A 57,671-nucleotide genomic window follows, 5' to 3' on the forward strand; every position below is an offset into this window, starting at 1 on the left:
TAAAGTTTCTCTTCTTGTTGATGAGCTGAATAACACCTACAACTTCGTTTCTATGATTTTTCATAGGAACAACAAGCATAGACTTCGTATGATAATTAGAAAGAACGTCGAAATTTCTGTTGAATTTATATTCCGAATCTTTCGGCAAATCGTAAACGTCTGGAATATTCAAAATTTTACCAGTCGCTGCAACGTAACCAGCAACGCTGGATTTATTAATCGGAAGTAAAAACTCTTCCGTATCAATATCCATAGAAGAAATTTTAAACCTAAGATTATGAACCAAACCTAGTTCGTCTTTTTCAACAAGATATAAAGAGCCCGAATCAGCGATCGCAATTTCCCTAGCGCTGAAAATAATTTCTCGAAGAAGTTTATTGATGTCTTTTTCGTCGGCAAGGCTGATACCGATCCGAGTCAGTTTCGAAATTTCATACTTAGTAGTATTTACTTTGTGTTGAAGATCAAACTGATCCGTTATCATTTGAAGTTGGGTAAAAGCATTCAAAAAGGTTTTATTAAAAACCAGATCAGAAGAAAATTCAGGTAAAATAGAAAAAATCAATTCCTCTTCAATTTTCAAATCTTCCGAATGAACGTAATCTAAATTTTCATTCAAAATAAAACGACTTAAGATTAGTGGATTTCTTTGAAATTGTTTATGAATTTCTTTTTGAGTCTTTTTGAGATCGGAAACGGTTAAATAAAAGATAATATTTAAAAACCCGCTAGAATTTCGAAACAGCTCAGACTGAAAAAATTCCTTAAAATCTAAAAATTCAACTTCTAAACGATTAGCAATCGGATCTAACCTTTTAATAATCGAACCTAGGTCGGTGACAATGTATTTAGGAAATTTCGGTTTCATTTACCAGGAATCAATGAAACCGTACAGGAAATATATGGGAAAGATAATTTTTTTCCTAACTTTGTAAAAAGGAAACGAAATCTATAACTTGAAATGCGAAAAGCTAAAATTTCCTCTCCGACTTAAAGCATATCACAAAACTTTCCTTAAATTTACTAAAACGATTGATAACGAGTATATCGCTTAAGGAAATTCTGAAACAGTTTATTATGTCAGCCAGTCGAAGAGTAAATCATTTAAAAAAGAGTTTAACGTTTAAGCCCTAAAACTTCTTGGATCATCTGATCAGAAGTAGTAATCGTTCTCGAGTTAGCTTGAAAACCTCTTTGAGTCACAATCATATCCGTAAACTGATCTGAAAGATCCACATTAGACATCTCTAAAAGTCCTGCGTTAATCTTACCTCTTCCTTGGACTCCCGCCTCACCGATGTTAGGTTCTCCAGAATTCATGGAATACGCAAACATTGTATCACCCGCTTTATCTAAACCGGCAGGGTTATTAAATACCGCTGTTGCGATCCTAGCAAGAGGTTGTCTTACTCCGTTCGAAAACACTCCCGTAATCGTTCCGGAATTATCGATCGAAAAAGATTCTAGATAACCCATCGTATAACCGTCTTGTTTGACAGCTTTTGTAGTAAAGTCGGAAGAGAATTGAGTGATTCCGTTCACCATTCCTGCTTCTCCTAAATTGAGATCAAAACTTTGAATTGCAGGATTTCCAGGAATCCGAAAGGAAACTTTTGCGTTCAACTTACCGCTGTTCATCGAATCTACACCGTCGGAAACGTATACTAGTTTTCCATCTGGAGTAAAACCAAATTCTAATTCAACGTTACCTGGAAGTTGAGTATTTTGTCCGCCGGTTCCAGAAACGTCAACGGAAAGTTGAGTCGAATCCGTCATATTTAATCTAGCCTTCCAAGTGTTATCACGAACCTTGTAAAATTCCATTTTGAATTCTCTTTGAATCCCTTGATCGTCAAATGTATTAATCGTGGTTACGTGACCCCTTCTCATTTTAGGATCTGGATCGTTGATCATTGCGGTGATTTCTTCCTGAGTCGCGTCAGGCGGAACCGCAGGAGCGGAAGAATTTAGATTGGATTTAAAATCTATCTGAGAAGTTGCTCTTGCAGGTTCTTTAGAATATACTGGAATTATAATATCTTCTATCGAAGCCGCCGAATTGATGTATTTATTCCCTTTGTCGTCCAGTCTAGAGTTCCAACCTTGAACCTTAAGACCGTTAGCAGGATTTACGTAGTAACCGTTCTTATCGAGGTTAAAAGCGCCGGCTCTCGTATAAAATTGTTTGTCTCCGTCTTTGACGATAAAAAATCCTTCGCCCGACACAGCAACATCCGTATTTTTGCCAGTGGTTTGAAGAGAACCTTGAGTCATGATCTTATCGATCGCGGCAATCAAAGAACCCAAACCCACTTGTTGAGGGTTTACACCTCCTATATTCTCTTTAGGCTCGGAAGCGCCTCTGAGCTCTTGAGAAATCATATCCTGAAACGTAACACGTTCGGTTTTAAAACCGTGAGTGTTTACGTTGGAGATGTTGTTTCCAATGACATCCATTCGGACCTGGTGATTCTTAAGTCCGGATACACCGGAATAGAGTGACCTCATCATAAAGTTGTTACCTCGATTATCTTATGTTTATTAGTATGAATTACTTTTATCTTTGCCCGGAAATTTCCAGTCGGAAGATTTTTCTTCGTCAACAGTTTTATCTTTTAACTCGGGAGCGTTATCCGAAATAGGAGCGACTTCTTTTTTTTCGACCTGTGTATTCGTTTTAGGTGCGTTAGTCGTTACCGAAGACGCGTCCGTTTTAGAAGTCCCGGTCATGCTCTGATTCTGCTGGACTTGACTTTGATTATAGGCGGCTTCTTGTTCTTTTAAAACAACAGGATCACTGATAAGAGTAATCTGTTCCACGTCGATGGACCTTCCGTTGACCCGAACAAAAGTTTTACCTTCTCCATCAAAGAACAGCGCTCCTGCGATTCCGGCAACGTTTTCGCCATTTACAAAATCAGGACCGGAAACGAGTTTTCCAACGAGAGAAAAACTCTGACGATTCCCCATCTTTTGAATTCCAGTGGAAATGTTGTTCATTTGTTCGAGAGAAGAGAACTGCGCCATCTGAGCAATAAAGTCCTGATCTTTAACAGGGTTCGTTGGATCTTGGGAAGAAAGCTGAGTAATGAGTAACTTCAGAAAATCGTCTTTGCCTAGAGATTTAACTGTAGAACGGATTTCGATTCCTTTGAGACCGTTTTTTTCTTCCTTCTCCAAATTTTCCATGTGGTTCCGGATATTAAAACTTCTGTCTCCTTCTAGATAACGATTTACGGTCGCTTGTTGGCTGATGCCCGTAGCTTCTGGCATGGTGTCTCCTATACTTTCAGATCGAGCAATTTCTCGGATTTCCCATCGGTTTTTTTGGAAAAATCATTAGGCTCAGAAAAATTTTCTTCGAGAGAAAGTTCATCTTCTTCGTAAAATGAATTTTTAAAATCGGAGTTCCAATCTTCTCCAAACGCAGCTTGGAAAGAATGAGAATCTTTGCCGTTTTTATCCGAGTCCGTGTTAAAAGAAAAAACCTCTTCCCTTTCTTTAACTTCAATTACAAGAGATTCAAGTTCAAGACCATTCGCTTTAAGATCCTGTTTTAAATTAGCAAGTTCGGCAACTAATTGTTGTTTGACGGTATCCGATTCCACCAAAAGTTTTCCGCGAACAACGTCTTTATCAGTAGAAATCGCAAGTGACATTTGGCCTAAGTCCTTTGGATTCATACGAATGCTCGCTTCGGTTCTTCCGTTTTCAAGGATTTGTACACGAGCGGAACGAATCAGATTTTGAAAATTCTGTTGAATGTCTTTTTTAGAAAGTACATTGGATTCTTTAGAGAGAAAGAATTCTTTGCCCAAACCCCCGCTTTCCCGTGAACTGTTTGCGGTAGTAGTTCCGACACCTTTTACAAGAGAAGAGTAAGAATCAGATCGAAAAGATTGTTCTTGTCCCGATTTTCCCGAAGAGTTTTCCGCAAATTGATTGAGAACAACGGCTTTAATTTCTTCTTTTGCAGTGGCCTTCAAGTTCGTGTAAGAATCTGTCTTTTTATCGCGGCTAATTTTCCATTTTTCCGAATCAAGTGCTAGTTCTTTAGAAATTTCGATTTTTGCTTCTTCAATATCTTTTTCTTTGAAAGAGTTAGGAAAACCCTTAACATTTTCTTTAAATTCTTTTTTATCTAGTTCATTAAAACGGAATGTATCGGTAGAATCGTTCGCTTCGAGCGATTCTATTTTTTCGTAAATTCCGTTTTCTTCTTTTGTAGACCGAGGTTTGATTTCCTTCGAACTTTCAAAAGAGATCAAAGATTCTTTTTCTATATCGATTAGGTTTTCTGATTCTTCTCTTAAAGAGACTTCGCTTAACAATTCAGCGCCCTCTTCCACTTCATTTGCAAAAAAGTTTTCGATCAATTCGCTTGTGGAAATCGATTCTGGAGCTTTTAAAGTTTCAGTTAAATTTGTTTTTATGATTTCAGATTGTAATTCGTCTAAAATCACGGATTCAATTTCAGGATCTACGATCTCGTTCGTTTTTGATTCCGATACCAAAAACCAAGGTAGAACGGTTTCGTTAGTTGCTTCTTCAATCTTCTCTTCTTCTTTTGCAGTCTCTTCTTCTATAGAATTTATAGACCTGGTCTTTTTTTCTTTTATGATTTCAGGATCTTCTTCTTCGGATTGTGGAGGTTCCGTTTGGGAAGACTTACTTTGAATTTCGGTCAGAGTTTCTTCTAATCCTTTTTGTGCAGATCCTTGCAAAATCTTCATCAGGTCAAGAAAGGAACCTTTACCTGTTATCTCACCCATCTTAGGAAAATTCCGTATGGATTGTTGTGGTTTAAATTCTGAAATGGATAAATCACCGGAAATATTCATACTGTACTCCGCAGTATTAAAATCGATCTTTCACAGAATTCCTTGACGGTTTTTTAGATAAAGACGGCTTTTATAATTCAATTTTTTAACAAAGCCATTTTAGAAGACTCCTACATATCAATATAAAAACGTAAAACTTCCTATTAAAGATGAACTGTGAATTTTGCGAAAATGTAAAAATTATCAAAATTTATGTCTAACCCTGAACTATCGGCTTTTTTGAAATAGTTCCTCACATTCTAACGTTGGAAACAAACTCATCCTAGTAATTTATATACTCTTCGTAGCAAAAATGCAATAGTTTGGGGTTAACACTCGTCATCTCTATTTCGCCTAACAGCCTTTAGCTTTTTTGCGACATAAATTGCATTTGGAACGAGTGATTTTCTATAAGAATCTATTCGAAACTGTTTTTGAAAATCAACGTGAGTTTGACGTAAAAAAATCTTGGCGAATAAAAAACTCAATGTCATGCCGATCCATAACAAGGCTTCCGCTTTAGTTTTATGCCAATCTAAATCCCGACCTGCAGAGCGAGCGATAACTTGAGTCGGGAAGTGTCAATTGAGTTCAGAGAGGTATCCGCTAAATTTTCAAACTCAGCAAAACACTCTCTCTATGGATCGTGTTTTAAATCGAAATATAATAAAAAGAAGTAGTTCCTACATTCATTTTTAAGACCAAGATCGTTTTTCCAAGTTCTTACCATAAAATCTAGATTTGTGTTAGTTCCCACAAATTAAGTCTCATTACAAAGTTCAAATATACACTTTGTATAATTAAAGTTCGTGTGAGTTCCCACATTTCCAAAACTTTATCGTAAAATGTAGATTTGTAAGAGTTCCCACATTTTATTTTTTTACGGAAAAAATCAGGTTTATCAAAACCAAACCCTTATCATCTAAAATAAACTCCCAAAGGTTTCAATTCTGCAGACAAAACAGGAATCGAAGTCGCCCAAGGCCCCAAACGAACAAACACGTTCCGTCTTGTAGCAATTGGAAATCCTTCTATATCTTGAAAGTGAGTCGTAAAATGTGCCCCCTTTGCCCAAGATCCGACAATATCGGCGGTGTAGTCGTTGCGAACCAGAAGTCCTTCAGAGTCAAAACGATAGGATTGTTTTTTACAATGAGTGTGAAGATACTGCGGAAACTCCGCTTCGATTTGAAAATCACCGTTCTCAAGTTCGAATTTTTGAACTGAGAATTCTTTTAGAATAAAAGGAACGCTTACATACTGAGTAGTCGCATAACCAAAAAAATACGAAACATCCAAAGGATTCCAAAGTTTATATTTCTTCAAACCTCTAAAACTATCTCTATAGTTAGGAAGTTCTAATTCAGAAGGGTTCTCTTGTGCATTAAAAATGCCTACTTTACCATTTTTGAATATTATTTTTTTTCCAGGATTTGGGTAATCCAAAAACTCGGTTATAAATTCTTTAGGAAAAACCCTTACTTTGCCGTGTTTGTTAAAAGTTTTACCAAGTCCCTTTAGAAAAGGAAGTGGACCACTTAAACTTTGAAAATAAAATTCTACAAAATACAAACGATTCCATAGTTCCCATCCACCGTATCGATTGACGATTTTTTCAAAAGGATCCATATAAAAAAACGAATTTTCTTCCTGAAACCCATTCTTTACTTCAAAAATAAATTCTTGAAGCTCTTTTTGTGATTTTTAAATTAGAATTGTTGAAAAATTAGTTCTCCTTCTGTTTCAGAGAAACAGTCGATTGAAGCAATTTTATTGATCTGAGCTATGGAATTTTTCAAAAACTCTATTAAAATTCTTATATAAAATCAAGAGGGAAATTTTGAAATTCATTTAAAAAATGACCTACCCTTTGATATATAAGACGATCTTTAAATTCTAATATACGAATCTTAAATTAAAACTGAAGCTTACTGAATTAAAAAATCAAGATCAAATAACCTGTCTTTCCACAGGTTATTTGATAAAAAGATCTTATTTAGTAACCACACTCCTCTACGGCTTGACAGTTAGAATAAGTGGAATAACAAAAGTTCGAATTGGGACAAGAATATGGAAGCGCTGCATTATTACATCCTAAAGCAGCTCCGGCAGTATTACAAGTTAGACTACCTGCTGCAAATACAGTAACAGTCGTAGCTCTTGACAAAGTAATAGTAGAAGCATTTGATTTCATTTTTGCAGAGAAGGTAATAGCGAATGGAGCAAGTGCTGCAGTTGTAGTACCGGTCACTTTACCTGTTGATGAATTAAATGTAAGACCTCTAGCTAAATTTAGAGCATAAATTTCACTGAACCCACATTTCTGATTTTTTATCAGCGTCTCATGATTGATATTGCCTGCGGAAAGTTGAAATCCAAATGGTTTAATTGCAGTTCCAATCTGTATATTCACAGAAGCAGGGGCGGTCATCGTAACTCCACTTGGACAAGGTGGAGTGGAAATCTCTTGAAGCAATAGCAAATCCATAATCGAATTTCCGGTGATACTACCTTCATCCTTTTTTTCATCTTCACAAGAAGCAAAAACAAGATTGAACAATAATAAAATTAATATTATTTTTTTCATTTGTTAAACCCTAATTAGTTATAATTTTCAACATTTTGATAACACAATAAGAAGGTAAGTCCTTGAATTGAGTTTTCAAAATTAAATAGCAGAGCTCACTAACGGTTTTTATAGAATTCTATATATCAGTATTTTATAATTTACACCTTAAACTTATATTTAAGAGCTTAACTTCGAAAAATTTTGTTCGCATTTTTTTTAGGATTAATTGCCTATACAATCATTCCATTTTGAATTTGAACCCAAATTTCCGCAATCAAGTAGATTTAGAGTCGTAAATACTGACAAAGTATCAGTCAGCGCATCTTTTAGAAATAAGTGATTTTTGTAAATAAATAAAATCACATTTATGAAAAAGAATAATTTTTTATGAAAAAAATTATTATAATTTCTAAAACGAACTTGTTTTTTACAAAATATTAAATTCTCACAAAAAATATTGAAATGCTGCTCTACTTATTTATGGAAAAACTTTTAAAAATTCAGGCGGATCCTAAAATTTTCTATAAAACTAAAGTTAGAAGTCTATTCTAACTTTTTGACACGCTTATCTTCGTATTAAAGTTTATCTGCTACTAACAAGAAATTATTCTTCAACAAATACATGAAATTGTCAGACTTGCTAAGAGTTATTTGCAAACTCTAAAATCTTTAAAAAACTACATTAGAATTGTTGAAAAATGAATCGCCATCTGTTTCTGTTTTATGGAAACGGTTCATTGACGAAGTTTTGTTAATCGCCACTATCGAATTTTTCAACAACTCTATTGAGCTTAGAAGATTTTACTTTTTTTCAATATCTTACTTATCGCTCAGGACGAAACAACTATATCCTCTCTAAAAACATAGTTTTAAGAATAAATTACAAGATATTCCTATTTTATAAAGGAGTCAGCAAAACTACTGAATACGATAGAATCACAATCTACTATAACACGAGTTAAAAGAATCACCTCCTTTTTCAAAATCAAACCCAAAGTTTATTTCAATCAATAGCAAAAGATCTTAGATTTTCAAAAACGCTTTTTTCTTGCAGGGGTAAGACAGATGATTTGAGTTGTTCATTAAAGAGTTATGAGGAAAAATTAAGAATGAAAATACTTAAATGGATTTTGGGAATCATCGGAACATTAGCTCTATTTTTAGTCGTCACCTTTTATGCTGAAACTCCTAAATATGAATACAAATCCGTTCCATTACATTCCGACTTTGATAGTTATTATCGAGAAAAACTTCAGATCAGTAGATTGAAAAAAGTAAGACCCAATAACGAAGAAAAATTAGTGAGATATTCTACGGATAAAACCAATCTATCAATCCTTTATATCCACGGTTTCGGAGCTTCTCGCGCAGAAGGAGAAGAAGTTACGGATCAACTCGCAAAAGATCTCAAAGCAAATCTTTACTATGTTCGCCTTCCAGGTCACGGAACCAATTTAGAAGATCATAGAGATACTACTTTTGAAGAAATTTTACAAGACTCCGAAACGGCTTTTTTAGAATCCGAAAAACTAGGTAACAAAACAATTTTAATCGGAACTAGTATGGGCGGTTTGATTTCCACATACTTAGCAGCCAAATATCCGGAAAAAGTTCAGGCTTTAATTCTTGTTTCCCCATTTTACGATTTTACAAATCCCTTTAGTGTCATTTATCAATTTTCTTGGGGTAAAGATTTTGCTCATTTAGTAATGGGAAAAATTCGTAAATCTACAGAAGAAGAAAAACGAAATCCAGCCAGCGCCTTCTGGTATAGAGATCAATATCTCGCGGCAGTTCAAAATTTATCGGACCTAAGAGAATTTGTTTTGGGAACTGCCCCGTTCTCTAAAATTTCCTCTCCTATTCTATTGTTTTACTATTACAAAAACGAAAAAAATCAAGATGTGTCCGCCTCCACCTCATCTATGTTAAACGCATTCAAAAAAGTGAATGAAAACGGAAAGGCAAGTCCATTGAATAAAGCGGTAAAAGTAGAATTGGGAAATCACGTATTATTTTCCAAATACATGAAAAGCGATAAGGATCTGATTTTAAAAGAAGCAAAAACTTTTATCCGAAATGTGTTTTCTTTAAATTAAGAATTTGTCACAATAATTCCTATAAAATAAGAATACCTTAAATTTTTGCTACAAAACCTATTTTAACGTAAGTTCAACGTAAAAAATCAGGACGAATCCGGCTTGGCCCAGGCAGCCGGACGACGGGATCAGCTCGGCCAATAAATTCTTACAGGAAATAGGATACAACAATCGTTTTTAGTTTCAATTTATTATAGAATACGATCTGTTGAGCGCTCATAGAAACGAAAAACGCTGAAGTTATTTCGAACGACCTGCAGAGGGGCGGCGGCGCGTTTGAAAGAATGACTTCTACATCGATCCCTTTCATGTTATTTTACCACAAACATTGAGGATTCTTGTCTAATAGCTCTGAGCAAAAGATATTTTCTAATTTGGAAAGGATTGACTATTTTTCGATTAAAAACGTCGGACCCTTGAACGTATCAAAAACGAATTCCTGCGCAATTACCATAAAAATCAACATTGAACTTTTTTTAACAAACTGGAGTTTTCAATTCGGCGCAAGACGACATTATCCATTCGATTTTAAAGAAAAAGAAACGGAATAAAATCGGTTTTTTCAGACACCTAAATTACTATAAAATGAATTTTTAATGAGATTAATACCCGCCAAACAACGATTTTATGCAAGAACTTGATTGGGCGATTATTCTTTTAAAATTTATAGAGTTCGTTCTCTATAAAATATTTGTAAAACGTATTTTGACCTGCCCTCATTAATTCAATAAGGGCAGATCGAATTGTTTATTTTTTCCGTTTTTTAGCAGCCGTTTTTTTCCGAACTACTTTTTTCTTAGCCTTAGCTTTTGGTTTCATTTTAGCTTTTTTAGCGGAAGATTTTTTCTTAGCCGCCTTCTTTTTTGCAGGACTCTTCTTTTTAGCGATGACTTTTTTCTTAGCCGCTTTTTTAGGCGCTGCCTTTTTCTTAACAGGAGTAGTTGCAGCATCGTTCAACGATTTTTCAGCAAATACCAAAGCGTCTTCAGCCAAGTTAAGCCAGTCTTGTTCAAATTCTGCCGGAATCTGAAGCCAATCTTTCATGGCTTTATTATTACCGGAAGGATCAAAAAGTTTTGCCCCAGGATAACGGGAAATGATCTCGGCGATCGTTTCCGCTCCGAGTTTGAGCACTAAACTTCCTTCGAAAAAAGTGGCAAAAGGTTTCCCTTCTAAGTTTAAAGAATTTAAACCGAACCACTTTCCGGAAGTAACTTCGTTGTGTTTGGATTGAAAGTTATCAGAAAAGGTTTCAAAAAGAAATAGTGACATGCGCCAAGAAGAATCCTTTTCGGTCAGTTTTCAAGAAATAAATCTTTCTTATCAATCTAACCAGAGATTTACGATACTGGCTCCGTAAATTTTAGGAAAGGTCCGAACCATCGACCGGTAAACTAAAATGACTTCTCCATCGGAACCCAAATCCCAAAGAGATCCCCGTAAAAAAACGTTCATCCCATGAGTGGCCCCGGACTTAAAAATCCTTCCAGCAAGTGCGTATTTAAGCCAGGCCTCTCCTTCCGAAATTCTATGGACATCTTCCAGGCGAATATCGGTCGGATTTTTTGATCCGTTATAACCTTTCCAAACCTCGGACATAGCCCCATCCGGAGCCACATAAGAAGGTACAACTATGAAATTCACATTCTGTTTTTTGAATATTTTGTAAACTTCGGGATACCAAGAATCTGCGCAGACCAAAACCCCCACCCTCCCCGCCGGACTTTGAATGATCTTTAGATTTTTGAGAGTGGAAGCCTCTACAAAAGATTTTTCATCTTCTATTGGATAAATTTTTTCAGGAGAATTTTCTGCCACTCGACCATCCGGTAAAAAAACGTAAGAACCGTTTTTTAAGGCCCCATTTCTAATTTGAATTTTACCTTCTAAAATATGAGGTTCTGGAAGAAGAATCGATCCCGCTACGATCGTTATCCCCCATTTTTTTGCCATATCCGAAAACGTATTTGAATAAATAGATAACATCTTTTCCGCTTTCATTCTAAAAAGTGCGTCTCTGATTTTATCCTTTCCTTGTGCCTTGAGAAAATTATGAATAAAACTTACAGGGTTACTCAAAATTAGGGTTCGCATCGAATCTTCAAGTTTGTCCGATTCGATTACGGAAGTTTTTTCTCCTGCGATCACAAGCCAAGTTCCTAAATATTCCGGAAATACCACGATCGTTTTCGAATTGATATATCCTTTCTTATTTGCTTCTTCAAGATAAGATTGAATTTTTTTCGAAAAATTAATTTCATTCGAATAATCGATAGGGTCCATCCAGGGTTGAATCCCGAGAAGGTTTCCTTTTTTTAGATCTTTTCCAAAACTCTCTACCCTTTTCAATTTAGAATCCGGAGTAGTCTGTTCCCTAGTAGAACGATCCGTATAGGACCAAATTCCGTAAAATACTAAGATCAAAAATAGGAAATAGAATAGATAATTTCTTTTAACAAATATCTGGCTTAACATTTATAAAATCTTAGTTTCAATTTAACACGAGTTTGGCGAATAATTCATTTCTATAAACGACATTCAGCGCAGTAGTTCCTACTTTTTCAAGTTTTTACTGTTACAACCAAAACTCGCAAGAGTTCCTACATTTACAGTTTTAAAGTGAGTTCGTTTCATTTTTCTGAAAAAACTTAGAATCTGATCTTTATAAATTAATTCCTAAAATGTGGGAACTACCACAAACCACGATTTTACGAACAAATTCTAAAATTGTAGGAACTCATACTTTTAGAAAATCCGTTCTCGTTTTCTTACACCGAACTCACGTAATTTTAAAGTTTTTGTGAGAGTTCCTACATTCTAAGTTTTTTAAAACAGATCTTTTATTACCAAACTTCTGGTAAGAGTTCCCACATTTTTATCTTTTACAAAAAAATGAAGTCCCCAAAGGATAAGTAAGAATTTAGCGATTACTCAGTTCTATAAAAATAAAGTACCTCAAACTCTGAGTTACACAAGGGATCTGCCCCCAAATTTATAGGGGCCTAATCTGTGGTTAATAAAAACCGACCTTTGTTTTTGAATCTAAAATAACAGTATTTTTTGCTCTTATCAGTTCCAATTTTCTTATCAAAATTTGTCCAAACAAAGGTAAATCTTTAACTAAAAAAATCGAATTCTATTATAAAAGGCATCGAATTATAACTCAAAAGATTTACAGAACAAAATCGTATATCCTTCCATGGATTCCTTAAGATTGGTTGTATCCGGGAGAATAAGCTAAAAATGAATATTTCAGAAAATCAAATTCGAAGTTTGAACGAATCTTTTGACATAGTCAATTTGGATAGAATTAAATTCGCAGAATTATTTTTTATCTATCTCAAAGAAAATTATCCAAAATACGAAAACATATTTTCCAAAATTCAACTGGAAGACGTTAAACATTTTATGAATTCTGCTCGAAACATTTCCCTTTCCGGTTTTCAATACTCACAATTAGAAAGAGCAATCCAAAATTTCGGCGTGGAATGTATTAAAATTTGCAACCAAGTCGAAGAAATTCCCATTCTTGAAAAAGCCTGGTTATTTGCCTTGGAAGAATGGCTCGGTCCGTGGTATTCCAGCGAAGTAGAAGAAAGCTGGCAAGAAGTATTCAAAATGATTCATACTCCCTCTGAAAGCGCCCTGCAAGTAAGCTTTTAATACATTCATATATTAGAGTTGTTGAAAAATGAATTTTCCATCTCTGTTTTCGTTTCATGGAAACGATCGATTGAAGTAGTTTCGTTGATCTGACTATGAAATTTTTCAACAACTTTATTCAATTAGGAACTGCCATATTTTACCAAAGATTCAAAAATAATTCATTCTAAGGTTTTGGGGCTAACTTCAACTTCTATAGAATGATTTTTTAATGTAATTATTACATTAATTTTAAATAATATTTGGTTTTAGGGAAATTAAAACTTATATAAGATTAGAATCCATCTTTAAAAATACTTTATCTTTGATTAAAATACAGAATTCTAATCTATTTTTGAGTAGCTTGTAGACTAAATTGATATTTAGAAAAACCGCCGAGTATTTTCTCGGCGGCCATAGAAAGTTATTTAAAATTAATTGTATACTTAGTGGTATAACTTTCTTTTACTTTTCCTTCTCCAATGGTCCCGGTAACTTCCACAGTCTCTTCAACCGACAAAGTAGCCTTATCTATATCGTTCAGGTTTGATGCTGCATACTTCCCATTACTGACTTTAAAAGTAAGATCTATTTTAGGATAAAGAACACCGTTGACTGAATAAGAATCTGAATACATTTTTTCAGTACTATTCTGCGTATATTTAAATGAACCGGAATTCGGATCTAAACTATCTATATCAAGAATGGCTTCTACTATGCCGTCTCTTGAAATTTCTCCGTTAAATGTAGTGACCTCGGAACTTCCTCCCTTTTCCGCCGAAGGAGCACTTTCTTTACAATTTTGAAAGGTAAGTTTTGAACCGGTATATTCTAAAGTAAATACTCCATTAGCGCCTTGTCCCTGGGTCATATTTCCTAATGACATTTTCATACTTCCACCTAAAGTACAATCCTTAGTTTGATCTGAAGCTACTGAAAAAGGAGATACTTTTCCGTTAGAATAAGCTCCTTGTTGCCCTGGATTGTTATTACTTCCCCTGAGCATACTTAAAGCTGCATATACTCCGGAAGCGTCGGGCTGTTGAGACTGAATCGCCGCTAACAAAAGTAAATTGGTAGTTGAATCGTCATCCTTTTTGCTGTCGCAGTTTGCAAAGAACAAAGTTAAAAGCAGTGCAACTGCTATTTTTTTATGAAACATAATTGAATCCTCCCAAGTTGATTCAATTAAGCCAACGAACCCCAGATTTTTTTGTGCCACAAAAAAATTTTAAAATAAAATTTAAATTCTAAGAACCAATGTTTATATGGGTTCAACCGTCTTTACCAATCTTTGATTCCCGAATTCTGTCTTCTTTTGTTTTCTTTACGGTTTTGAAGCACATGCTTTCTCTCAAAACAAACCTTTTTTTTAATTCAGTTTCAATTCTTCTTCAAAACTATGGAAATTTTGCAACATGATTCCATTTTTTAAAAAAGAATTAAAAATCGGATCTTACTCTTTTATACATACAAACTTTAAAAAAAGATTGCACGTATTTACAATCCTAAGTTTCGTTCATAGTAAAATTTTTCTCAACATACTATTTAGTATTTTATAATATTTAAATACTACTTTATATCATATAAAACACTGTTACAAAATAGAGTTGTTGAAAAATTAATTCTCAATCTGTGTATGTTTTTATGGAAACGGTAATTAAAACAGTTTTGTTAATCGTCGCTATGGAATTTTTCAACAAATCTAATATACAAATAAAGTCTCTTATTGATACTATATAACAAGAGCCACCGTTTTATGTTCGAATTTAAATTAAAGTTCATTAGAATTGTTGAAAAGATCGCAAATCTGCGACTAACAAAACGACTTTATCAATTCGTTTTAATGGAAAAACGAAAGAATACCAATTTTTCAACAAATCTATTATATTAAATTTATCTTAAATTCTCATTTAAACACAAAATTTAAATGTTTTTCTGAGCAACTATTCGGACACACATGAAGAAAATACTAAAAATTAATTTCGATTTTACAAAAACATAGGGATTCTCACAAATGGAATAACGTGAGTTCGGCGTAAAAAAATGAGAAAGAATTTTTCAAAAGTATGAGTCCCAACATTCTTAGAATTGGCTCGTAAAATCGCGATCGGAGGCAGTCCCCACAAATTAAGTCACATTATAAATTCTTAAACATTTACTTTTTGTATAAGTTTCCACATTTTAGGAATTGATCCAAAAAGTTCAGACCCAAACTTTTTTTAGAAAAGTGAATCATGACCGAACTCACGTTTATTATGTAATTCTAAGTAACGTGAATTCGGTCTAAGGAGAGATTAAAAGTTGTAAATTGTCTTTAGATCTCAAATTCAAAGACGGTTTTTTTGGAAAGAATGAAAATGCAACTAAACCACTTAAAAGATTAACAGCCCAATTGCAAAAACTCCGATGTATAGTATGTTGAATTTGGCAGATATTTTTAAGTTCATCGTTAACCGATTCAATGATAGCTCTTTTTCTTAGAAGAATTTTATCAACCAAGGGCATTAATTTATTTTTCATATTCTTTTTAAGTTTTGTAATGAGTTGAATTCCCTTTTCATAAAGACTTTCAAATAGAGATTGACTGATGTATCCTCTATCTCCGAAAAGTTTATCGTAAATCTTTTTAACAAGTGGGAAAATCACTTTCGAGTTTCTGTCGTCGACGTTTCCAGGAGTGACCATAAATGATAATATTTCACCTTGATCATTTACGATTAAATGTAATTTAAAGCCGTAAAACCAGCCTGTGCTTGATTTCCCTCGTTGTGCAATGTTTTTAAATACTTTATGAGAATGGATTCTTCTGTTGTCGCATACTTTGAGAATTGTAGAATCAATGAACGATATTCCGGAACATTTTCCCATACAAGTGTTGGATAGAAAGGAAGCTATAACAGCTAACACGTTAGGCATCAGTTCAACGAAACGATTGTAACTTACCGCTTTTGGGAATTCGGATTTCAGATTCTTTTTTATTTCTATCAAATAAAAATTTTTAAATTCTCTATAATGAGAAAGATGAAAATAAACTACGATTGTTGCTACCTCACTCAGGCTGAGCTGAAATTTACGATTTCTTTTTCCTGCCACGGGACTCAATATTTTCCCGTTCCAATTTATTTTTTGTTGTGTACAATAATCGTCTATTGCACAAAATATTGATGTCAGATCCATATTGAACTCCTTTTTGCTGAAAGTTTGGTTCAATATGGATCTGGCGCTTTTGAGTACAAGATCTTTCTCTTTTTTCCCACCTTACGCCGAACTCACGTTAAGTAAGATATATTAGAGTTATTATAAAATTAATTCTCATCTGTTTTATAAAAACGGTCGATTGAAATAGTTTTGTTAATCTGAATTAACGCGAAAGGGATCGTGTTGAACTCAGCATCTCGCTTCTATAATCACTCGACAGATCGCGTTCCAAATTGAAATCTACGGTGGTAAGTCGTATTACGTTTCTTTTATACAATTTATTGACCAGAGCAGAGAATCCGGTCCGGCTGCCTGTGGCAAGCCTGATTCGCCTGATTTTTTACATCGAACTCAACAACTTCTATTTTTTTAAAACTAATCAGACAAACCATTCTTTAAAAATCAAATCGATTCTATTCAGAATGAATGATTCTTTCTCAGAAGAAAACCGGGCTTGTTTCAAATCCAAAACTAAGTTCTTCAATTCGTTTTGAATTTGAGAATCTAATTTTCTAAAATCAGGAACCCAAAGAGAATTTAAATCTCCAGGCTCGGCTTTCCAAAGACCTCTCGCGTATTCTCTTCTTCTAGTTTCTAAATCCTTTTTAGAAACCGAAGAGATTAGATATGCGTAAAGAGGATCTACCCATTCTTCCATATTTGCAGCTGGGTTAAATCCATGAAAACAAGTTAGGTGAACTACGTTACTGAAATTTCTGACAATTCTAATTTCGGTTCTATGAAAACTAGAAGCAAGAATAGGACAAGGGGATTTAGATTCTTGAGTATACCAATTTTTTCTTCTCGAAGGTAGAAATCTCTGATGAACTCCTCTTGTAATTCCAAATTGTAGATGGTTTTGCAAAGCAAGAGAATCCTTCAAATCGAATTCAAGTTTGACGTCTAACAACCATACTTTAGCGCCCTTTTGACTCAATTCTTCCCAATCAGAATGTAAGAATATTCTATTTCTTGCATATTGAGATTTTGGAATACAAGTCTTAAAATGTTTTTCGGGAATTCCGGAAGTTTCCACCATTTCTTTTGTAAATAGAAAAAAGTCGTTGTCTCCTGTCGCAATCCCTCGGGTAAATTTCCCAAACTCAGCCAACGGTACAAAATGACCTAATTTTTCTTTTTCAAAATCGGACTTTTTATCGCTCTGATACGTTTTCTTTTCAAGTCGATGAAAAATGGGACTCCACTTTGCCTCTGGATCTGGAAAAGAAATCCAATCCGTTTGGATAGATTCTACGGAACAGAGAGGAAGTTCAGATTCTTCAGAAAAAAATCCGGGTTTAAGTCTCGTCCAATAAAATCCAGACTTTTTTTCTTTTTTAGAATTTTCAAATAATAGAATACAAGAACTCGTAATTGCTTCGTCAAAAAGGATGTCCTGAGGAGAAAATAAAAACAAAGAATGTAACAATCCAGATTCTTGCAAAACGGATTTGATAAAAACTCCATAACCGGAATTGAAAAAATCTTGAGGCACAAGAAAAGCGGCCCGGCCTCCTACATGAATTAGATTCAAACATTTTAATAAAAAGAAAACGTAAAGATTTGCAGTCCCAGGAAGTTTTTTATCCGATTTTCCTTCAAATTGTTGAATTAACTCTTTTGAATAATTTTTATCATTAATTTTTCGATACGGAGGGTTACATAAAATAACATCAAATTTTTGATTTTCTTCCTGTAATAAAAAATCTCGATCGTAAAAACTAAGTATACTAGAATCGGAAATTCTATTTTCCAATACAGAGCGGCTGGAACTTAAACATTGTATGTCCAAATCAAAACCAACCCATTCAGCGTTGAGATTTGGAAGTCTATTCAGCACACTTTCGAAAAAAACTCCGTTCCCGATTGCTGGATCCAGGATACGTTTTAAACCTTCTGAAGAAGTAATTCGTTCTGCACCCAAAACCCAATCTACTAGGAAATGTGCGACTCTTTCAGGTGTAAAAAACTGTCCTAGAAATTTATTTTTTCGATTTACCTCTTGAGACATCTATACCGTATATTTCCAATCATTCATTCGTAACTTCGAACAAAATCATATTTTTTTATGCTTCTATATCTGAAAACCTATAACAGTCAAAGACAAAAGTTTCAGAACCTAACAACCAGTAAATTATTTAACTAAACTTAGCGTTGTTATACGACTTACCAGTATACTATCCATTGAACATTTCTAAATTAGAAATCTTTTTAAACGGACATGAGGATAATGATGTATACATCTATCTTATTGAAAATTTTTATAAACAGACTTTAAATTAAATCCGCTTCAGTTATTATTTTTTAAATTTCTAAAAATGTTGATTCGTTAAGATTTAAAAAAGGAAGTTATTTTTGAAACAAATATCTTTCTTTTGTTATTTTAAAATTTACGTTTTATTTTTTTTATTCTTAAATACTTTATAATCGATAGATTTTATTTACCGTTTTTTGATTACCTTACTACTTAGTAGTATAAATAGTATACCGATTTAGAATAGAAGAATGTTTGAACAGCATCTAACATAGTTTCATTGGAGCCCAAGATTTTTTTGGTAGTAGTTTTGTCTTTAAATGATCCCAGACAAACTTATCTGGATTTAAGTCAGGAGAATATCCTGGAAAAAAATAAAACTCTAATTTACCATTGAAAAGTTTTAAACATTCTTTTACTTTGTGAACGGGTAACCATCCAAAATTAAAAAGACTTTCTTTCTTTTATATTTCCATACAGTCTCTTAATCATTCTACTAACTTAGTCCCATAAACTTTCCAGTGTAAGTTTGATACCAAAATGTGCCATAAATATTTATGGCCGAGATTGCATTTACTTTATTGCGTATTCCAACATCTTTTAAAATTACTTTCCCTAAATTTTTCCAACCGTAGAATCTGAACGAATTCCAGTCTCATCAATAAAATTGATCCCTGCCCCATTCTACTCAATCTTTTACAAATAAAAGGATACGTTACTTTTATACATTCTTTGATTCCTTGCAGACTCCTTTGAAGGCTAATTTTAATGGTTTTTGAAGAATTATATTCAGACTATATAATATAGATCCACAAATATTTATCACAAAAGTCTGCTTAAATGCAAAATGCACCGTGCTATATAATTTTTCAGCACGATCCATAATTCCACTGACCAAAAAGATATCGACCAAATTACAAAAGAGTTTCAAATAAATATTATTAAAATATAATATTTATTTGAATATAAAAACAAATGTTTTTATGAGAAGTTACCTAAGTATTAAATTAAAGTAATTCTTTTTTTGGATTTTTTCATAAAATGCTATCTTCTTTGAAATTTGCACAATAAGATTCCCACACAAAATAACCAAGAGGCTCGAATATGAAATTAAAGCGAAATATTGTCCGAAAAAAATCGATTGAAGCTGAGATAGGAAGGATTCTTGTATGTTGCTTTTTTCTGTTTTCTCTAAATTGTTTACCGGACAGACATTCTCCTTCGAATAACAATTTGTTGTTATCTCTTCTTTTCTCGGAGGATCATATTAACGTAGGATATAGAAGTACAAGTGCCGAAAGAATGGGATCGACAAAATACGATACTGCAAACGACGGCGAATTGGGTGTAAAAATTTTAAATTACAATCTTAGTATGCCTTCGACCAAATACTTCACTACAAAACATTGGGGCCAAGAAGAAAGGGCAAAACTGCTGTTAAATTCGCAACACATTCAGCAACAGGACGTAATTGTTCTTGAGGGTGTTGTAAATGAAAATTCTCAGAAAATACTTTCTGATGGACTTCGATATCAATATCCATATCAAACGAGTGTACTCGGAGCAGGTAGGGAAAATTGGAACAACACTTTAGGGGGAGACTTTTTTGGGACTTCTTGGCTTAGGGATAACGGGGGGATTATGATTTTAAGCAAATGGCCTATTGAAGAAAAAATCCAATATATCTATGAAAATGGTATGGGTAGGCCTTATTTTCCACAACCCGTCCAAGGTTTTCTTTACGTTAAACTTAACAAACACGGACAGCTAATTCATGTTATAGGGGCCCATGTGATTTCAGGAAATTCTTCTACGCTCAGTCACTTACCAGCAAAAGATATTAGAAAAACTCAATACAGTGAGATCAAAAATTTCATCAATATGAAAGATATTTCGAAAAACGAGATGGTCTTTATTGTCGGCAATTTTGGTACAGAAAAAGGAAGCAATGAGTATAAAGAAATGCTTTCTATACTTAGGGTAAACGAACCTCATTATGTAGGAATTTCAAAAATTTGGGATCCTAAAAAAAATCCATTCGCCGCTTACTTTCAACAAATAGGTAGTTATCAGAAACTTAATTATCCAAATTATGTGTTCGTTTCAAGCGACCATTCGCAACCACCAGTCTGGCAAAATTTAGCATATGATCCAACTTCAAAAAAATATTGGAAAACCAAGGCATACCAAAGCGACGAATATTCTGATTACTATCCGGTTTACGGATTCGTATATGCCGACTCCCTTACTCCAACGTTTTCCGCACACAAGAAAAAATACGATCGAGTTTCATTAGAAGCAATCGTAACCAATAAAAAAATTCAAGCCGATCCTAAAAATCGGTATGGATGGCTCAAGGTAAATACAACGGAAGAAACACCCTACACAACATTCAATTTATATCAAGAAGGCGCAGAGCCGAACTGCATCCAATCGGGGCGCATACGAATTGAAGTTTCCGAAGAATTGAATTATTTCTGGAATTATTGGCTCAAAGGAGGAGCTGGTAACTACGCTTATTACACAAATTGGAATGTAAGTTCTGATTTACTAGAAGTAATAAACCTGGATAAAAACTCGTGTTTGGAAGATGGAATCCAAATCGCATTTAAAGATTATGATATTATTACACAAGGATATTATATTCTTACAAATTGGATGGGTGGGAGCTGGGGAGAATATATTTTTTTATGGAAAGATTACATAGGTCCAATGGAATCTTTTTATCTCCGATTGGATAAAACACCTGCTCAGAATTGGAAAAAAGATCTAATATATCGTTAGTTTTTTTCGTTTTAAATGGAGGCTCAGATCGTGTCTAGCCTCCTACAAAACTTGGTTTCGTTCATTCTCACCAAACTATCAGTGTCATTCGGTCAAAATTTACTGCAAAAGATCTACAGTAATAGATTCCGGATTTTGATTTTGGTATAATTTCATCAATAGACGTACTAATTCTTTCTTTTCGCTTTCTGTAAAACCTCGATATAAATTTCCCAAAAGAGATCTAGAAATTCCAAGTAAAACAGGGCGAACAGATTCCGCCTTAGGAGTAAGTTCCAAATGAATGATCCTTTGATCTTCCGAATCTTTTGTTCTAGCTACAAGCCCTAACACTTCCAATTTATCCACAAGAGCGGTTAACGTGGATTTGTCTCGATTGATCATCTTAGCAATATCCTGCATCTGCGCCTTGTTTTTTTTTACGAGCGCAAACAGAATATCCGCATGGGAGGTCGTTAACGGACTTAAATTTTTTTCCTTTAACTCCTGATTGAGATGTTTGTGAAATTCGTCTCGGATTCTCGAGATCAAATAAATGACCATTCTAGGACTCATATTTTACCTAATTTTAAATTTATTTTTCAATCAGGCAAATTGATACAGATAGATAACCTCTCCTACCGCAGCTGCTTTTGTCGAACCTTCGGTTTCAAAAGTCATCTTCAGAGTCATTCTAGCCGTACCTCTTAGGTCCTTCAGCTCGATCAACTCCGCTTTCAGTCTCAATTTGCTTCCTACTTTTACGGGTTCTAAAAACCTAAGTTTTTCCATTCCGTAATTTATCCCCATCTTAATATTCTTTAATTCTAATATTTGAGATAAAAGATAAGGCGCCATAGATAAGGTAAGATAACCGTGAGCAATCGTTCCTCCAAAAGGAGATTCTTTTGCCGCTCTATCCGGATCCGTATGAATCCACTGATGATCCAGGGTTGCTTCTGCAAATTTGTTCACTTGCTCCTGAGTCACAGTGTGATAATCGGAAACTCCGATCTCCTTTCCGGTATACGCTTCCAATTCCGCAAAACTGGACAATACTACCTTAGCCATGTTTTTTTCTCCTTTACTCCGTTTTGTTTTTTAATTTTTCCGTAAGATGTTCAAAAATTTCAGATTCTAAAATGGATAAATCAATATTGTCCTGAAGTCCCAATGCTTTTCCGGAATAGATTGCTTTCCAAACGACTTCCCCTTTATCCACTTCAATCGCTTTTATGGTAACTTCTAAAACCGAATTTCCAGAGGCGGTTCCATAGTCCGTAATTTCAGTAAAAACCGCCACATCACCATCGAGCTGTTTGGCGATCTGAATTCCTTTTTCTTCGTTAAACAAATTTTCAGATTCGATTTCGGAACGATATAGTTTCTCCAACTTATATTTTTCCTGAATCTTACCGCCATATCCAAGAATGGCTAGTTCTAACTTTTCATAACTTCTAGATTCAAAAAATTTCTTTTGTTCTACATTTTGACTTTTTAACAACCAAGCGGATCGAATTCGAACCGGAAATACTACGTGACGAACTTTTTTTTCAGGAACAAAACCTTTCCGAACAAATACGTTTCCCAAAATAGAATATTGAGGAGAACATTGAACAAATATAAAAAAGAATATAGTTAGAACGTAAAATAGACTTTGGGACGTGAGAATTCTCTTCCCGGAAAAATAAAGTGGGATACGATACAATTCGTTTTCTCTTTTCAAATTCATTACTACCAGTTGCCAGATCAATCATTTGTCCATCTGTTTTTTATCAAACAAATTGATAGAGATCGGCGCCTCGATTCTAAATTCCAATTTAGGATATTTCAGTTTTGACTCAGTTTCATTTTTGCCGAGAAAGTTTTTAGAATCGTTTTGAAAAAAATTCTCTACTTTGTTTTCGAAATATGACAAGATAAAATCCGATCAATTTCAGTTGAGTTTCATTTTAAAAAAATAGAACGACCCGAAAATCGAAATCAGTTCCGTTTGAATTTCAGGTTGACAGGTTATCTACAAACGAGAGTCTAATCGGTGCTGTGGATCTGGTTCTAATAATAGCATGTGGTAAACAAAATGCCAGCCTATACGATTCAATGAATAACGCTCCCGAACATCTTGGTCCTCTACTGATTCAATTCTTACTCGGAGTTGGTTTCTCCGCTCTGATTCTTACCCTCGCCATACTCATAGGTCCTAAGAAAAAATCCAAACCTCAGGACACTTTCGAATGTGGAGTGCAGTATTACGGAGACGCGAGAGGACTTTTCAACATCAAGTTCTACTTAGTCGCGGTTCTTTTTATTTTGTTCGATATCGAAGCGGTTTTTCTGTTTCCCTACGCGGTCAATTTGATCGGATTTAAAAACGCTGGTCTTGGTTTTTTTCTATTCTTCGAGATGTTTGTGTTTGTTTTAACCTTGGTAGTAGGTTTATACTATATCTGGAAGAAAGGAGCGCTGGAATGGGACTGAGCGATTTGAGTAAAACCCCGGGTCAAGCGCTGGGGGATATGGTTCAACTTGGAAACGTGGAATCCGTAATCCAATGGGGAAGAAGTTATTCTCTTTGGCCTTATCCTTTTGCTACCGCCTGTTGTGGTATCGAATATATGAGTACTGCCTGTTCCGATTACGATATCGCTCGTTTTGGTGCGGAAAGACCTTCGTTTTCTCCTCGTCAGGCGGATATGATTCTCGTTTTGGGAACCATCACCTACAAAATGGCTCCAGTTTTAAGACAGATCTATGATCAAATGGCGGAACCTAAATTTGTAATCAGCGTAGGCGCCTGCGCTTCCTCTGGAGGAATGTTTCATACTTACGGTGTGTTACAAGGAGTAGATCGAATTCTACCCGTGGACGTATATGTTCCAGGATGTCCTCCCAGACCCGAAGCGATTTTAGACGCGCTTTTAAAATTGCAGACTAAATTAAAAACCCAGGGCTTGGAAGCAAGACGCCAAGAAGTAATGCAAAAGATCCAGGAACTCAACGAAAGAAATAAGCCCCTGGTTGTACGATGAAAGAAAAAGTAGAAAGTTTCCTTAAAGAAAAATTCCCTCATTTTTTAGATTCTCAGGAAGAAATAGTCTCCAACGTTCCCGTTTTTTATCTTAAGGCAGAAGGAGTCGTCCCGGTAATTCTAGCCCTTAAAAACGATCCAACACTTTATTATAATTTTCTAAATGACCTAACCGCGGTAGACTGGCTTGGTAAAAAAGAACCTCGTTTTGAAGTGAACTATCTACTTCGTTCTGCAAACAAATCTTCAAGTAAAATCCGGATCAAGATCCGCCTGGAAGACGGAGAATCGGTTCCAAGTATTACCTCCGTATTTAAAGGAGCAGACTGGCCAGAAAGAGAAGTATATGATCTTTTTGGAATTCATTTTATTGGTCATCCCAATCTGGATCGAATTTTAATGCCCGATAATTTCCAAGGACATCCTTTGCGAAAAGATTTCCCCTTGGAAGGATTTGGTCAAGATTATCTGATCGAGGATCTTTTACACATTCACGTAAACGAAGACATTACAAAAGAAGGAGGGAAGAAATAATATGATGTACGAAAAAACCGCAGAACACTTCGAACAAAAATATAAAAATCTTCCCGAAGGTCATTTACTCGTTAACTTGGGGCCTTCTCATCCAGCCACACATGGAATTTTACAAAACGTAATCCAAATCGACGGAGAAAGAATTGTAGAAGCGGAATCCGTGATAGGATACGTTCATCGTTGTTTTGAAAAATTAGGAGAACGTTATACTTATAATCAATTCTTAGTCTGCACAGATCGAATGAATTACGTTTCCACTCCTCTCAACAACATAGGCTGGATTTTGGCAGTTGAAAAAATGATGCAGGTAGAAGTTCCAGATCGTGTAACGTATGTTAGAATGATCATCTCCGAACTTTCAAGGATCATAGATCATATCATCTGCACCGGAATTTTAGGTGTGGATCTAGGTGCATTTTCTGGAATGTTACATCTATTTCATCATAGAGAAAACATCTATCAGATCATCGAAAAACTAACAGGTGCTAGACTTACCACTACGTTTTGTAGAATCGGAGGTCTCGAAAAAGATATTTATCCCGACTTTGTCAAAGAAGTAAAATTAGTCTGCAAAGGTTTAAAACCTGCAATTGAAGAATTCAATAGCCTTCTATTAAAAAATAAAATTTTTCTAGGGCGCACAGAAGGGATCGGAGGAATTTCCGCCGAAAACGCAATTGCCTACGGTTATACCGGCCCCAATTTACGCGCTGCGGGAGTGGACTGGGACGTTCGTAAAGATGAACCTTACTTATTTTATGACAGAGTAGATTTTGACGTTCCGATCGGAGAAGACGGAAGTGTATTACACCGCAGCCTTGTCAGAATGGAAGAAATGCGTCAATCAATCCGAATCATCGAACAACTCGTAGACGGAATTCCAAGCGGACCTTGGCACGCGGATCTTCCACACGCGTATTTACCGGAAAAGAACAAAGTCTACAACAACATGGAAGAATTGATCTATCATTTTAAGATCATTATGCACGGTGTCAAAGTTCCTCCTGGAGAATACTATATGGCAACGGAAGCCGCCAACGGAGAACTTGGATTTTATATCGTATCCGAAGGCGAAAAATCTCCTTGGAGGGTACACGTTAGACGACCTTGTTTTTGGTATTATCAATCTTTTGCAGAATTAGTCCGCGGCGGACTTTTAGCGGATTCGGTCGCGACCATGAGTTCTTTGAACGTGATTGCGGGGGAGTTAGATTGCTGATGAGTTACAAGTTCAGCGAGACTTCCGAAAAAAGATTTCAAAAAATGTTAGAGGCGTTTCCAGATAAACGTTCTCTTATATTACCCTGTCTTTATATTTTACAAAGAGAAAACGGATTTGTAGATCAAGACGGAATGGCTTATATCGCCGAACGTTTAGGAGATCCTATTTCTCTGGCGCAAGTTTACGGAGTCGCCACGTTTTATACTCTCTACAATAAAAAGCCTGTCGGTAAATATCATATTCAAATCTGCGGGACTTCTAGTTGTTATCTACGAGGAAACGACGGAATCGAAAAACATATTTGTAAACGCCTGGGAATTCATACCGGACAAACTACTTCCGACCAAAAGTTCACCTTAGAAGAAGTAGAATGTTTAGGCGCTTGCGGTTACGCTCCTATGGTACAAATCAACGACGATTTTTACGAACATCTGACTCCCGAAAAAGTGGATCAGATTTTAGACAATCTGAACTGACAAAAGGAAATCCTTATGGCAGAAATGAAACTTCTTACAAAATACATTGATAACCCTCAGTCCACCAAACTGGAGTTTTACGAATCCGTACACGGATACGACGGAATGAAAAAAGCACTCCAAATGAAACCGGACGACATCATCGCAGAAGTCAAAAAATCCGGACTGAGAGGAAGAGGAGGCGCCGGTTTTCCGACCGGTCTCAAATGGTCCTTTATCCCAAAAGACATTCCAAAACCAAAATATATCATCTGCAACGCGGACGAAGGGGAACCTGGAACATTCAAAGATCGTAAACTGATCGAGAACCTTCCACATCAAATCATAGAAGGTATGATCATAGGGGCCCGCGCGATTGGATCTAACAAAGGTTTTTTTTACATCCGAGGAGAATTCCAAAAAGGCGCCAAAACCATGCAGGTTGCAATCGACGAAGCCTATGACAAGGGATATTTAGGAAAAAATATTTTAGGAAGCGGCTTTGACTTTGATCTGATTCTCTACGAAGGCGCCGGCGCTTATATCTGTGGGGAAGAAACCGCACTGATCAATTCACTCGAAGGTAGAAGAGGTCATCCTAGACTAAAACCCCCTTTCCCCGCAGTGTCGGGACTTTATCGTTCTCCGACCGTAGTCAATAACGTAGAAACTTTTTCGGCAATTCCTCACATCTTAGATAAGGGCGCGGATTGGTATTCTAAAATAGGAACGGAAAAATCTCCAGGTACGAGGCTATTCAGCGTATCCGGTCACGTAAAAAAACCTGGTGTTTACGAAATCGAATTAGGAACTCCTTTATTAGAATTAGTGAATGATCTTTGCGGCGGAATTTTAGACGATAAACCTCTAAAGGCAATCATTCCGGGTGGATCCTCCGTTCCGATTCTCACCGCAGAAGAATGCAAAACAGCTAATATGGATTTTGAATCTATGGCAGCGCATAAAACCATGCTTGGTTCCGGAGCGGTAATCGTTCTTGCAGAAGGAACGGATATTGTAGAAACGACGTATCGATTCGCCCGTTTTTATGCTCACGAATCCTGTGGTCAGTGTACTCCTTGTAGAGAAGGAACTCATTGGGTTCGAGACCTTTTGTATAAAATCAGAGAAGGAGAAGGAACGGTTCAAGACATAGATCTGATTCTTTCTTTATCTAGAAATATGGAAGGTGGAACTACAATCTGTCCACTTTCAGACGCATGTGTAGGAGCAGTTCGTCCAGCGTTACAAAAGTTTCGTTCCGAGTTTGATGCAAAATTAAAGGAAAAACCAGTCGTGCCAGATCATCCTCGAAGAAGAAAAGAAGACAGAATTACTGAGGAATCCTCTGTAGGGGGAAAAACAACTCCATGAACTGGAATGAAATTCTATTTTGGCTTTTAAAAAGTGTACTTTTCTTTTTTATATTAATCACCGCCTGCGCGTATTATACTCTCGCAGAAAGAAAAGTGGCCGGGTTTATACAAGACCGAAAAGGTCCGAACCGCGCCGGTTTCTGGGGATTGTTACAACCTCTTGCGGATGGAATTAAATTTTTGACGAAAGAGGAAGTTTTTCCCGTTCAAGTAAACAAGATAATGTACCTGATCGCCCCCGCGATTTCTATGACCTGCGCGATTATGGCTTGGTCTGTGGTTCCGCTCGGAGGACAAATCCCTCTTCCTCAGTGGTTACAAAATAAAACGGGTCTTACATTTTTAGATCTACAAATCGCCAATCCAGATACTGGAATTTTATTTTTATTTGCGGTTTCCTCTTTAGCGGTTTATGGAATTATCATAGCAGGTTGGGCAAGCAATAACAAATATTCGTTGTTAGGTGCAGTTCGTTCTACGGCACAGATGATCAGTTATGAACTTCCTCTCGGAATGAGTGTAGTTTCGATCGTGATTCTTACAGGTTCTTTAAAACTCACCGACATCAGCGCGTCTCAGGCAGGTCTTTGGAACATTTTCAAACTTCCTGGGTTCATCGCATTTTGCCTGTTCGTAGTGGCCATGTTTGCAGAAACAAACCGATTACCTTTCGACTTGGCGGAAGCGGAATCTGAACTTGTAGTTGGATTTCATACAGAATACGGAGCGTTTAAGTTTGCCTTATTTTTTATCGCGGAATATATGAATATGATCACGATGAGTTGTGTCGTAACACTTCTATTTTTTGGAGGGTATCAGGTTCCGTTTGGAATTTTAGAAGGACACGTATTACAACCGTTAGTTGGACTTGCCTTCTTTTTAGGAAAGGTATTATTTTTTACCTTTTTATTTTTATGGGTAAGGTGGACCCTACCCCGCTTCCGTTACGATCAACTGATGTCTTTGGGATGGAAAAAACTCATTCCCTGGGCAATATTGAATATACTGATCGCAAGCATTTATATACAATTTTAAGAATATAATCAATATGCCATTTACAGATCAACCTCAACTACTTTTGTTTTTTCTATTCGCTTCTGTGATGATACTCAGTTCGTTGGGAGTAATCTTTCATCCTAATCCGATTACCGCCGCGGTCCTACTCGTGCTCAGTTTTTTTTCCCTGGCCGCGATCTACGCGGTGATGAACGCGATCTTTATCGCTACGATGCAGTTGCTGGTCTACGCCGGGGCAATTATGGTGTTAGTCGTATTCGTGTTGATGCTTTTGTCTCTCCGAGAGGATAGTCAAAAATTCTTTTTATTCGAAAAACCAATTAAAAAATTATTATATTTGGGACTTGTAATGTTCTTGGGGATTCTTCTGACAACTGCGGTTCAAGACGGAATTCCATCCGAAAATACCGAACCGGTTGGATACAGATACAGGAAAACGCGAGATGGAATGTCGGCCGATTATTCTTTTCAAATTGGTCAAAAGCATGAGGAACATACCGCTAAAAAAGGACCTAACTGGCACTATAGAGCGTTCGTTCCGGTTAACGCCGAAGGTAACACCGCCGTAGTCGGAAGCGCGATGTTCTTACGTTATCTTCTTCCTTTCGAACTCATTTCCATATTACTCCTCGCTGCGGTTCTCGGCGCCGTGGTATTGGGTAAAAAGAATTTAGGAAAAGGCGAAGAAGGAGGAAAAGTATGAACCTCTGGATTTCCGGAATCCCGGTGCACTATTATCTGATTTTGGCGATGATCATCTTTACGATCGGAGTCGCGGGAGTGATGGTTCGCAGAAGCGCGGTTTTGATTTTTATGTCAGTGGAATTGATTCTAAATTCCGTCAATCTCGTATTCGTGACTTTTTCGAAAGCGCTTCATCAAGTGGACGGAGAAGTAGTCGTATTTTTCGTCATGGCGATCGCAGCGGCGGAAGCGGCCATCGGACTTGCGATCGTAATTGCAATCCATAGGATCAAAAAGACTAGTTACGTAGACGAAATGAATCTGATGAAATGGTAGAAAAATGGAAATTGAAAATCTCATACCTGCGTTAGTCGCTCTTCCTTTGATAGGATTTTTGGTTTCGGGTCTTTTCGGCAAATGGCTGAAAGGATTTACCGGAATTTTATCGACCACGGTTGTATTTTTATCCTTTGGTTTAGCTCTTGTTTCTTTCAATCAATTCAAGCCGATGCAAACAGTGATCCCGGAAATCGTCACCTTGTTTCCTTGGATCACTACGGGAGGACTTAACGTATCTATTGCGTATCAAGTAGATCAGTTGTCTCTTTATATGGTTCTGATCATCACCGGAATCGGTTCTCTCATACATCTCTATAGTATCGGTTATATGAAAGATGATCCTGGTTTTGCACGTTACTTTGCGTATTTGAATCTATTCATCTTTTCGATGCTCAATCTGGTACTTGCAGAAAATCTAATACTTTTATTTCTCGGATGGGAAGGGGTAGGACTTTGTTCGTATCTATTGATCGGATTTGATTATCATAAAGAAACTGCGGCGAACGCCGGAATGAAAGCGTTTATCGTAAACCGAATCGGAGATTTGGGAATGTTACTCGGAATTGCGCTTGTATTCTGGTACACAGGTTCGGTGTCTTTTACTACAATCTCAGAAGCGATATTGGAAGTACCTTCTTTTCGTTATATACTACCTTTAACGGCGGTTTGTTTTTTTATCGGAGCAATCGGAAAATCTGCACAACTTCCATTACACGTATGGCTTCCGGATGCAATGGCAGGACCAACTCCAGTGTCTGCACTCATTCACGCGGCAACAATGGTAACCGCAGGAATCTTTTTAATCGCAAGACTCAATCCAATCTTTTTATCCGCTCCTCAAGTAGGGTATTGGATCGTAGTCATAGGATCGATCACTGCTTTTTTTGCGGCAACGATTGGGCTTTTTCAAAACGACATCAAAAAAGTCCTGGCATATTCTACTGTTTCACAGCTTGGATATATGTTTGTGGCAATGGGAGCCGGAGCGTATGTCGCGGGGCTTTTTCATTTGATGACACACGCTTTTTTTAAGGCGCTTTTATTTTTAGGATCTGGGTCGGTAATCCACGCGTTACATCACGAACAGGATCTACGCAACATGGGTGGACTTAAGAAACAAATGAGAATTACATGGATCACTTTTTTAATTGGATCGCTCGCAATTTCAGGGATACCGCCATTTAGCGGATTCTTTTCTAAAGATCTAATATTAGAAAAAACTTATGCTTATGGAACCTTATTTTACGGACTTGGAATTATAACCGCGCTTTTGACGGCGTTCTACATGTTTCGCATGACGTATCTTACCTTTTACGGAGAATCCCGCATATCTTCTCACAAAACTTCTCACCTTCACGAATCACCTCTTGTTATGACAATTCCTCTAGTGATTTTATCCATCGGCGCTACGATTACAGGATTTTTAGAAGTTCCTCATTTTATTTATGGAGGAGTACATATACTCAGAAGTTATTTGAGTCCGGTTTTTATCAGAGGAATCGAAATTTCAGAAACGATCGCAAAACACTCGTTAGATGTTCATGAGGTAGGAACAACAACTGCGGTAGAATTGAGTTTGATCGCAGTATCCGTAGCGGTTGCAATTTCCGGAATATTCATCGCAAGAATGATTTTTTTGACCGGAAAAAAAGTTCCGGACTCGGAAGAATCTCATACCGGAATCAAAAGAATTCTTACTAAAAAATACTACGTGGACGAGTTTTATCACAACTTTATTGTAGAACCGATCCTACTATTTGGAAAATTTTTAGCAGATCACGTGGAAAGAAATTTCTTAGATCTGATGTTGCGTGGAACCGGAAGAGTGGCGGTTGCAATTTCCTTAGTCCTAAGAAGGGTTCAAACCGGAATCGTAGTAGACTACGCCATCTTAATCGTATTTGGAACGGTAGTCATTCTTTCCTTTTTTCTATTGAGGGGGCTATAACTTGGATTTCCCACCATACATATTGAGTATTTTTTTATTTTTACCGTTTATTGGGGTTCCATTTTTATTTTTATCCAACAAAGTAAATTGGTTAAGATTCATAGCAGGATCATTTACACTCCTTCCGTTTTTAATCATCGTAGGTTTATATTTCAAATACGATCCTTCAAACTCTTCGCTTCAATTTGTAGATCGGATATGGGGAATTGTGATTTCAGGAAATCTGAAAATCGATTACCACATCGGACTAGACGGATTTAGCCTTTTACTTTGTGGAATGTCTTCTTTATTATTTTTTCTTTCCACACTCGCAACTTGGACGAGTATCACAAATCGAATCCGTGAATTTTATGTTTATCTAATGATCGTAGAGATGAGCGTACACGGAGTATTTTTATCCGGCAATTTGGTATTGTTTTACATTTTCTGGGAAGCAATGGTATCCCCTATGGTCCTCATGGTGGGAATCTGGGGAGAAGATCAAAGAGTCAAAGCGGCAATCAAATATTTGATCTTTTCTTTTACCGGATCGGTGTTAATGCTTGCAGGAATTCTAATATTATATTTTAAAACTGGAACAATCGTAATCGAAGAATTATCCACTGGGTTACTACCGGAAATACCGAAAAACATACGGTTGTTTATGTTTTTTGCATTCGTACTTGCATTTGCAATCAAGGTTCCATTGTTCCCTTTACATACATGGATGCCGGATGTACACTCACAAGCTCCAACCGTAGGTTCTGTAGATCTTTCTGGAATATTATTAAAAATCGGATTGTATGGATTTATACGATTAGCGATCCCACTTTTTCCGGAAGAGATGCTCGAATACAGAGAATTTTTAGGAGCTCTTTGTATCGCAGGAATCATCTACGGTGCAATCATCGCAATGGCCCAAGAAAATTCTAAACGAGTTGTAGCATTTTCTTCACTTTCTCATATGAGTTTTTGTATGTTAGGAATTTTAAGTTTCACCGAAGAAGGAATGGCAGGTGGAATGTTGCAGATGCTCAACCACGGATTTACAGCAGGAATGTTATTCTTTATGCTTGGAATGTTACATGAAAGGATTGGGAACAACAACATCGCAAAAGCGGGGGGATTGTCCAAACTACTACCGGTCTTTTCAATATTTTTTGCGATCGCAATTTTTTCTTCGCTTGGAGTGCCTGGAACCAACAGTTTTATAGGAGAATTTTTAATTATACTCGGAAGTATTAAGTCCAACGTCGTATACGGTGCGTTAGCCGCAACCGGAGTGGTGTTTGCGGCGGGTTATCTTTTGTTATTTGCAAAAAGAATGATCTTCGGAGAACCGACTAAAAACTTAATCGAACACAAAGATCTCAACCTAAAAGAATGGTTAATTTTAGTACCTACCGTAATTATGATTTTTTGGATCGGAATTTATCCGAAACCATTTTTAAAAGTATTAGAACCTTCCGTAAAAGTAGCACTCAACTCTGCATCTACGAGAGTCATAAAAGATCGATCTAAAGAAACGTTCAAAAACGCTAGATTAAACGATCCGTATCATAAAGACATAGACCATCTAAGAAAATTCACTTCCTATAAATCTTTGGGAGTTGAACCACCTAGTTATGCGGAACGCCTACAAAGGTATCCAAGCAAATATTCCTTACCGGAACCAATCCGAAAAAATTCCGATGAGGAGGCACAAAAATGAATCTATTCGATTTATTATCTATTTTACCATTTTTGAATATTGCACAAGTCATTAATAGAAGTATGATCCCGAATGTGCCAGACTTACTTTCCGTTTTACCCGCGCTCATTTTGGCGGCGGGTGGAATATTTTTGATCTGTTTATCCGTATTATTTAAAACGAAAGAATTTATAATCGTAAGATACGTTTCGGGACTCATTTTACTTTTAGCGTTTGCGGCCGTATTTTATACTTCGTTTCGATTTCCTGGAAACGAATTCAACTTTGGCGGACAGATTGAAAATTCTGTATTATCTTTTTGGTTAAATCTGATCTATATCTCTATGGCAATCGGAACCGCCGCGATAGTTCCAAGAATATTAAAAAATCATAAAATAGAATTCCCTGAATTTTATCCACTACTTCTATTTGCAACCTGTGGAATGACTCTCATGACTACGGGACAAGATTTTATACTCGTATTTGTAGCCTTAGAACTAATGAGTATCTGTTTATATATCTTGATAGGAATGGCAAGGAGTGATCTGTTTTCTCTAGAAGCCACATTGAAATATTTTCTATTGGGAAGTTTTTCTTCGGGATTTATGTTGATGGGGGTTGCTTTTTTGTTCGGGGGAAGCGGCTCTACAAATATTACTGAAGCTTTAAAACCACTGATCATAACAGGTTATCAAGGAAATTTTGCTAAGATAGGATTGGTTTTGTTTATAACAGGAGTCGCGTTTAAGATAGCACTTTTTCCATATCACGCTTGGACCCCCGATGCCTACGAAGGAGCTTTAACACCTGTTACAGGTTATATGTCCACGGCGGCAAAGGCAGCATCGATTGGATTACTTTTAGTACTTTATACAAAATTACCACTTCCACTTGAGAATAGTACTTGGGCGTGGTTGCCTGGAATCCTTGCGTTATGTTCTATGATCTACGGAAACCTACTCGCATTAAAACAAGAAAATTTAAAGCGAATGCTTGCATATTCATCAATCGCACACGCCGGTTATGTAGTAGCAGGAATATCTGCAGGAATCAAAGAAGAAGTATTATTTTATTTGATCGTATATTCATTTATGAGTTTAGGAGCGTTTGCAATTCTCGCTTATTTAGAAGAAGGAACCAGACAAGTAACTTTCTTTTCCGTTCAGTCTTTGTCCGGAGTAAAACCTTTAACTGCAATAGCAATTAATATTTTTTTTATGTCTTTAGCGGGAGTTCCTCCCTTTGGAGGATTTTGGGCAAAGTTATTCTTATTTCAAAAACTTGCAGAATCGGAAACACTCATGAGTCGTATACTACTCATTGGAGGAGTAACCAATTCAGCATTAGCACTTTATTATTATCTAAGAATTGGTATCGCAACTTTTATGAGTAGCGACGAAGGAGAAATTTCTCGAAATCATACAGCGCCTTATAGCGTTGGAGTAACTTCGGTCGTAGTCTTGTGTCTTTTAATGGTATCGGTAGGATGGTTTTTACTAGTTCCAGGTAACTTACAACTTATTAGTGTTAGGTGATTTGCAATGATCCAGTTCCATTTTTGATTAAACTAACGTGAGTTTGGCGTAAAAAAAATAAGAAAGAATTTTCTAAAAATGTAAGTTCCTACAATTTTAAAAATTGGTTTATACAATCGTAATTTGTAATAGTTCCCACAAATTAAGTCACATTACAAATTTTGAAACAGTATCAGTTCCACAATTTTAGAATTAGTTCGTAAAATCGTAATTTGTAATAGTTCCCACAAATTAAGTCACATTACAAATTTTGAAACAGTATCAGTTCCACAATTTTAAAAATTGGTTTATACAATCGTAATTTGTAATAGTTCCCACAAATTAAGTCACATTACAAATTTTGAAACAGTATCAGTTCCACAATTTTAGAATTAGTTCGTACAATCGTAATTTGTAATAGTTCCCACAAATTAAGTCACATTACAAATTTTGAAACAGTATCAGTCCTACAATTTTAGAATTAGTTCGTAAAGTTCAGATCCCTACCTTTTTTTAGAAAAATGAATTCCTTACATCGAACTCACTTTAAACTAAGAGCCTGTCCCAAAACCCAAAGATTTTTACGCGATAATTCTTTAGAAATTTTTAATAAACTGTAGTAGTTCCCACATTGGAAGGTTTTGGGACAGACTCTTAGAACAAATTATAATTTTCAGCCACTTTGAATGCAGTTCGACAAAGAAAAATAGTCATATAAGCCGTCAATTCTCTAAGTACAATGAGTTTTTCAAAAGATATAGTTTCAATGTAGGAACTATTATTTTTAATCTTTAAAAACGAAAAAATTCAATACAATTCCCCATTTGATTACAAATGGATTTCATAAAGAAACATATGTCCATCTACCGGATTTTCAAAATATACGGACCCACTAGTATATTCATTTTTTGGAATAAACACTTTAAAATATTTCGGCGGATTAAACCAACCTGGCGTATTAGAGTCTTTCCAATCGAAATATTTACTTTTACTCGATTTCTTTTTCACTTCTTTCAATTGATTCAACTCTTTAAATTCTTTTCTCCATTGTAAAGGCGCCTTGATCTCTAAAAATAAAGTGTGTTCGTGAGTAATATGAGGAGATTCCCAATATTTACCGTGAATTGCCACAAGATCTTTCGGTAAAGAACTATCACCAGACCAATATAAATATGCAGAAACTGGATCGTCCGTATTGATTTCTTCACAACCATATATAAATAGACCTAGAATGATCCATAAAGCTGCAATCCATAATTTTCTCATTTTCATAGAACCTTACCTCGATTCACATTCAACAAACTACACGTTATTCTTGTCTATGATTACATTTTATGATTGATAAGATAAAGCCAAAGAAAAGCCACTCAAAACCATAATATAGGAATATATAAAAAATATAATATATCTTTAGGCCAATTTCTTTTTTTAAGAAAATTAAATAAAATAGAAGCAAATATAAAACCCAGAGGCCATAAAATACTCACCAAAATTGCAGAAGGCGCAACCCAATCTCCATGTAAGGAATCAGGATGTGGAAAGAAAAACCCAGCTATCGGAAAAATCAAATAATACAACCCAAAGCCGATGGCCCCCAGAGAAAAAAATCCTAAAAATGCTAAGATTACAAAAATGACGAAGTTGATTTTAACGTTATTAGAAATGGAGCTCCACATACATACCGAATACCAGATGACTTTTTCCTGAAAAGCGAATTTTACCGTGAGATTATTTTATAGAATAAAATACATTTAAGATAGACTCATTTTCGGCTGAACTGTATTTTTTTTGTTAGTAACTATATAACAGAATATCTTACATTTTGTATTTGAGCAGTTTTTTGAGATAAGGTATGTAGTTATAACTATCATATAACTCTGAATCATTAAAAAAATCATTCAAGAAAAAATTTATCTGAACATTTTCTATAATTAGATTTCTAAAGATGAAACAAAAAATCCATTCTCATTTTCTTATACTTCCACCAAATCTAAAAACATAAAGCTGTAGATAAATAACCACGAGAAGAATTTTAAGAGATTGTCAAGTCGCGGATATTTAAAAGTCTGTGATCTTATCTGGAGGAAGGACAAAGTGAATATAGAAATCGGCAAGGGGTTAAACGGAATTTATTTTGGAATGTCCATAGACGAAGTAAAATCAAAATTAGGAGAACCAGACGAAATTTACGACTACGATTACGAAGGCGCTCTATCCACTGGATATGAATATTTTTTAGAAGAATCGGAATACGAATTCGATCAAGAGGAAGACAATAGATTGTATTCGATTACGATTTCAAATCCATCAATTCGTCTTTTCGGAAAACCAATCATTGGAGAATCCATCGAAACGATTCGACAACTTCTCAATCAAAACGGAGTCGACGATCTTGAAGAAGATGACGAAGAAGAAGATCATACACATGGAGTTACCGCCTTCTCCGATAAAATTAACGCGATCTTTCAATTTGAAGAAGATGAACTAATCTTTTTTGGGTTTAGCCCACTATTTAAAGACGATCAGATCGACTGGCCTCAAATCTAAAATTAAAAATCGATAGAAAATTGGTTAAGGAAGCGACTTATAAAATCTCAGTTTCAAATAACTCCGACATTTAAAGGAAACTAAATTGAACAAGATAAAGTTTTAAAAGAATATCAAATAGGAATACCAAATTGAAAAAGATCTAACTCGTGTTAGTTTTTCGGTTGAATAAGTTCTAATTCGATTATTTCCTCTTTTTCAATTTCTTTAATATTTCCTTCTCTATCTTTAAGAAGATAGAATTTTTCGGTCTCTTCGATCGTCCCAGAAAAAACTTGTTTGTTCTTAAGAGTGATACGATATATAGGATGCGAATTTTCTTCGGTTTTGGATTTGATTAGAGAATCCGTTTCCTGATCGTGATGGGTAAAATTTTCATTTAAGACCTTTTTAGAATTTTCTGAAAGCACCTGGTATCTTGTAAATTCTTTCGGCTCGATTTTTATAATTTCTACTTCTCGTCCAGAGGATTGAATCGAACTTTCAGAAGATCCATCCTTGAGAACCGAATAACCTGGCAGAATATCCACTTTCGAATTTGTAGAATCGACTCTTATAGCTCCTTCCAAAACCATAATTTGATATTTTTTAGAACTTTGATCTGCGATCAGAACGAGAGTTGTTCCTAAAAGTTCGGAAGATAAAGTATCTACTTTCGACCGAACTTTTAAAGATATTTTTTTTTTGTTCGTAGTGAATAGAACTTTCCCGGAACTCAAACTTAGATTTACTTCATCTCCTTTTTTAGAAGCTGAAAAAATGGATTCAGGTAAAATTCTCAAAGTTAATCCCAATTCTCCCGAAATTGTATAATCACAATAAGAATCTTTGCCAGATTTCAGAATAATGTTTTCTTTATTCATAGAAACGTTACACTGACCGGTAGTTACTGATTTTGTAATTTCAAACTCGTTTTGTTCCGAAGAAAAAAATCTGAAATAAAAAGCCAATGCAGAAAGTAACAGAACACAAGCAGCAGCTAATAATGAATTTCTAATATATAAGACTCGGCTTTTACCTTCATCGGATCGGAAATTTAGATTCATTTCCAAATGTCCGATTTTACTTTTTAATTTCATCAATTCGAAGAATTCTTTTCTAGATCTTGGATCCGATAAAAATTCACTGAGTTCCAGTCGCGTCATTTGATTTGAAATTGCTCGTTCCATATTTGACCTTCGATTTGAATCTGAATTAGGTTCCATATTTTATCTCCTATATACTCTCAAAGTCGAAATTCAATGCTTCCAATTTCTTACGTAAAACGGTGAGTGTGGCGAATGTTTTTCTATTTACCGTTCTCACTGATATTCCCAATTTATCGGCGGTCTCTTTGATCGTATATTTCCTTAAAAAACGCAGTACAATTATATTTTTCTCCAATTGAGGTAGACTTTCTACACTTGCGTTTAAAAGATCCAATTGATAACCATCTTCCTCGTATTCTGTTTCCTTTTTTGAGATAATCTCTAAAACTTTTTGAGAATCTGCCAATTCTCTTTTTTCAATTGCACCTTTCTTTTTTACAACGTCTAAGAATTGGTTTTTTGCAATCGTAAGCATCCAAGAGGTTTCATTTCCTTTGGAAGGATCAAATTTTTCCCAATGTCTCAAAACCTTGATAAAAGTTTCCTGACAAATTTCTTCGGCCTCTTCTTTGGAAGCTCCTTTGCTAAGAAGAAATCGATAAATTTTTTCATAATTTCTAGAATATAAACCGTCAAAATCAAAAATTTGACTTTCGGAATTTTGGCTCATCTAATATTCAATAACGAACTGACTTTCCAAAAAGTGTCACTAAAAATCAAAAAAAATTCCAATGTCCGCCACGTTTCAAAAATTTTTCCAATTTAAATTCCTCACGATCAAAAAATCTAGAATTGTAAAATCGAATATTTTAAGCCAAAACAAATCACTTTTTATTAAAGGTGTATCATTTGCTTTCATATGGATTTCTTTTTTTACAAATTTAGACGCAAAGTCGATCCTACTCAAAAACGGGAGAATGATCAATCAGGTAAACGTTAAAACCATCCCCAATGGTTTTGAAATTACCCATAAAAACGGCAAAGTGGAAAAAATTCCTCTCACAGAAGTGCAAAAAGTTTTTATCTCCGATCGAGCACCTGCTCCAGTCAAAAACCAAGAAACCGTAAAAAATCAAGAGATCATAAAAACAAATCCAGTTCCCAATTTAGAAATCTCAAAAGAAGAAAATATTTCGAAAAATCAAAAGAAAAAGTCAGGGGTTCGAGTTTTCGCCGAAGGATTAATACCAGGCTGGTCTAGATTGCTCAGAAATGATTCTTATTATGTCAAAGGATTAGGAGTCTTTTTTGTTTTTGCAGAACTATTCTTTGTCTATAAAAGTTATGTATATTTAAGCCCTGTAAAACAAGCGCTTGAGACAAATCAACCCCCTACTCCTTTGGACTTGATTGCTATTCTATCCGGAGACCAAAATCTAATGAGTCTCGCCGCTACTTATAGCTTTTATGATAAATCAAAGCAGGTTGTACTTTCGGATGGTCAATTGTTAACTAAGGACCGATATGCTTTTGAAAAAGAAGGATTTACTCGCGGTCTTATTTTGATTTTAATTTTAGACGCGTTCTTAGGATATAAATTCGAAAACTGGGAAGTTGTGCCTAACGTAAATGCTTCTTATAAAGATAGAGAAATTTCAGGCGGTGTGACCATTCGTTTTTGATGATTTCTTTAAAAAATGTACACCAAACACGTGTTATATGGACTATGTAATAAACAGAGAAATCCATACAATTACCCAAAACATCAGTCTCCGTGCCCTACTTCAAAATCGATTTCACAATTGGGAAGAAGCTTTCTAATTTTTTCTTTTTCTTTTGAAGAAAGTGGATTAGAATCCAACTCCAATCTTTGTAAACCTTTCAATTGCCCTATTTCTTTGGGAAGATTTGTAATTTGATTGTTTCCTAATGCCAACCTTTGCAAATTTTTAAGTTGCCCTATTTCTTTAGGGAGAGTGGTCAGTCGATTGTTTCTTAAAGACAACAATTGTAAATTTTGAAGTTGGTTTATCTCTTTAGAGAGACTTGCAAGTTGGTTTTCACTTAAATGCAATTCTTGCAAATTTTGAAGTTGTAAAACTTCTGTTGGTAAAATTGTGATTTGATTACGATCTAAAACCAAATCTCGTAAATTTTGAAGTTGTCCAATTTCTTTTGGGATCGAAACAAGTTGATTTTCACTCAAATACAACTTTTGTAAACTCTTTAGTTGGAAAACTTCTCCAGGAAAATTTTTGAAATGATTATTGACCAAAATTAATTCTTTGAGTTCTTGAAGCCCTTCTATTTCTTTAGGTAAAGAAACAATTTGGTTATGGCCTAATTTTAGAGTTTGCAAATTTTTTAATTGTCCAATTTCTTTAGGAATTGTACTCAGCCGATTCAGAGATAGATTCAATTTTTCTAAAGTTTGAAGTAACAGAACTTCTTTAGAAACGGTTATAAGCTGATTACGAAATAAATCCAGATCTTTTAAATTTCTTAGTTGTTCTATTTCTTTAGGAAGACTTGCAAGCTTATTGCTGTGTAAACTCAATTCTTGTAAGTTTTGCAACTGCGCTATTTCTTTAGACAAAGCAGTAAGTTCGTTTCCGCCTAAATCCAATTTCTGTAGATTTTTAAGTTGTCCGATTTCTTTGGGAAAAGTTGTTAAATTTTGAAAACTTAAATCTAAAATGCGAACGTTTGATGAATTTTGAAGTGCTTTTGTTAAATTTTTATAAGGTTTTTGTATTTCTTCTGATTGTATTCCGAAAATAAAACAAAAGAAAATTATAACTTTTAGGATTTTTGTGGATCTATAATTCATACGTTGATATTCCCTGTTTTAAATTTAAAGTCTATCGTAATATTCCCAAAGTTAAGTATCATCATGTAATGTGTAAAATTCCCTGAACCAAATTGAATGAGCAAACATAGTAGTGCAAAAAGATAAAACGCATGGCCTACAAAATAAAAATTCAAGAAGAACACAGTTGAATAACTAATAAAGCAATGTGCTCAGTATTTTTCACTCAAATGAACCTTTGTAATAAAAATTCGCCATATTCAATCCTATAAGTTCTGAGCAAAACAAACTCTTAGCTTGAACTTAGTACGAGATACGAATTTGGATAACTTCTCTTAAAAATAAATCTGTGCAATAAGAAACTTCTATAAATTCAAAATAATGGTTCTAAGATCTGAATCTTATATCAAATCTTTATTCAGTAATACTCACCATATTAAAAATTCAATTTATAAGTTTTCCCAAAATTATTTACTATAAACTGTCTCGTTGGGTTTCTTTTAGATTTCTATAAACTTATTATTGCATTAGAGTTTTTGAAAAATTCCATAGTGGTGCAATTAACAAAACTGCTTCAGTCGACCGTTTTCGTAAAAGTAAAACAGAAACAGATGGAGAATTAATTTTTAAACAACTCTAATTTTTATAAATTTAAATTTATAAAAAACTTTTTGCGGATCAAAGTAAAACCGTTATGCGATATTTAAATTATTTTTGAGATAAATTCTAGAAAAACCTAAGGCAACTTTCTATAAAATGAATTTTTTTATTCTATAAATGACGTATAACACTGATTTTACGAATAAATTTAATCTTATAAAAACGAGACTAACTTGCTTTAATTTAGAAATAAACTAATGTTAATTTTTTAATTTTATTATTAAAACACACATAACGTATACGAAAGATATCATAACGTTATTACTTCGCATTAATATTTAAGGAATGAATTTAAGAATTCTTTCTATAAAAAAATTTTTTCTTTTATAAAAAATTAATAATTTTAATTACGGGAAATATAAAAATCGCAAGGGGAAAACACAAAAATGATAACAAATATAAAATGTAAAATAGTGCTAGCGTTAAGTGTGATTGTAACCTTTTCGTTAGGATGTAGCAGCCAGAATGATGGTTTTAAAAATGATCTTAGTTTGTTTGCTACAATGTTTGCTCAAATCTCACAACAAACTACAACGGAGTCAGAAACAAAAGAGATCAGACCGGTAACAAGAAACGTAAGTTCGCTAAACGAACTGATAGGTTTTAAACCAACTCAAGTAGAAAACGAACAAGACTTTGATAGAATCATAGACGGAAGAAAAAGATTTCTCATTCCGTCGATTATGACTTTCGGACCTAACAGTCCTTCTTCAAACACAACTGTACAAAACGGAATTCAAAATTGTACGGGAAATTATGTTGCACGTCTACAACCGAAGGACTTCGTTAGATTTTTAGAAACACATGATATAAATTGTGTGGATAAATTTGTTTGGAATTACGATCAGTATTCTGATTACATTTATTCACAAGCAAACATGCTTGAAGTAGTTAATCGACTGAACGTTCTGGCTCCTCTTTACAAAGGCAACAATGATTTGAACTTTATACAACTGTTCAGAATGTTTTGGGCCGGGTACTTTGTAAAAGCTTCTCATCCCTCCCTTCCGTTCGATAAAGATCAAATCTCCAAGGCTTTGGTTGCTCCAATGTGGACTTTTGCAAATAGTGCGCATATTACAGACGGAACCAACGATGCCGGAAAAGTTTTAGAGTTCTTCTTTACAGCGGCAGATAGCACAGGGACTGCACACATAATTTATCCGAGCATCTTATCTTTTTTGGAAGCTACCTTAAACGATCCACAAAGATTAACAAACAACTATTCTCAGAAGATAGCTTTGAATGCTATTTTCAGATTGTTCAATCGTCATATCAATTCGCAGAGCGGTGAATTTCTAGCGAGAATCGATTATAGATTGATTGATAATTTGAAACGATTTGCTGTTAATACAAATTTCAATACGGATTCTCTAGTTTGGATCATCAACAATGCGATATTTGGTTTGGATAGAATCTACTATAATCTTCCTGCTTTTCAACCAGAGATTGTTTCGATTTTGACCGAGGTCCTGGAAAAACATTCATACATTTCGGAACCGTATCTTCAAGCGGTCAAAGGATTAACTCGAAATTCAGATTGTGTGGATTTGCGAATCGGACGAATTTGTTTGAGCGATACCAAAAAGATCGTAAAGGCTATGGTTTTTCCAAACACATACCATTTCGACGATAAAACACAAATCGTACACACACCTCTATCGATCAATGAAATTCAACCTCTATATCACGCTCTCAAACAGGTGGAATCTCAATTTTTCCGTTTGATAGGAATTCATGCTCCAGTATCCGGAGATACAACTGACACTATTTCCATGTATGTGTATGGATCTAAAAAGGATTACCAAACTTTTCATCCTTTTTTATTTGATCTCCCTACGGATAATGGTGGAATCTATATAGAAAAAGATAAAACTTTTTATACGTATCAGCGTACTCCTGCAGAAAGTAAATACACTCTCGAAGAATTACTGCGCCACGAATATTCTCATTATCTCGTAGGTAGATTTATAATTCCAGGCTTATGGTCTCAAACTCCTGCTCATGATAATGAAAGGCTTAGTTGGTTCGAAGAAGGAATTGCAGAATTCTTAGCTGGAAGTAATTCAAGAGAAATTTATCCGCGTAAAAGTTTAGTTTCTGGAATTGAAAATGACGGTTCGTCTAGGATGGAAGTTTCAAAAATCCTAAAGGCTCGTTATGGAGATTTCAAATTTTATAGATACTCGGGTAGTTTCTTCAATTATCTTTATACCTATAAAAAAGATACTTTGAGAGATTTAATTAGTACATTACGTGATTCTAATCTTCAAGGATTTGATTATTTAATTGTTCAAATGTCCCAAGACACATGGCTCAATACTTCGTTTCAGACGTATTTAGACTACTTAGTTAGAAACGTAAATAATCTCACAGATCCATCTACAACCGCTCCGGATTTAGCAAATTTATCTACCAATGACCCGAAAGTCATTCGATCTTTTTTTAGAAAGACTCACTTCGGAGCTAAGGCAAAATGTACAACCGCCGCATTTGGACTAAACAGTCGTTTTTCTTGTCGAGGTTTGATATTTGGAAACATTGTTTCTAGTCCAGACTGGAGTACTGCTTGGTCCGATTTAAATTCAAAAATGAACAACCTTATGTCGGACTTGGAAAACAGTGGAGTGAATAACTTTAAGGATATGAATTGCAGAATAGGAGAAATTCGTTTTAGGAAATATTCGAATATAGTTCAACCTTTTGCAATCTATTCTTGTGAAGGACCGTTAGCATATCGTCCTCAAGCTTCTTATAGACATCCTCGGAGGAGTCAAACTGATTTTCAAAATACAAGAATAGGCGTACATACTACTTGTTTTGCAAATCAGTCGAATAATAAGGATACAACTTGTAACACTCCGATATTTACAAATATATTTTCGGATACAGCTACGTATGAAGAGATGTATCAAGACCTAACCGCAGAATTGAACGAATTGAAATCAGAAATCTATACGATGAGACCTTCGTTTTATAGAAAACTCGATTGCAATTTCAATTCTATTGATACAATCAATTTACCTGACGGTAGAAAATATTTAACAGCAACTTCAAGTTGTAATCTCTAAGTGAATTAGTCCAGTTCATCCAGTCCATTTGGATGAACTGGACATACATTCTATTTTTAGAATATAATAATTAACCGTTTTTGATACATCATTATTTAAAATTAGAGTTGTTGAAAAATTTCATAGTGGCGTTTAACAAAAATGCTTCAATCGATAGTTTCCATAAAGCAGATGGAGAATTAATTTTTAAACAACTCTATTTACTATTAAACGGTTTTGTACATTCGTTTTTTTACTAGTATCTATAAAACTAAGTACTGTAAATTTTATCACAACTCAGTTAATGTGAATTCAACGTAAAAAAATCTGGGCAAATAAAACTCAATGTAGCTCTACAAATCACGGCATAATGACCGCTTTCGTATTAGTTATACAAAACTCACGTTAGTTATATATTTCCGGGTAATAAAAAAAACAGAAGAAATCGAATTTTGGACACTTCTACTACATAAGAAAGTGCCCAAAATTCAAATTCGAAATTTCAGCTGATCATCAAACTAAAAACTTTTTCGTAAAAGAAACAAGTCTCTTCACAAAATTAGTGTAAGGTGGATACATCAAATCGATCGAACTCAAAACAGACTGGTGCAAAACAGAACGTTCGTGTGAAAAGGCCTTAAATCCGAAATAACCGTGATAACTTCCATGACCAGAATGATTTACACCTCCAAAGGGAAGATTTGGATTGGCAAGATGTAAAATTACATCGTTAACCGCAACACCTCCGGAAGAAGTTTCCTTTAAAATCTTTTTGATCGAACGATCCTTTTTACCAAAAATATAAAGTGCTAGAGGTTTTGGTTTGGAATTGATTTTTTCAATTGCTTCATCTAAGTTCGAATAAGGAATCATAGGAAGTACAGGTCCAAAAATTTCATCTTCCATAATATTCGAATTTTCTGGTACGTTACTTAAAAGAGTAGGTTCGATATAATTCTGAGACGCATCTGTATCGCCTCCCATTTCTATCTTAGCTCCTTTTTCCACTGCTTCATGTATATATCCAGAAACTCTATTGAAATTTCGATCATTTACAATTCTACAGAAATCTGAATTTTCTTTGAGAGAACCATTTCCATAAAATTCTTTGACTACTGTTTTTGCTTCTTCTACAAAAGGTTTGATCAATTCGTTCGGAATGAGTAGATAATCGGGAGCCACACAGGTTTGTCCCGCATTCAAAACTTTTCCCCAAATTAGTTTTTTTGCTGCCTTCTTAACATCCGCGCTTTTATCTATGATCGCAGGAGATTTACCACCTAACTCAAGTGTAACGGTTGTCAGATGTTTGGCCGCAGCAGTCATCACTATTTTTCCTACGTGAGTACTTCCGGTAAAAAAGATATGGTCTAAAGGAAGTTCCATAAGAGCCCCAGAAACCTGGTAGTCGCCTTCAAAAACGGCTACTTCTTCTTTAGGAAATACTTCACTGATAATTTTTTGAATCAGATTAGAAGTCACCGGAGTAAATTCGGAAGGTTTGATCAAGACCGTATTTCCGGCCGCAATCGCCGCAGCAAGAGGTGCAAACGTAAGATAAAACGGATAATTCCATGGACCTATGATCAAAACGACTCCTCTAGGTTCATAAATGATCTGACTCTTGGAACCTAAAAGTGTCATCGGAGTTTTAACGTCCACAGGCTTCATCCATCTGCGAACGTGTTTGATTGCGTCGTTGATTTCAGAAATAGAAGGCATAATTTCAGTGATGTCCACTTCTCTTTCGCTCTTACGAAAATCAGCGTTTACTGCCTTTTCAATTTCAGGAGAATATTTAAAAATTGCCTCTTTTAATTTTTTCAAACGCTGAATCCGTTGACCAGCCGTGGTGAGTTTCATCACTTTATGAAAATGTTTTTTTTGAAGATTAAACACGCGTTCAATTTCCGCTTTGTTTACAGTTGAAGTTTGATTAGAATTCGGTAATTTAACCGGTGATTCTTGTAAAGTTGGCATCGAAAGTGCTCCTCGGTATAGTTCAAAAATTCGTTTTTGGGAACGGGTCCTCATTCTATCATCACAGACTCGGAAAGCAATTCTTTTTAGAGCCTATTTGAACTCCCAAATTTTACTGCACCCTATCTTTAAATTTATTTTAATTCTTTAAAATTTTTGGGGAATTCTTACTTCTAAATTGATCTAATAGTATAAATCTCATCTGCATACTTCATGAAAATAATACCGCTCATATCTATATCATAAAGTACCTAAATTTACATCAAAACAGTGTTTTGTGATAAAATTAAAGATACTCAATTAGATCATATCCAATAAAATTGCCAATCAATTCTCAAAGACCAATTATAAGCTTCACAAAACCCATCTCTTATTTTAGTTACTATTTTTATAAGAACTTGTCCCAAAACTGGGACAAGTTCTCGCAGCTTGGTTTTCCTGATAAAGTACAATTAGATTTTAGAATGTATTATAAGTCTTGATCATAATCCATTACTGATCTCTAATCATTAGGACAATTTTAACTTAACTTGAGCAGGACGTAAAACATCTGGGCAAATCCGACTTGTCACAGCGCCCTCAGTTCTGGTTAATAAATTGTATATAGAAAACCTTATACAATAATCTTATTTAGTTTCAATATAGAACGCGACCTGCAGAGCGACCCATGGGGAGTCATAACCTTACCCACAAGTTGAATAGGATTTTAGAATCAAAATTGAACTCAGCAAAACGCTTTTTACGAAAGCGTTTTAGGCTCAAAAACACACATTTTTCAAGTGTTCCGACAAGAATGAGTCTTTTTACTTGCAAAAAGTATGTTTTTCTGATAGAGAAAAATCTTCCGAACTTCTCCACCTTCCGCCCCCACCCAAAACGTTGGAAACTCAACACAACGCTCTCTATGAATCGCGTTGTGGGGTGGGAACTTAGTTTTACAGAGGATTTGTCGTAATTCCCACAGATTTAATATTGAGATCTAAATACTTGTGGGGTTGGTTATGATGGAGAGTGAGACACTTTAGTTTGAGAGAGCGTGGCTTGAATTCCCTTCGCATCGATCCATTTTGCGTTCACTTAGACAAGAGTTAGGCCAATCTTTTACTAATCGGGCACATGAAAATAATACTATGCTAAACTTGTTGCAAAACTTAAAATGTAGAATCTATTTCAAAAAAGCCAATCCCAGGTTTTTTGAAAACTTCTGCGTTTTTACAAAATCGATAGTTTATTTTTGGTACTAATCCGAGTAATAAATAAAAAATCAACTTTACATTGTTCTAGGGGCCAGCACAGTTCAAACTCTTTTAAAAAGAGAATCAATCCGGCACTTACCATTTTGAAAAGAGACAGAATAAAATTCTTAAATTAAGATTTAATTGATTAGATATAAAAATGAAAAAGAATTTAGAAATTTCTTTCCAAGATTTTTATGATGAATTTCAGATAACTTTACAAAAAAAGAATGTAAAAGGAAAAATTAAAGAATATGAATCAGAACAAAACCTTTGAGTTCCATCATCACAGAGATTTAGGTCTCTATAGCAATCTTAAAGATCTAAATCATTCCGTTTTGGAAAATACTCCAGTTCACTATCGGTTTCATAATCTTACGGAAAACGTAGACTCTACCATCAGCAGAACCTTAGATCGTTATTTGATCCAACTCGATATTATTTACGTGAGGGACTCGGTTCTTACAACTCTCAAAGAAACCATCGCCAATTCTATCAAAGCAAACATCAAAAGAATTTATTTTCAGGAATTAAAAGCAGACATTCACAATCCTACAATCTACAAACAAAAAATTCCAGGTTTTAAAAAGGACTATTTAGATAATAAAGAAAAATATGAAGAACTTCTTTTTAAAAACAACTTCGTAGTATTAGTATCTTTCATCTATAATAAGGATATGATTCGAATCAGAGTAATGAATAACGTAAAACTCAGTCCCACTGAAGTGGAAAGAATCAATCAAAGAATTGAAAAAGCAAGACTTTATAACGACCTCGCGGAAGCTTTTTTGGAAGCGGGAGACGAAACAGAAGGAGCGGGACTGGGACTTGTCATGTCTTTGATGATGTTGAAAAACGACGGACTTTCGGCAACTTCTTATAAAATAGAAAGCCAAGGAAATAATACGAGCGTAATCATAGATATTCCTTTAAACATCTCGAAAGAAAATCTTCAACTTCAAAAAACTCAAGACATACTAAAGAACATAGAAGGACTTCCTACTTTTCCAAAATCGATCCAAGACATCCAGGCAATGATCGCGAAACCAAATTCTTCCATCAATCAAATCGCGGAAGTGATCAAAAAAGACGTAGCACTTTCTGCGAATATTCTAAAACTTGCAAATTCTGCGGCTTTTATTCGAGCAAACAAAGTCGAATCTTTAGACAGAGCCATTCAACTCATAGGCCTTAAGGAGCTTAGCCAACTTTTATATTCCCTTGGAACTAAACAAATTTTAGAAGGTAAATTTCCGGCCTTCCTTTCAATCTGGGAAAAATCCAATCAATGCGCTTTTTATTGTAAACTGATCGCGTCTAAAATTAATCTTCCTAAAGATACGGAAAGCAATCTCGTATCCGCCGCGTTGTTACACGACATAGGAGAAATCATTCTACTTTCTCTGGAAGAAAAAATGATGAATAACATCGGTAAAATTTCTGCCTCCAAAGAAATCGCGTCTGCCGTTTCTATGGAAGAAGCTGCATTAGGAATTACTCATACAAAAGTGGGGGCATTAATAGCAGAAAAATGGAATTTCCCCGACCTATATTCAAAATCGATGGAATACCACCACAGACCTCTACTCGTTGAGGAGGAAATTATTCCTTACATTTATCCGATTTATCTCGCGGACATGATGATCAAAATCAATAACGAAGAGGCAAAGTTTGGTGAAATTCCCGAAAAAATTCTTCAGTTCTGTAAATTTGAAAACTCGGGAGAATTTCATTCTTTTAGAACCAAAGCCCTGGAAAGCTTTTTAGCAAGAGCAGAATAAAACTATCAAAACAGAAACATACTCTGATTTTGAGCTTGTCCTCAAAATATTGAAGGCATCAACAATATCTCTTTATAAATTTCTAATAAACTACTGAAATTTACACAAACTACTTCCAATCTAAACATTTGCGAAATTCAAAGTATCAGATCTTCATAATGTTTTGGATGAGTTCTTTATTCACAGAGTTATATCAAAAAACAGAAACTACAGACGTATCATCTTTTTCAAAAAATAACTCGGATTTTAGGTTAGATTCAAAATAACGAACCTCCTTAATTTCCGAAATACTACGAAATAGATTTAGAATTTTATCCGGTTCTTCAGTTCTAATTGTAATCATAATGTTCTGAGATTCAATTTCAATATTTCGTCGTAAACGCCAATCCAACCAATCAATGGACTTACGAGATAAAATACCGATCATACGTAAAATTGTTCCCGAACCTTCTTCGGAAGAAATATCAAAAGTATAACATTTTATCCCAATATTTTCATATAACGTCATAACATAAACTCCTATATTCTAATATATCAATAAATCATTTCACGGTTTGCTTTTCCAGAAGGGACCATAGGAAGAACTTGCAGATCGGGTTTTACCTGAAGCAAAACAAAGGACGGTCCTTTGCGGATTAAAGCTTGTTCTAAAATTTCAACTTGAGAACATTCATGAGACAACTCAAAAGATGAAATCCCAAAAGAAGATGCAATTTTTATAAAGTTCGCAGGTATTACAAACTTGGATGAGGAGAATCTGGAAGAAAAAAATAATTCCTGTTGTTGTCTCACCAAACCGAGATGCCCGTTGTTTATCAGAAGGATCGTTACGTCCAAATCCAATTCTCTAAGAGTATCTAATTCCTGAACGTTCATCAAAATTGATCCGTCTCCCGAAACACAAACGATTCTTTTTTCCGGGGAAACGAGCGCCGCTCCAATGGCGGCTGGTAATCCAAAACCCATTGTTCCCAAACCACCCGAAGTCAAAAAAGAACCTTGCTTTCGAAAAGGATAATATTGCGCCACCCACATTTGATGTTGACCTACGTCAGTAGTAACAATTGCCTTTTCACCTAGAATTTTTGAGATACATCGTAAAATTGAAAAAGGATTTTCTTTGAGTATAGGAAATCCATATAAATTTTTGAGAGTTTGAACCTGATCCAACCATTCTTGCGAAGCAAAGTGTTCAGAAGAAAAGTCTTCTTTCAAAATCTGACTGATAAAATCCTCGATCTCGTATTTTAAAAAAAGATTAGGATTTTTTAATTTACCAATTTCTGTTGCGTCTATATCTACATGAACTATCTTAGCGTTAGGACAGAACTCATTCAATTTGCCAGTAGCCCTATCATCAAAACGAACACCTAACGCGATTAATAAATCAGCTTCTTCCAAAACGAGATTGGCCGCTCTAGAACCGTGCATTCCCAACATTCCTAAAAATCTAGGATGTTCATATGGGCAAACCCCCAGACCCATTAACGTCGAAACGGTGGGGAAACTCAGTTTTTCTAAAAGAGCATGGAACAACTCTGCGGCCAGGGGTCGATTCAAACCTCCACCAATATAAAATACCGGTTTTTTAGCTTCCGATAGTAGCTCTTTAAAAGTTTTCTTCCATTCTATATCAACCACGTCAGTAAATTTAATTTTTTGAATATTCCAAAGTTCTTTTTCTTTGGAGACATCCCAATCGATTCTATCGGAAGCCACATCTTTAGGAACGTCAATCCAGACCGGACCAGGCCTACCTTCAAGAGAAGTTTTCCAGGCCTGAGGAAGAATTTGGATCAAGTCCTCTACTTTTTTTACTAGATAACTTCTTTTAGTAATAGGAACGGACAAACTAAAAGTATCAATTTCCTGAAACGCGTCCGTACCGATCATAGAAACCGGAACCTGTCCAGTGATCACGATCAAAGGGATCGAATCCATCTTTGCATCTGCAACCGCTGTAATTAAATTAGTAACCCCTGGCCCCGAAGAAGCAAAACAAACTCCAGGTTTTCCGTTTGCCCTAGCCATTCCACCGGCTATAAACCCCGCACCTTGTTCGTGTCTGGCAAGAATATGTCGAATTTTACTTTCGTATAACGCATCGTAGATGGGAAGACTAGCTCCCCCTGGAATTCCAGAAACGATTTCGACTCCCGCAAATTCCAAAAATCGAATAATAAGCTCCGCTCCATTTAAATTCATATGTGTTCCCTTAAATCGTCTTTAAAATCACTCATAAACCCTAAAAACAAAAAAGCCTCCCCCGGCTTTACACCGGAGGAGGCTTTTTTTAGGATTGCGCCTAAAGTAAATCTCTACAGCGTAAAGCAACGTCCCGGTGTTCCGAAGACCACCACTAGCATTAACACTATGCTGTTTACAAACATGGATGTAATTACGTGATTGAGATTCATAAAATGAGTTCTACCACCAATAGAAATAAAGATCGTTTCATTTTACAAGCAATTTTTGGAAATATCATTACGATACAAGATCTGTAGTATTGCCCAGGACTAATAAAATAGTACCTAATATTTTGTTTTATAATAGAGTTTTATGATAAAAATTTGAGGGGTTCAACTTTATAGAAATGAATAACTTTAAAAATTAAACTATAAGATGAACAAAGTTGTCTTCAATAGATATACTAAACACAATAAAATATTTCCTAAAAGTCGATTCCAAAAACATTTCTAAAAAATAAGAAAAAATCCTGCTTTCTAAGACATTGTCCTTAGATAAAATGGTGCTTTCGTATATTCTTTAATTCTAATTATAGAAAGGAAAATTCAAATGACAAAAGTTACTCTGAAAGGCAATCCGGTACAACTAGAAGGAAAAATTCCATCTCCAGGAGACAAGGCTCCCGACTTCAAAGCGATAAAACAAGATCTCTCTGAATTTAGTCTTAAAGATTATGTTGGCAAAGTAAAAATACTCGTAGCGGTTCCAAGTTTAGATACTTCCGTATGTGCTCTTGAAACCAAAGCATTTAACGAAAAAGCAGCGGGAATTTCCGGCGTAACGACTCTAGTTATCTCTGGAGACTTGCCTTTTGCAATGGGTCGTTTTTGTTCTACAGAAGGAATCAATTCTCCAAACTTAGTAACCGGATCCCAATACAGAGATTTTTCATTTTCAAAAGCGTACGGAACTCATATCGCGGACGGGCCACTCAAAGGACTTTCCGCAAGAGCAGTCTTTGTATTAGATAAATCGGATATAGTTCGTTATGTGGAAATCGTACCTGAAATCACGACGGAACCAAACTACACAGCCGCAATTTCTGCTGCCAACGCAGCACTTTAAAAAAACTGAATATTCTTGGTTTGTTCTGCCTATAGATCAAGCTAAGAATATTTCAAAAAAACACTTTAATCTAAAGTTAGTTAAACGCAATAAAATTGCCTAAAGTATAAATTTTTAAAATTTGTTCTTACTCAGAGCTACATAATAAAGTATCCATTTCACGTGAATTCGACGTAAGAAAATGAGAAAGAATTTTCTAAAAATGTGAACTCCTACAATTTTAGAATTTGTTTGCAAAATCATAATTTGCAGCAACTCCCGCAAATTAAATCACATTATAAACTTTTAAACATTCATTTTTTTTAATAGCCCTCACATTTTAGGAATCAATCAGTAAAATTCAGATCTCAACTTTTTTCAGAAAAATGAATTCGTCACTTAGTTTCTGTTTTATAGAAACGGTCGATTAAAGTAGCTTCGTTGATAGTCACTATGGAATTTTTCAACAACTCTAATATATAATCAAAATGTATTTTTAATTCAAAAAAAGAGATTAATAAAAATCTAAATTATTAGAATTTGCCTAAACTTTATAGATAGGGTGATTAAACCTATTTAAAAAAACTATTAATTTTAAATTATATGTTAGTATATATTGATATTTTAAAAGGAGATAATATTTTAAAATTATGATAAGTATTTTCCAAAAGAAAAAAATAAAAAGATTAAAAAACTCTAAAATTTTTACAAGGTGTTATTGTGTTTGCTTGTTTTTGTCTTTAAATTGCTTACCAGAACAACAATCCCACGAAAACAATCTACTTTTATCGTTACTTTCCAAAGAACACATTTTCGGATTGGTAAAAGATAAATCCGAAAAACAAACCAAACCGAACCAAAAGTATTTCTCCGTGACTTTGACATCCCAATCAAACGGAAAAAAAGTTCAAGCAGATCCCAATCAACCAAATGGATGGTTAAAAGTAAGTGCAGCAAGCGATACGAGGTTTACAAAGTTTAATTTATACCAGGATGGAGGCGACCCCAATTGTATCAGAAGCGGTCATATCCGAATTGAACCAACTGCTTATCCAAATTATTATTGGAACTGGTGGTTTGGCGGAGGTGGAGGAAATTATGCTTACTATCCTAAGTACAATGACGGATCTAACAATCTTGAAATTATAAGCCCAAGCCGAACTTGTTTGGAATCAGGAGACACCGTTATGTTCATAGACTGGGATACTTCTTTTGGAGGTTATTATTTTCTTACAAATTGGAACGGAGGGGGATCTTGGAATGAATATATCTTTCTTTGGGACGAACTTCGAAGTCAAAGATCAACTTTTATTGTTGAATTTCAAACCGACAACAACGAGTAAATCCAAAATAAAAAGTAAAAAAATTCCACAGTTATATCGAGGAGAGATCCTCGATTGTTTTTACGATTTTTATTTAAAAATTAAACCGATTTTTTAAATAATATTATAATTTTTGAATTAATAAAATCTTTATAAAGAAAATTTTTAATATCCAGATAACCGCAAAACTAAATCCAGAATACTACTATTTCTGCAAATATAAAACCCACGTTAAGTTATCTGTAGTTTCGAAATAAGTGTAAATTAAATGCTAAAAATTCGAATCGCTTCGGAAAGATCAAGAGCCGTACGAAAAAGAGCTTTGAGTCTAGTTAGTTCGAGCATTTTTTCTATCTGTTGTGGCAATGAATAGAGAGCAAGTCCGGCACAGGGAATTTTATTCAATCTATTTTGAGCTCCGATAAAAGTGGCAATTCCAGAAGAGTCCATGGTACGCACACCCGAAAGATCTATTAAAAAAATATAAATCTTTTTTTCAATGAGTTCATTGAAAGTATCTTTCAATTCTTTTGCAGAAAATAGATTGATGTCTCCCTGGATTTGGATGATAACAGCAGGACCAGGAAGAGTTCCAGAGGAAGAAATATTTTCAATCGAAATTTTCATTTCATTATTTTTGTGATTCATCGAATTAGGTTTAGTTTCCATGATCCATCTCCGAGAAAGTCTGAAACCTATTATCCATATCAATCCATAAATTCAATAACAAATGAGAAATAATTTTTTGATGAAATATAAAAGAATCAAAATATTTTTCGGATTTCAAAAATACCATAAAAGTAGAACAAATTTTGAACATAGAAAATAGACCGAAAGAGATTTAAAAAATCAAACAAATAGAATTCAATTTTAAGAAATCAAATACAAATTTTTTCCAATAATCAGTAATCTTATAAATTTTTCTTTTACTCAGAGTTATACAAAATAATATCCAGTTTTTTGCTCTCTAGGTCATTGATTTCTTTGATTTTATCAACAGTTCTTTTTGAACGATTCGCCATAGTGTGTTTTATGGGGCATCTTTTTGCCTTTGCACGAACCGTGTCCGAGGATTCTGAATAAAAGCCATCTCAAAGATACTTTATCTTTGCTTAAATACAGATTCTGATTATTCCTTTATACACGACCTATAAATCTTAAAAAATTGATCGTCCAATCCAATTTTACACGAAATCGCTGTTTTACGAAACAATCCATCTATTAAAAATTAATTTTAGATATGCTTCTTTTAAAAAATTCCTTTTATCGATCTCACCGTTAATAGAGTTATTGAAAAATGAATTCTCGTTTATTTCTGTTTCATAAAAACGATCGACTAAAGCGGTTTTGTTAATCTAAACTATGGAATTTTTCAAAAACTCTAATATATCAAATTTCTATCACGAAATAGATTACATATTCTGCATACATCTCCGAATCAAGTAGATCCCAATTTATATTTTCCATAAAAATAGAGGAAAAGTTTCACTTTTACTGGAATACTTTTTGTAGAAAAATGAATTTTATCAAGTAAGTTCATCAATCTAACACCAAATACGCGTTAAATTAAGAAATATTAAAATCTAATTTTAATACTTTGTAAAAACAGATCTTGATCCAAATAAATAGTTCTTAACTTATGAACAAAAGCAGATTAAAACGTAGTTACACAACGAGTCACCATAGTGCCGGATTTATCATTTGCTATGACGGCTCCAGTTGAAAACAAAATACCAATTGCGAAACTTTTATTACTATCGTATGTAGTAGAGGTCCAATATAAACCATTGGCTGTATTTGGAAAAAAAACTGAATCAATATTAGGTAATATACCAACAGCATTACTATAATCTACAATACTTAGAAGTTCGTTTACATTTGGTAATCTCCAAACTCTTCCTGCCAAAACTTTGCCATTACAATTATTACGAGCAGCATTCCAATCCATAGCAGTCGGCGGTGTAAGTCCACATCCTACCCCCTGTCCTTCCGTACACTGAGACCAAAGAAGTCCAGTATTTAGATCTCTAACGGTTCCATCCAATTGATCTACAAAAGAAGGAGCAGGAATTGCGTTTCCGGAAACACAACGTAAACCGAGAGGGGTTACTTGTGTTAAACTGGGTATTCTCACGCCAATAGGTGGAGTAATCGCAAAGTTGATCGCCCAATTATTTCCTGCGACCTTAGCATCTATCGTACTTGTCATGTAAGGTGTTCCAGTAAACGTTTTAGAAGGAAAAAACGCGTTATCAATATGGGGATTGTTCGTATAGTGAACGATAGAAGCAAGTTCTCTTACCGTGGGGATTCTCCAATTGGTTCTACCTGCATACCCTTCTCCACCGTTGAGAGTATTCAACTCGGAACAACTTCCAGGAAGCCCTCCACTTGCATCCGCCCAGTTCATTGGAACGGCAACACCACCTGCACAATCTGAACCGGTCTGGCCTTGTGCACAGGTTTTCCAAGTAAGCCCATGCAGAGGATCAAATATAGTATAATCGGAAGTAAATTTACAGTGTTGGGTAGGCCCTACAAAATTACGAGCATTTGGAACATCATTGAAAGATCCATCAGAGCCAGGCAAACCCAGTGCACCACAACTTTGAGCCAGCCCACCTCCATCCCAGCAAAGAGTCTGACCCGTATCAAAGATTGCACCTGGATTAAAGGGGCCGACTGGTGCAGAGCATGATAAATTATTGTTATTGTTTCCCTGATCTTGGCCCTGCTGTTCTGTAGTAGAATTTACATTTTGTAAATACTGCAATATAACATAGGGAGGATCCAATTTATCCGGAGCCTTTATGCAGAAAAAGAGTGAGGATATA

The 57,671-nt window shown here is 35.1% G+C and carries 44 protein-coding genes and 2 pseudogenes (2 of these 46 cut by a window edge); 21 read left to right on the top strand and 25 right to left on the bottom strand.

Annotated features, from left to right (window positions below; genetic code table 11):
* The 6 genes and pseudogenes from LEP1GSC059_RS13165 to LEP1GSC059_RS13190 all read right to left on the bottom strand — a co-directional run.
* Positions 1 to 868: pseudogene (locus tag LEP1GSC059_RS13165) on the bottom strand (HD domain-containing phosphohydrolase); it reaches 1,116 nt to the left of the window's first position.
* Positions 869 to 1,116: 248 nt separating this feature from the next.
* The gene (gene flgE, locus LEP1GSC059_RS13170) at positions 1,117 to 2,511 is read right to left on the bottom strand and encodes a flagellar hook protein FlgE (protein WP_036057573.1); all 1,395 of its coding nucleotides are present in this window, start codon (positions 2,509 to 2,511) and stop codon (positions 1,117 to 1,119) included.
* A 30-nt stretch (positions 2,512 to 2,541) separates the two neighbouring features.
* Positions 2,542 to 3,273, bottom strand: a complete 732-nt coding sequence (locus LEP1GSC059_RS13175; protein WP_020980928.1) for a flagellar hook capping FlgD N-terminal domain-containing protein — start codon at positions 3,271 to 3,273, stop codon at positions 2,542 to 2,544.
* A gap of 8 nt (positions 3,274 to 3,281) precedes the next feature.
* A complete protein-coding gene (locus LEP1GSC059_RS13180) occupies positions 3,282 to 4,841 on the bottom strand; it encodes a flagellar hook-length control protein FliK (RefSeq protein WP_017213607.1) in 1,560 nt (519 codons plus the stop codon).
* 897 nt (positions 4,842 to 5,738) lie between these two features.
* A complete protein-coding gene (locus LEP1GSC059_RS13185) occupies positions 5,739 to 6,449 on the bottom strand; it encodes a hypothetical protein (RefSeq protein ID WP_020980915.1) in 711 nt (236 codons plus the stop codon).
* 367 nt (positions 6,450 to 6,816) lie between these two features.
* Positions 6,817 to 7,407: a hypothetical protein gene (locus LEP1GSC059_RS13190; RefSeq protein WP_017213608.1), complete on the bottom strand. Its 591-nt coding sequence runs from the start codon at positions 7,405 to 7,407 to the stop codon at positions 6,817 to 6,819.
* 1,091 nt (positions 7,408 to 8,498) lie between these two features.
* Between LEP1GSC059_RS13190 and LEP1GSC059_RS13195 the strand changes: the two genes are divergently transcribed.
* Entirely contained in the window at positions 8,499 to 9,488 is a 990-nt protein-coding gene (locus tag LEP1GSC059_RS13195; RefSeq protein ID WP_017213609.1) for an alpha/beta hydrolase, read from the top strand.
* 747 nt (positions 9,489 to 10,235) lie between these two features.
* On the opposite strand, the gene LEP1GSC059_RS13200 is transcribed toward LEP1GSC059_RS13195, so the two are convergent.
* Both LEP1GSC059_RS13200 and LEP1GSC059_RS13205 read right to left on the bottom strand, forming a co-directional pair.
* The gene (locus LEP1GSC059_RS13200; protein WP_002176283.1) at positions 10,236 to 10,760 is read right to left on the bottom strand and encodes a hypothetical protein; all 525 of its coding nucleotides are present in this window, start codon (positions 10,758 to 10,760) and stop codon (positions 10,236 to 10,238) included.
* 51 nt (positions 10,761 to 10,811) lie between these two features.
* On the bottom strand, positions 10,812 to 11,951 hold the full coding sequence (locus tag LEP1GSC059_RS13205) for a nitrilase-related carbon-nitrogen hydrolase (RefSeq protein WP_036057606.1): 1,140 nt from the start codon (positions 11,949 to 11,951) through the stop codon (positions 10,812 to 10,814).
* Positions 11,952 to 12,731: 780 nt separating this feature from the next.
* On the opposite strand from LEP1GSC059_RS13205, the gene LEP1GSC059_RS13210 reads away from it, so the two are divergent.
* Positions 12,732 to 13,151 (top strand): globin, encoded by a 420-nt coding sequence (locus LEP1GSC059_RS13210; protein WP_017213612.1) that lies wholly within the window; start codon positions 12,732 to 12,734, stop codon positions 13,149 to 13,151.
* A gap of 403 nt (positions 13,152 to 13,554) precedes the next feature.
* On the opposite strand, the gene srpC is transcribed toward LEP1GSC059_RS13210, so the two are convergent.
* The 4 genes and pseudogenes from srpC to LEP1GSC059_RS22115 all read right to left on the bottom strand — a co-directional run.
* Positions 13,555 to 14,352 (bottom strand): sigma factor SigX-regulated lipoprotein SrpC, encoded by a 798-nt coding sequence (gene srpC / locus LEP1GSC059_RS13215; protein ID WP_201028173.1) that lies wholly within the window; start codon positions 14,350 to 14,352, stop codon positions 13,555 to 13,557.
* A 1,064-nt stretch (positions 14,353 to 15,416) separates the two neighbouring features.
* Positions 15,417 to 16,310, bottom strand: a complete 894-nt coding sequence (locus tag LEP1GSC059_RS13220) for an IS982 family transposase (protein WP_017213615.1) — start codon at positions 16,308 to 16,310, stop codon at positions 15,417 to 15,419.
* Between the two features lie 400 nt (positions 16,311 to 16,710).
* Positions 16,711 to 18,342 (bottom strand): HsdM family class I SAM-dependent methyltransferase, encoded by a 1,632-nt coding sequence (locus LEP1GSC059_RS13225; RefSeq protein ID WP_017213616.1) that lies wholly within the window; start codon positions 18,340 to 18,342, stop codon positions 16,711 to 16,713.
* A gap of 509 nt (positions 18,343 to 18,851) precedes the next feature.
* Positions 18,852 to 18,959: pseudogene (locus LEP1GSC059_RS22115) on the bottom strand (transposase); the annotation flags it as partial.
* A 730-nt stretch (positions 18,960 to 19,689) separates the two neighbouring features.
* Between LEP1GSC059_RS22115 and sph the strand changes: the two are divergent.
* Positions 19,690 to 21,369, top strand: a complete 1,680-nt coding sequence (gene sph / locus LEP1GSC059_RS13230; protein WP_020980921.1) for a sphingomyelin phosphodiesterase — start codon at positions 19,690 to 19,692, stop codon at positions 21,367 to 21,369.
* 99 nt (positions 21,370 to 21,468) lie between these two features.
* Here sph and LEP1GSC059_RS13235 read toward each other — a convergent pair whose 3' ends face one another.
* From LEP1GSC059_RS13235 to LEP1GSC059_RS13245, 3 genes are read right to left on the bottom strand one after another with little or no spacing between them, the layout of a single operon-like run.
* Positions 21,469 to 21,924 (bottom strand): MarR family winged helix-turn-helix transcriptional regulator, encoded by a 456-nt coding sequence (locus tag LEP1GSC059_RS13235; RefSeq protein ID WP_002176275.1) that lies wholly within the window; start codon positions 21,922 to 21,924, stop codon positions 21,469 to 21,471.
* A gap of 30 nt (positions 21,925 to 21,954) precedes the next feature.
* Complete coding sequence (locus LEP1GSC059_RS13240) at positions 21,955 to 22,419, bottom strand: MaoC family dehydratase (RefSeq protein ID WP_002176397.1); 465 nt, start codon at positions 22,417 to 22,419, stop codon at positions 21,955 to 21,957.
* Positions 22,420 to 22,432: 13 nt separating this feature from the next.
* A complete protein-coding gene (locus tag LEP1GSC059_RS13245) occupies positions 22,433 to 23,080 on the bottom strand; it encodes a hypothetical protein (RefSeq protein WP_002176269.1) in 648 nt (215 codons plus the stop codon).
* Between the two features lie 368 nt (positions 23,081 to 23,448).
* Here LEP1GSC059_RS13245 and LEP1GSC059_RS13250 point away from each other — a divergent pair, with 368 nt between their 5' ends.
* From LEP1GSC059_RS13250 to LEP1GSC059_RS13305, 12 genes are read left to right on the top strand one after another with little or no spacing between them, the layout of a single operon-like run.
* Positions 23,449 to 23,826 carry an NADH-quinone oxidoreductase subunit A gene (locus tag LEP1GSC059_RS13250; protein ID WP_001057833.1) on the top strand — a complete coding sequence of 126 codons (378 nt, stop codon included), beginning with the start codon at positions 23,449 to 23,451 and terminating at the stop codon, positions 23,824 to 23,826.
* Positions 23,817 to 24,377 carry an NADH-quinone oxidoreductase subunit B gene (locus tag LEP1GSC059_RS13255; protein ID WP_000524416.1) on the top strand — a complete coding sequence of 187 codons (561 nt, stop codon included), beginning with the start codon at positions 23,817 to 23,819 and terminating at the stop codon, positions 24,375 to 24,377. The genes LEP1GSC059_RS13250 and LEP1GSC059_RS13255 overlap by 10 nt, the downstream gene beginning before the upstream one ends.
* On the top strand, positions 24,374 to 24,910 hold the full coding sequence (locus LEP1GSC059_RS13260) for an NADH-quinone oxidoreductase subunit C (protein WP_017213618.1): 537 nt from the start codon (positions 24,374 to 24,376) through the stop codon (positions 24,908 to 24,910). Before LEP1GSC059_RS13255 ends, LEP1GSC059_RS13260 begins: the two co-directional genes overlap by 4 nt.
* A gap of 1 nt (position 24,911) precedes the next feature.
* On the top strand, positions 24,912 to 26,129 hold the full coding sequence (locus LEP1GSC059_RS13265; RefSeq protein ID WP_002176399.1) for an NADH-quinone oxidoreductase subunit D: 1,218 nt from the start codon (positions 24,912 to 24,914) through the stop codon (positions 26,127 to 26,129).
* Complete coding sequence (gene nuoE, locus LEP1GSC059_RS13270; protein WP_002176284.1) at positions 26,129 to 26,608, top strand: NADH-quinone oxidoreductase subunit NuoE; 480 nt, start codon at positions 26,129 to 26,131, stop codon at positions 26,606 to 26,608. Before LEP1GSC059_RS13265 ends, nuoE begins: the two co-directional genes overlap by 1 nt.
* A gap of 15 nt (positions 26,609 to 26,623) precedes the next feature.
* On the top strand, positions 26,624 to 27,961 hold the full coding sequence (gene nuoF / locus LEP1GSC059_RS13275) for an NADH-quinone oxidoreductase subunit NuoF (protein WP_002176219.1): 1,338 nt from the start codon (positions 26,624 to 26,626) through the stop codon (positions 27,959 to 27,961).
* Complete coding sequence (nuoH, locus tag LEP1GSC059_RS13280) at positions 27,958 to 28,998, top strand: NADH-quinone oxidoreductase subunit NuoH (protein ID WP_002176216.1); 1,041 nt, start codon at positions 27,958 to 27,960, stop codon at positions 28,996 to 28,998. The genes nuoF and nuoH overlap by 4 nt, the downstream gene beginning before the upstream one ends.
* Before the next feature lie 13 nt (positions 28,999 to 29,011).
* Positions 29,012 to 29,683, top strand: coding sequence for an NADH-quinone oxidoreductase subunit J family protein (locus LEP1GSC059_RS13285; RefSeq protein ID WP_017213620.1), 672 nt, complete (start codon positions 29,012 to 29,014; stop codon positions 29,681 to 29,683).
* On the top strand, positions 29,680 to 30,000 hold the full coding sequence (gene nuoK, locus LEP1GSC059_RS13290; RefSeq protein WP_002176351.1) for an NADH-quinone oxidoreductase subunit NuoK: 321 nt from the start codon (positions 29,680 to 29,682) through the stop codon (positions 29,998 to 30,000). The genes LEP1GSC059_RS13285 and nuoK overlap by 4 nt, the downstream gene beginning before the upstream one ends.
* 4 nt (positions 30,001 to 30,004) lie before the next feature.
* Positions 30,005 to 31,951 carry an NADH-quinone oxidoreductase subunit L gene (gene nuoL / locus LEP1GSC059_RS13295; protein WP_017213621.1) on the top strand — a complete coding sequence of 649 codons (1,947 nt, stop codon included), beginning with the start codon at positions 30,005 to 30,007 and terminating at the stop codon, positions 31,949 to 31,951.
* A gap of 1 nt (position 31,952) precedes the next feature.
* Entirely contained in the window at positions 31,953 to 33,641 is a 1,689-nt protein-coding gene (locus LEP1GSC059_RS13300; protein WP_036057587.1) for an NADH-quinone oxidoreductase subunit M, read from the top strand.
* The gene (locus LEP1GSC059_RS13305) at positions 33,638 to 35,155 is read left to right on the top strand and encodes an NADH-quinone oxidoreductase subunit N (protein WP_017213623.1); all 1,518 of its coding nucleotides are present in this window, start codon (positions 33,638 to 33,640) and stop codon (positions 35,153 to 35,155) included. Before LEP1GSC059_RS13300 ends, LEP1GSC059_RS13305 begins: the two co-directional genes overlap by 4 nt.
* 807 nt (positions 35,156 to 35,962) lie before the next feature.
* Here the strand turns inward: LEP1GSC059_RS13305 and LEP1GSC059_RS13310 are convergent.
* Positions 35,963 to 36,406 carry a hypothetical protein gene (locus LEP1GSC059_RS13310; RefSeq protein ID WP_017213624.1) on the bottom strand — a complete coding sequence of 148 codons (444 nt, stop codon included), beginning with the start codon at positions 36,404 to 36,406 and terminating at the stop codon, positions 35,963 to 35,965.
* A gap of 95 nt (positions 36,407 to 36,501) precedes the next feature.
* A complete protein-coding gene (locus LEP1GSC059_RS13315; protein WP_017213625.1) occupies positions 36,502 to 36,810 on the bottom strand; it encodes a hypothetical protein in 309 nt (102 codons plus the stop codon).
* Between the two features lie 418 nt (positions 36,811 to 37,228).
* On the opposite strand from LEP1GSC059_RS13315, the gene LEP1GSC059_RS13320 reads away from it, so the two are divergent.
* Positions 37,229 to 37,681: a hypothetical protein gene (locus tag LEP1GSC059_RS13320; protein WP_020980911.1), complete on the top strand. Its 453-nt coding sequence runs from the start codon at positions 37,229 to 37,231 to the stop codon at positions 37,679 to 37,681.
* 152 nt (positions 37,682 to 37,833) lie between these two features.
* On the opposite strand, the gene rsx is transcribed toward LEP1GSC059_RS13320, so the two are convergent.
* Both rsx and LEP1GSC059_RS13330 read right to left on the bottom strand, forming a co-directional pair.
* Positions 37,834 to 38,886 carry an LIMLP_03685 family anti-sigma factor gene (gene rsx / locus LEP1GSC059_RS13325; protein WP_020980917.1) on the bottom strand — a complete coding sequence of 351 codons (1,053 nt, stop codon included), beginning with the start codon at positions 38,884 to 38,886 and terminating at the stop codon, positions 37,834 to 37,836.
* A gap of 10 nt (positions 38,887 to 38,896) precedes the next feature.
* Positions 38,897 to 39,439 (bottom strand): RNA polymerase sigma factor, encoded by a 543-nt coding sequence (locus LEP1GSC059_RS13330; protein ID WP_002176358.1) that lies wholly within the window; start codon positions 39,437 to 39,439, stop codon positions 38,897 to 38,899.
* A gap of 61 nt (positions 39,440 to 39,500) precedes the next feature.
* Between LEP1GSC059_RS13330 and LEP1GSC059_RS13335 the strand changes: the two genes are divergently transcribed.
* On the top strand, positions 39,501 to 40,391 hold the full coding sequence (locus tag LEP1GSC059_RS13335; protein WP_017213629.1) for an LA_0442/LA_0875 N-terminal domain-containing protein: 891 nt from the start codon (positions 39,501 to 39,503) through the stop codon (positions 40,389 to 40,391).
* A gap of 83 nt (positions 40,392 to 40,474) precedes the next feature.
* Here the strand turns inward: LEP1GSC059_RS13335 and LEP1GSC059_RS13340 are convergent, their stop codons facing one another.
* Complete coding sequence (locus LEP1GSC059_RS13340; protein WP_017213630.1) at positions 40,475 to 41,539, bottom strand: leucine-rich repeat domain-containing protein; 1,065 nt, start codon at positions 41,537 to 41,539, stop codon at positions 40,475 to 40,477.
* A 1,025-nt stretch (positions 41,540 to 42,564) separates the two neighbouring features.
* Between LEP1GSC059_RS13340 and LEP1GSC059_RS13345 the strand changes: the two genes are divergently transcribed.
* Positions 42,565 to 45,249 (top strand): collagenase, encoded by a 2,685-nt coding sequence (locus tag LEP1GSC059_RS13345; protein WP_155243445.1) that lies wholly within the window; start codon positions 42,565 to 42,567, stop codon positions 45,247 to 45,249.
* A 492-nt stretch (positions 45,250 to 45,741) separates the two neighbouring features.
* On the opposite strand, the gene LEP1GSC059_RS13350 is transcribed toward LEP1GSC059_RS13345, so the two are convergent.
* Positions 45,742 to 47,208 (bottom strand): aldehyde dehydrogenase family protein, encoded by a 1,467-nt coding sequence (locus tag LEP1GSC059_RS13350; protein ID WP_002176380.1) that lies wholly within the window; start codon positions 47,206 to 47,208, stop codon positions 45,742 to 45,744.
* Positions 47,209 to 48,697: 1,489 nt separating this feature from the next.
* On the opposite strand from LEP1GSC059_RS13350, the gene LEP1GSC059_RS13355 reads away from it, so the two are divergent.
* The gene (locus tag LEP1GSC059_RS13355) at positions 48,698 to 50,224 is read left to right on the top strand and encodes an HDOD domain-containing protein (protein ID WP_017213634.1); all 1,527 of its coding nucleotides are present in this window, start codon (positions 48,698 to 48,700) and stop codon (positions 50,222 to 50,224) included.
* Between the two features lie 193 nt (positions 50,225 to 50,417).
* Here LEP1GSC059_RS13355 and LEP1GSC059_RS13360 read toward each other — a convergent pair whose 3' ends face one another.
* On the bottom strand, positions 50,418 to 50,732 hold the full coding sequence (locus tag LEP1GSC059_RS13360; RefSeq protein ID WP_002176395.1) for a hypothetical protein: 315 nt from the start codon (positions 50,730 to 50,732) through the stop codon (positions 50,418 to 50,420).
* Positions 50,733 to 50,758: 26 nt separating this feature from the next.
* A complete protein-coding gene (gene ilvB / locus LEP1GSC059_RS13365) occupies positions 50,759 to 52,429 on the bottom strand; it encodes a biosynthetic-type acetolactate synthase large subunit (protein ID WP_020980939.1) in 1,671 nt (556 codons plus the stop codon).
* Between the two features lie 591 nt (positions 52,430 to 53,020).
* On the opposite strand from ilvB, the gene tpx reads away from it, so the two are divergent.
* Positions 53,021 to 53,536: a thiol peroxidase gene (gene tpx, locus LEP1GSC059_RS13375; protein ID WP_002176382.1), complete on the top strand. Its 516-nt coding sequence runs from the start codon at positions 53,021 to 53,023 to the stop codon at positions 53,534 to 53,536.
* A 629-nt stretch (positions 53,537 to 54,165) separates the two neighbouring features.
* A complete protein-coding gene (locus LEP1GSC059_RS13380) occupies positions 54,166 to 54,858 on the top strand; it encodes a hypothetical protein (RefSeq protein WP_036057590.1) in 693 nt (230 codons plus the stop codon).
* Between the two features lie 243 nt (positions 54,859 to 55,101).
* Here LEP1GSC059_RS13380 and LEP1GSC059_RS13385 read toward each other — a convergent pair whose 3' ends face one another.
* A complete protein-coding gene (locus LEP1GSC059_RS13385) occupies positions 55,102 to 55,506 on the bottom strand; it encodes an STAS domain-containing protein (protein ID WP_017213636.1) in 405 nt (134 codons plus the stop codon).
* Positions 55,507 to 56,491: 985 nt separating this feature from the next.
* Positions 56,492 to 57,671, bottom strand: the 3' portion of a protein-coding gene (locus LEP1GSC059_RS13390; RefSeq protein WP_020980930.1) for an Lcl C-terminal domain-containing protein. It continues 26 nt past the right edge of the window; only the last 1,180 of its 1,206 coding nucleotides appear in the window; the start codon falls outside the window, past its right edge; it ends in the stop codon at positions 56,492 to 56,494.

This window comes from Leptospira noguchii serovar Panama str. CZ214, assembly GCF_000306255.2.
GTDB lineage: Bacteria > Spirochaetota > Leptospiria > Leptospirales > Leptospiraceae > Leptospira > Leptospira noguchii.

Excerpts from the sequence above, each read along its gene's own strand:
- flgE (WP_036057573.1), bottom strand. The coding sequence starts at position 2,511 with ATGATGAGGTCACTCTATTCCGGTGTATCCGGACTTAAGAATCACCAG.
- LEP1GSC059_RS13175 (WP_020980928.1), bottom strand. The coding sequence starts at position 3,273 with ATGCCAGAAGCTACGGGCATCAGCCAACAAGCGACCGTAAATCGTTAT.
- LEP1GSC059_RS13180 (WP_017213607.1), bottom strand. The coding sequence starts at position 4,841 with ATGAATATTTCCGGTGATTTATCCATTTCAGAATTTAAACCACAACAA.
- LEP1GSC059_RS13185 (WP_020980915.1), bottom strand. The coding sequence starts at position 6,449 with ATGGATCCTTTTGAAAAAATCGTCAATCGATACGGTGGATGGGAACTA.
- LEP1GSC059_RS13190 (WP_017213608.1), bottom strand. The coding sequence starts at position 7,407 with ATGAAAAAAATAATATTAATTTTATTATTGTTCAATCTTGTTTTTGCT.
- LEP1GSC059_RS13195 (WP_017213609.1), top strand. The coding sequence starts at position 8,499 with ATGAAAATACTTAAATGGATTTTGGGAATCATCGGAACATTAGCTCTA.
- LEP1GSC059_RS13200 (WP_002176283.1), bottom strand. The coding sequence starts at position 10,760 with ATGTCACTATTTCTTTTTGAAACCTTTTCTGATAACTTTCAATCCAAA.
- LEP1GSC059_RS13210 (WP_017213612.1), top strand. The coding sequence starts at position 12,732 with ATGAATATTTCAGAAAATCAAATTCGAAGTTTGAACGAATCTTTTGAC.
- LEP1GSC059_RS13220 (WP_017213615.1), bottom strand. The coding sequence starts at position 16,310 with ATGGATCTGACATCAATATTTTGTGCAATAGACGATTATTGTACACAA.
- LEP1GSC059_RS13225 (WP_017213616.1), bottom strand. The coding sequence starts at position 18,342 with ATGTCTCAAGAGGTAAATCGAAAAAATAAATTTCTAGGACAGTTTTTT.
- sph (WP_020980921.1), top strand. The coding sequence starts at position 19,690 with ATGAAATTAAAGCGAAATATTGTCCGAAAAAAATCGATTGAAGCTGAG.
- LEP1GSC059_RS13235 (WP_002176275.1), bottom strand. The coding sequence starts at position 21,924 with ATGAGTCCTAGAATGGTCATTTATTTGATCTCGAGAATCCGAGACGAA.
- LEP1GSC059_RS13240 (WP_002176397.1), bottom strand. The coding sequence starts at position 22,419 with ATGGCTAAGGTAGTATTGTCCAGTTTTGCGGAATTGGAAGCGTATACC.
- LEP1GSC059_RS13245 (WP_002176269.1), bottom strand. The coding sequence starts at position 23,080 with ATGAATTTGAAAAGAGAAAACGAATTGTATCGTATCCCACTTTATTTT.
- LEP1GSC059_RS13250 (WP_001057833.1), top strand. The coding sequence starts at position 23,449 with ATGAATAACGCTCCCGAACATCTTGGTCCTCTACTGATTCAATTCTTA.
- LEP1GSC059_RS13255 (WP_000524416.1), top strand. The coding sequence starts at position 23,817 with ATGGGACTGAGCGATTTGAGTAAAACCCCGGGTCAAGCGCTGGGGGAT.
- LEP1GSC059_RS13260 (WP_017213618.1), top strand. The coding sequence starts at position 24,374 with ATGAAAGAAAAAGTAGAAAGTTTCCTTAAAGAAAAATTCCCTCATTTT.
- LEP1GSC059_RS13265 (WP_002176399.1), top strand. The coding sequence starts at position 24,912 with ATGATGTACGAAAAAACCGCAGAACACTTCGAACAAAAATATAAAAAT.
- nuoE (WP_002176284.1), top strand. The coding sequence starts at position 26,129 with ATGAGTTACAAGTTCAGCGAGACTTCCGAAAAAAGATTTCAAAAAATG.
- nuoF (WP_002176219.1), top strand. The coding sequence starts at position 26,624 with ATGGCAGAAATGAAACTTCTTACAAAATACATTGATAACCCTCAGTCC.
- nuoH (WP_002176216.1), top strand. The coding sequence starts at position 27,958 with ATGAACTGGAATGAAATTCTATTTTGGCTTTTAAAAAGTGTACTTTTC.
- LEP1GSC059_RS13285 (WP_017213620.1), top strand. The coding sequence starts at position 29,012 with ATGCCATTTACAGATCAACCTCAACTACTTTTGTTTTTTCTATTCGCT.
- nuoK (WP_002176351.1), top strand. The coding sequence starts at position 29,680 with ATGAACCTCTGGATTTCCGGAATCCCGGTGCACTATTATCTGATTTTG.
- nuoL (WP_017213621.1), top strand. The coding sequence starts at position 30,005 with ATGGAAATTGAAAATCTCATACCTGCGTTAGTCGCTCTTCCTTTGATA.
- LEP1GSC059_RS13305 (WP_017213623.1), top strand. The coding sequence starts at position 33,638 with ATGAATCTATTCGATTTATTATCTATTTTACCATTTTTGAATATTGCA.
- LEP1GSC059_RS13310 (WP_017213624.1), bottom strand. The coding sequence starts at position 36,406 with ATGAAAATGAGAAAATTATGGATTGCAGCTTTATGGATCATTCTAGGT.
- LEP1GSC059_RS13315 (WP_017213625.1), bottom strand. The coding sequence starts at position 36,810 with ATGTGGAGCTCCATTTCTAATAACGTTAAAATCAACTTCGTCATTTTT.
- rsx (WP_020980917.1), bottom strand. The coding sequence starts at position 38,886 with ATGGAACCTAATTCAGATTCAAATCGAAGGTCAAATATGGAACGAGCA.
- LEP1GSC059_RS13330 (WP_002176358.1), bottom strand. The coding sequence starts at position 39,439 with ATGAGCCAAAATTCCGAAAGTCAAATTTTTGATTTTGACGGTTTATAT.
- LEP1GSC059_RS13335 (WP_017213629.1), top strand. The coding sequence starts at position 39,501 with ATGTCCGCCACGTTTCAAAAATTTTTCCAATTTAAATTCCTCACGATC.
- LEP1GSC059_RS13340 (WP_017213630.1), bottom strand. The coding sequence starts at position 41,539 with ATGAATTATAGATCCACAAAAATCCTAAAAGTTATAATTTTCTTTTGT.
- LEP1GSC059_RS13345 (WP_155243445.1), top strand. The coding sequence starts at position 42,565 with ATGATAACAAATATAAAATGTAAAATAGTGCTAGCGTTAAGTGTGATT.
- LEP1GSC059_RS13350 (WP_002176380.1), bottom strand. The coding sequence starts at position 47,208 with ATGCCAACTTTACAAGAATCACCGGTTAAATTACCGAATTCTAATCAA.
- LEP1GSC059_RS13355 (WP_017213634.1), top strand. The coding sequence starts at position 48,698 with ATGAATCAGAACAAAACCTTTGAGTTCCATCATCACAGAGATTTAGGT.
- LEP1GSC059_RS13360 (WP_002176395.1), bottom strand. The coding sequence starts at position 50,732 with ATGACGTTATATGAAAATATTGGGATAAAATGTTATACTTTTGATATT.
- ilvB (WP_020980939.1), bottom strand. The coding sequence starts at position 52,429 with ATGAATTTAAATGGAGCGGAGCTTATTATTCGATTTTTGGAATTTGCG.
- tpx (WP_002176382.1), top strand. The coding sequence starts at position 53,021 with ATGACAAAAGTTACTCTGAAAGGCAATCCGGTACAACTAGAAGGAAAA.
- LEP1GSC059_RS13380 (WP_036057590.1), top strand. The coding sequence starts at position 54,166 with ATGATAAGTATTTTCCAAAAGAAAAAAATAAAAAGATTAAAAAACTCT.
- LEP1GSC059_RS13385 (WP_017213636.1), bottom strand. The coding sequence starts at position 55,506 with ATGGAAACTAAACCTAATTCGATGAATCACAAAAATAATGAAATGAAA.